Here is a 57,671-nt window from a genome sequence, read left to right on the forward strand (position 1 = left end):
GACGCGTTCATCTGCGTCCTATTCTGAATTCTTGGAACTTACTCTGGGGGCAAACCTTACAATTCTACGCACACCTTCTTACAAAGTTCGCATGTGGCCAGATTCCTCCGGTGAATAGGCCAAATGTCGTAAGTCCAATGAGGGAAGGAGGTTTTGCTAATCGGCCACCCCTGCGAGGCTCCTTTGGCACCCGATTCGCATTAGTTCTCAGCAACGATCAAAACGAGAGCCGCCTGCCCTGCCCGTCCGAGCAAGGTACCCCAACAAGGCATAATCGCTCTGCCAGCCGTCACGGCAACTGATCAATTCACCATCGCCTCCCCGCGATGGTTCGCCCCCCGCGAAGAGGGCCGACGAGGAACCCGCACCTCGCCGGCCCTCTTTTTTTGGCTAGTGTAAAATCTCGACCTCATAAGTAGGGTAGGCCTCGCCTCATGGTACGCCTCGCGAAGTTGCGGTGGGCAATAAAAAAAAATAGCCTCCAAGGAAAGGCTCCTTGGAGGCAGCAGGTACTGCATCAAGTTGTTACTCAGGAAGACTAAGCCTGGAGTTTTTGCAGGGAGTCCACCAGCGACTTCGCTTCTTCGATGCTACCAACCTGTTGCACAAACTTTTGTGCGTGAAGTAGTCCGGAGAAGCTTACCCTGTCGTTGGTTGCCGCGCTGGCTGCCTTAGCCTTTGTAGCACGCGTTACCTTCGCTGGTTTCTTATTGCCCCCCTTCATCTTGCTAATAACCGTACTCACTTGAGCAGGGGCAACTTTGATCCCCTTCTTGGCAAGTGCGCGACTAATATCGGTTGGTCCGACTTTCGGATTAGCCTTTGCGAACTCGCGGATGGCAGCGCTCTTGTTCACTTTCTTCTTTGCCGTAGTCTTTTTGGCAGCTTTCTTCGTGGCAGTTCTTGCCATTACAAACCCCTCAATCAATCAAAGTATATGGTACAGATGCATCAGAGTGATGCCTCTCTATATGATATAAGCATATTGTTGCTAGCTATACTTCGGCAAGAGGCATTACTCTTGAAATCGAATGTACTAAATACCGCCTCCGCAAATAGACAATCAATTATGGCGATTTATATACCGTTTACAAATCTTGCTATACTGCTGAGGAGATAATGTCTCATTAGACGCTCTTGAGGCCGCCCTGCATGCGAAGCATATTTATCGACCGCGAGTCTCTTGTCGGCAAGTCGTTGCCCATGATACTGACTCTCTTGCCTTGGCTATTGGGAGTTGCCCCGTTTGTTGCCTATTCCCAGGCTGCGGCGGGCACGACGCAGGTGGCGTTGTTTACCGGCTTTCTTGCTGGTGCGAATGCCGGGATGGACAATCTGAACGCGACACTCGCGGCTTCGAATATACCGAACTACGACGGAATGGTTTTCGACTGGGATCGAAAGGAAGAAGCCTTTGATTGGATCAACATGGCTACCGCTGGCCGGTCGACGCTCGTTATCGTTGGCCACAGTTTCGGTGGCAACAGTACCCTGCAACTAGCCAATAATTTCCTAAAAGATGTCGGAATCGATGTTGATTTAACGATCCAGGTCGACTCGGTGGAAAACTTTCACGGCGGCTGGAACAACTTGCTGCCCAGCAATGTCGATGTCGGTCACAACTACTACCAGAATTCCACCGGCTTCTTTGAGCCTCAGGGAGAAGACTTTGTCCAAAGGGCAACGAATGTTAATGCTGAGGTATTGTTCAGCGACACTTCGATAACCCATACGTCCTTGGATAACGATCTACGCTTGTATGATGAGATTGAGCTGAGGATATTGGATAACATGAATTCAACGAGCGGAGACTTCAACTTCGATGACAACGTCGACGGCTTAGATTTTCTAAGCTGGCAGCGGAATCCTAGTATAGGATTATTAAGCGATTGGGAGGAGAACTACGGCCTAGCATCGCCGCTGGTGGTTAATACTGCGACGGTGCCAGAGCCTGCGATCTTCGCGCTCGCGCTGACCGCAAGTAGCCTCATGCTAAGCAGACGGTATACTGCTTGAGTACCATGCGGCCTGCGTTGAACTCAGCATTAGGGCACGCATCTTGTTCTATCGGCCCTACTCTCGCGTGTTCGTCCTGTTGCTTTGCACTTAAGTGCTGCATCCTGCCCACGCACAACATCCTCCGGGCATCGGCCTGGGTGACAGTCGTCCATGCCCCAGCACGATAGGTTGGGATCACCCGTGGGAAGTGAATACCCACTCGACAGGAGTTAACAATATCTCTCAATTTCTCAGCTACTATCAGATTTAGCACAGGCTCTGTCCAGGCCGTGTAGTTATAATTGGGCGGCGGATGTGATGGCATATCTGCGTGCTTCGTAAGCCGTACAGTTCGCTCTTACTCGGTTGAGACGGCGAATCAGACAGGCACCGTGAGGTGCGGAGAGGGGCAGCGTGAATCTACAGAAATATCTCCATCGTAATGAAATCCGTGCGCAAGGGCTGTTGGCACTGCCCACGCTTGTCTTATTACGCGCTCTGGCAGGGGACGGAACACCCGGCCGGCACTGGGCAGGTACCCTGTGCCGCGTTGCCGCTCTTTGTGCGGCGATGACGATGCTCGGCACCGGCACGCCCGCCTCCGCAGACAACTACACCTGGGACGGCGAGTTCAACAACACCTGGGACTTCACCGACGGCGGCTTCATCTTCTATAGCAACTGGGATACCGAGGGCTTCCAGAGCCCAGACCTGCCCGGCAGCGGGGACAACGTCTTCTTCTCACACGACAACGACGGCAACACCGACATCGACCTCAACGGCAGCCGGTCGGTCAACGACATCACTTTTGGGTCTGACCAATACAGTCTCGCCAACGGCACGCTCACGGGAAACAGACTGTTCATCAACGACAACCTGACCCTCCAGAGCGATGCCACGTTGACGATCAACGGGCCCAGTTCGCTGGGGTCGGGCAGGACGCTGAGAATCCACGGCCAGTACAACGCCAACGGCGGCATCACGCTTGCCGACTTCACGGTCTTGAACGTCACCGAACAGGCCGGCCCGGCGCGCAGCTTCACCCTCGGCTCCGGCAGCATGCTCACCGCCTTCGACCAGACCCAGCTCAACTTCACCGGCGACTACGAGGTCGACAACAACGCGACGTTCGACCTCAACAGCGGCTCGGACTGGACCCTCACCGAGCGCTTGAATATCGGGAACGGCTCGAACGGCACCGTCGACCTCAACGGCCTGGGCACGACCCTCGTCGCCGGTGGCGCGGCCCCGTCCGCCCTGGGACTCTCCGGCGCGACCGGCACCCTCACGCTGACTAGCGACGCCACCGCCACCTTCAACGCCGGCCTCGACATCGGCTCGGCCGCCAACCCCGGCGCGGGCGTCGTCACCCTCACCTCCGGATCCAGCTCGACCGTCACCGGCGAGTTGACCCTCGGCATGGGCACCTCAACCGGCACCCTCACCGTCAGCGGCGACTCCGCCGTCGACGCCAACGGCGCAACCCGCATCGGCCCCGGCGGCACCCTCAACATCAACACCACCAACGGCATCACCCCACTGCCCGCCGGCGGCGGGGTCTACCACGCCAACGGCGACGTCTTCATCGACGACGGCATCCTCAACAGCATCGAAACCCCCGCCGGCAACAGCCGATTCAACCTCGCCCCCGGCAATAACCTCACCGCCTTCAATAGCGCCCGGGTCAGACTCACCGGCGACTACACCGTCACGAACGGCTCGGTCGTCACCTTCTCCACCAGTGCCGTCGGTCAGATCACCGGCGACCTGGACATCGGCGCCGCCGTCGACTCGGGCCAAGTGACCATCTCCGGCGGCCAACTCACAATCACCGACAGCTCGACGATCCTGCCAACCGGCACCCTCGAAATCAACTCCGGTGGAACCTATAGCGCCAACGGCGGCCTGGACAACAGCCAGGGTGGCACCCTCACCTTCACCGACGGCAACCTTAACATCACCGGCGGGGCCTACTTGCCCGACCTCAGCGAAAACTACATCCTCGATGGCGCGTCGCCGGCGGACCTGCCCCACCTCACGCTCGGGGCCGGGGCCTCGGCAAACTTCTCAACTGCGATATTTGTCGGTGATGAAGAGAGCGGCCGCATCACGGTGTCGGGCGGAGCCGATGTCGTAGCCGCCAACGGCAGCGTACTCGGCTCAGCTACCGGTTCTTCGGGTACGGCCACGGTCACCGGCCCGGGATCGACCTGGAATAGCCCAGCCGATTTTTTTATTGGCCTTGGTGGCACCGGCACGCTCAACATCGAGGATGGCGGCGTGGTCGATAGCACGCAAGGCACCATCGGCCGAGCCGATGGTTCGACAGGTACCGCCACGGTCACCGGCCAGGGCTCGGCTTGGTTCAATGCCGGCATCTTGCAAATCGGCCGATTCGAAAACTCCAACGGTACGCTCAACATCGTGGCCGGCGGCGCCGTCACCAATACCGAGGGTATCCTCGGAGGAGAAATCAACGCGTCCGGCACCGCCACCGTCACCGGCGGGAACTCGACCTGGGTCAACTCGGACCTGCTCGATATCGGCTTCAACGGCACCGGCACACTCATCATCGAAGCCGGCGGCAAGGTCACCAACACCTCAGGCACCCTCGGCCTAAACAGCACGGGGATTGGCACCGCCACCATCACCGGCACAGGCTCGCGATGGGAAAACTCGGGCACGCTCGATGTTGGCCGCACGGGCACCGGCACGCTCAACATCGAGGCCGGCGGCGTGGTCACCAATACCACCGGCAACCTCGGCCGAAACAGCTCGGGGATCGGCACCGCCACCGTCAACGGCGTGGGCTCGGCCTGGGTCAACACCCACAGCCTCAACGTCGGACTCGCCGGCACCGGCTCGCTGACCACCAGCAACGAGGGCGCGGTCTTCATCGGCGACGCCGCGCAGGCCGGCGGCACGGGCGGCTCCATCACCATTAGCGACACCAGCGCGGACCCGGCCTTCGGCGGCCTGCTGGTCGTACAGAACAGTGGCACCCTGAGCCAAAGCCAGCCCTTCACCCGAACCATCATCGGCGATCAAGCCAACGAGTTCGGCACCGCCACGGTCACCGGCGCGGGATCGACCTGGACCAATAACAACAACAGCGGCTACTTCATTGTTGGGAATTCCGGCACCGGCGTCCTGAACATCGAAGATGGCGGCGTGGTGACCACGAGGGACGGCACCCTCGGCAGCGCAACAGGTGCGATGGGCACGGCCACCGTCACCGGCGCGGGATCGACCTGGAACAATACCGCGGGGTTCAATGTTGGAACGTCCGGCACCGGCATCCTGAACATCGATAACGGCGGCTCGGTGGTGAGCGAGAGGGCACACATCGGGAACTTTGTGAACGCGAACGGCACGGCCACCGTCACTGGCGCCGACTCCGCGTGGGACATCACGAACACTTTGACTGTCGGTCAAATTGGCACCGGCACACTGAACGTCGAAGCGGGCGGTCACATCAGCGTCGGCGCTAGCTTTCGTTTGCAATCCTTTGGCGGCACCGCCTTCCTCAACTTCACCCTCGCCTCCACGGCCGACCCCCTGATCGATGTCGGCGAGGACGTAAACCTCGCCGGCACGCTCGGCGTCGATCTCGACCCGGGCTTGACCCTTTCCGACGGCGACAGCTTCACCCTGATCGACATCGCCCGCACGCGCAGCGGCGTCTTCGGCAACGTCGCCGAGGGTGGCCTGCTGGGCAGTTTCAACGGCGTCGACCTCTTCCTGACCTACACCGGCGGCGACGGCAACGATGTCGTCGCCTTTGCTGCGTTGCCAGGCGATTACGACGGAGACAGCGATGTGGATGGGGCCGACTTTTTAACATGGCAACGCGAAGACGGAATGTCCGATGGGCTCACCGATTGGCAGGACCATTATGGAACTCAGCCACCACCCTCATCAGCGAGTGCTAGCCAAGTGCCCGAGCCGACCACTGTGGCTCTTACGCTGCTCGCATCTTGCTGCTTGCTGCTTGCTCGGTTGCCGTTCGTGCCGTCGGTGAGAATGACCGCAGGCTAAAAACGGCTCTTCGGATCGGCGTGGAAAGGAGCCTTACGGCTGAAGCAGCTTAATCGGTAGTGACTCCTGGTACTCAATCTGTGAGATCACAGTCGCGTCGGTGGTCGATTCGCTATCAGGTATGCCCGAGGTGGTAGCGAATGACTGTGAACTCGTCGCGCAACCAACTGCCAGCAGTCATGTCGCAGCCCAAATTGCCCGGGACTGTGTATTGATTTGCTTCCATGTCCCACTTATCGAGTTTGATGCGCTATCGTTCATCGATTTATTCTCTGATGCTGGCGTGCCATGAATGATCAGGCGTGTCTCAGTGCCGAGACGATTTCAGTCCGTGAAGCGTGCCAGCCCGGAGCTAGTCCGGCGAGGATGCCAACGACAACCGCCACCAACACACCTTGAATGGCGAGTGTTAGCGAGGGCTCAAAGGCAATCGTCACCCCTTCGGCGGCGATCGACATGCCGGCCGAAGAGAGTAGCAGTACGCTACCCGCTACCCCGAGGATACCGCCCAGCGTGCTCAGCAGTAGACTCTCGGTCAGTACCAAACCAAGAACAAGTAGCGGTCTAAGACCGAGGGTCTGCAGGACGGCATGTTCCTTGATGCGATCTTGCACCGACATTACCGTTGTAGTGGCAACCAGCGATAGCACGAGCCCAACGCAGGCATAACCGAGCCAGTGGACAAAGCCAATCAGTTCGGCGAGGTCTGCTAAAGTATCGGCTTGAAACATTCCTTTGGTTCGCGTCGTGGTACCTACCGGTCCGTTTCTGAACTCTTGGTCGATTTGTTTGGCGATCGCGTCGGGATCGGCGCTGTCCGTGAGATGGACTTCTAATTGAGTTACCGTTCCGACATCGTTTGCGCCTCGTGCGCGCTGTAAGAAGTCGAGGTGTGTGTAGATGAGACTGTTCTCGGCAGCCGAAGTCGATCGAAAGACACCCTGCACGAGGACGGAGACATCACCAATGGTGAATTTATCTCCAACACTCAAGTTGCGCCTTGCTGCCAAGTCCACACCGATGAGTGCTGCGTCGTCTTGGCTGGCAAACGAATTCCAATTGCCGGACTCTAGATTAACATCTCGCCATGCCTTCATCTTTTCGGGCTCGATCCCTTGAAAGACAACCGCGTCGAGACTCGCTCGGCAATTGTTAGTAAACACCTTGATCGGAGCGACTGCTTGCACTCCCGGCAGTTTCGCGATCGTGCTTTCGTAGTCCTGGGGCAAGCGACTGCTCTGCGGGCAGAAGCGGTTCTCTTGAAACACGATGAGCGTGCGTCCAGCGTCTTCGCCAGCGGTCAGGGCGAGCATTCCCTGCTGTACTCCACCGATGAAGCAGAACACCAGGAGCGCGACCGCGGTGCCGCTGACCGTCAATAGAGTGCGGGCACGATGACGCCACAGGCTTTTGAAGACATAAGGAATGAACTTGTGCATGATTAAGCCGTATGCAGTTGTGCGGTTTGCCCTTTAACAAGGGACACGGGTTTGCCGTTTTCCAACAACCGGCCACGTTCCAAGCGAATTTTCCGCCTGGCTCGTGATCCGGCGTCGGCGTCGTGGGTGACCATGAGTAGTGTCATGCCCAGTTCCGTATTGATACGACTGAGTAGCGTGAGAATCTGTTCAGTCGTTTCGTCATCAAGGCTACCGGTCGGTTCGTCAGCGACTACCACCGTTGGGTTGGCGACGATGGCCCGAGCGATACCAACTCGCTGTTCCTGCCCACCGGACATTTGCCTGGGGTAGTGCGATGCGCGGGAAGTCAGGTCAACCGCCTCCATCGCGATCCCAACTCGTTTGCGACGCTCAGCCGAGGACATTGGCAGCAGCAGGAGCGGCAACTCGACATTCTCGTAGGCGGTGAGTACGGGAATTAGATTGTGTGTCTGGAACACGTAGCCAATATGACGGGCCCGCCAATCGGCGAGCTTGCCGCGTGAGAGCTTGGTAATATCGGTGTCCGCGACAACAATCTCGCCCGAGGTGGCTTGGTCGATGCCGGCAATCAAGTTGAGCAAGGTGCTTTTACCCGAGCCACTGGCGCCCATGAGCGAGACGTAGTCGCCTTGGTCCACAGTTAGGCTCACGCCATCCAGAGGTCGGATAGTTTCTTCACCGTTGGCATATTCTTTGACAACGTTATGCACTTCAACCAATGGCATGGTATTGTTTTCCTTCTGCTGGCTAGTCATCGGCTAGCGACATGCGGAGTGGACTAATTGCTGTTAAGGGAATTATTGCCGCCAGAAAGCGTGCTATCTTCGCCAGTGACTCGAATGCGAGTGCCCTGGACGATGGATTCGCGGCCAGCGACGATCAACTTGCCAGTAGGCGCGAGTCCACTGACAACTTCGACCAAACCGCCATCGGTAGTTCCTCTGGCAATGTCAACAGTTCTCAGCTGCGCCGTTCCCGCTGCCAGATCGGCAATCCATACCTGCGTGCTTTGCTCGCCGGAGATCACGAGTGATTGTGGGATGAACATCCGCAGAGGCGACTCGCCCTGCTCGTCTTCTGCGGCAAGTGAGGGGGGAGCCAGAAATGTCACCTTGCCAAGCATCTCAGGCTTGATAACGTCGGGCGGATTATTCACTGCCACTTTCACTTGGAGCGTGTTCTTTTGAATATCGGCAAAGGTAGTGACGGAAATGACTTCGCCAGCTAGTGGTGTGCCAACCGCCGCCGTCTCAATCTGTGTCGGCTGACCTATCTGCACTTGGGGCACATCTTCCAGACGAACATCGACACGCACCTGGAGCATTGCCGGGTCGTAGAGACTGACCACGGCGCTTGACCCCTGCTCGGAGTGAGGATTAATTCCCGAAAGTCTTTGCCCGGGGCGTGATTCGATGCTGAGAACGCATCCTTCGATGGGAGCGCGAACAGTCATCCGTTCTAACCGCAGCTTAGCTGTTTCTACCGCCAGGCGCGTCTGATCGGCGCGGGCGGAGGCGACTGCAAGGCTTGCCTTGGAATCGGCTAGCGCCCGTTTCTCTTCGGTTAAGAGTTGGAGTCTAACGGCCAGCGCGTTTCTTTTTTCAGCGAGCGATTTTAGCTGCGTCTTCAGCGTTGGTTCTCGGGCTGTTAGTTGGTTGACTCCCGTCGATGCTGTCGCTAGTTCAGCCTCGGCTTCTCGCAGTACCCGCCCCGTGATGGCGCCGCCAGCCCCTTGTTTACGTCTCACGTTTTCAGCAGCCAACTCTTGGCGTGTTCTTGATGCTTCGATCGCATAGGGCAGGTTGTCTAGCTCTCGTTGCACCTCGGAAAGTTTTGCCTCGGATTCAGCGAGCAAGGCTTGCAGATTAACCGGGTTGGCAAGGTTCGTCTTGGCGGCGATTAAGTTCCCCTCTGCTCGCTGCACTTCTGCTTGCTGCATCGCGTGCTGAGCTTGGGCATCGGCTAGTTCGAGCTTCGCATCAGCATCAATCAACAGAGCAATCGGCTCACCCTGCTCAACACGCTGACCTTCAATCACCAACAAATCTTGAATCACTCCGGATGTTAGCGCTGAGGCAATCACGGGCGTGGGCCTTGGCTCGATCCAGCCGGCAGCTTGAAATAGTGGCATTCCTTCCTGCTTGACTTCAGAGCGACTAACCACGACAGGCGTGATTGTGACCGATTGGGCCGGGAGGAAGCTGTCGCGCGCTGACCAGCCGAACAGACTGAGAAAACCAATCAAGATGCTCAGCGGCAAAACGTACTTGGTAAGCCAAGATCGCTTGACCTTCACCGCCGCCTTCTTCGGCTGGCTACGATCGACGGCCAACTGGCTGAGATCAAGTTGTGGGGATTGGCTGGTCATGGTTGTTGATGCCTTCCGCATCGCTTCTCCACTCGATTGCTAAATCGCTTTGATTGCTTCAACAATGGGTAGTCGCATTGCTTTGATCGCTGGAGGCAACGCACCGACAACTCCTAGCAGCGCTGCCACGCCGCAAGCGACCGCAATGCCTACGCTATCTACCGAAAGCATGAAGGCACCCATCGTAAACCGAACGGCGGTCCCGTCGACTAATAGGAGACCAATCAAACAGGCAACCAGAGCACCAGCACACGCTAACAAGGTTGCCTCTTGAACTAGCGTGAGCAGGATGGCACGGCGGCGAAACCCAAGTGCTTGAAGCGTCGCGAGCTCGCGTACTCGACCCACAACTGCCCCATACATAGTGTTAAGCCCCGCAAAGATTCCTGATCCGGCAACGAGTACGACCACTACCCAACCCAACATCCGGACCGGCTTGTAGTGTTTTTGCAATGCGGCGTAATAACCACTTTCCGATACCGCTTTGAGTTCGAGATCAATACGCTCGCGGCAAAACAAATCCACATCCGCCACGCCTTCTGGCGAATCCATCGCGACGGCGAGCATGCTCAGGTCTTGCCGTTTCAAGGCGGTTTGCAAATCTGCCAGCGGCGCCCAAATCTCGGACTCAAACGCCGAGCCAGCTGCTACGAACGTCCCACTAATCGTCCAACTCTGTCCGTCAAAACTCACTTGCTGTCCAATAGCTAGGTCTTCTTCTTCCGCCCCAAGTTTTGAATGGGCCAAGCGACCAACGATCACCTCGCCACTCTGCGGCCAGGCGCCTTCCAGTAATTGCACTTTGTCTCGCACCAAGGGTGCTGCTGTCGTCACCCCACGCACCAAGCCCATACCCCCCTGACTCAAAGCATCTTCGCTCATTCCCGACGCAGTGATGCGGGTCGCTAGGTAAAGCTCCGGCGAAACATACTCAACGCCATGCCGACGACGCACGCCGTCCACACTGGCAGCCAGTAGCGAAGGACTCCTACCGGGGATCGACGAATTCTCAATGTCGGCACCCGAAGAAAGTGCGTACACGAGCACCACATTCGGATTGCCCGTGGCTGCGAGTGATTTTTCGAGCCCGCGGATGAAACCGACCACGACGAGCACCAGTAGTACCACGATGGTCAGCCCGCCAAGCGTCAACACACTGCGAGACGGACGACGAAACAAGTTTCGCACGCCGTAATCCCAAGGTAGTAGCTTTTGACCAAGCATCGTTACAGTCTCCAGGTAATGGGCTCCAGTAGCAAAAGCATGTCATGTGTCTAGTTGCGGACATAGACGCCCTTGGCGAGCATCACGAAGTTACCGGCCTCATCTTTTTGAGCAGTTCCCTGAACTACCACCAAGTCCGACTCTTTCAAACCGAGCAGTTCACGTGAGTCCACTGGCACGAGCTTTCCCTGGGCGTCGACAACTTTAACTAGGGTTGTGCATTTTTGTCGATCCGAGGCGCAGCAGTCGTCCAGGCATAACTCAGTCTCGCCCGAGCTCTCGCCATTGGCGACGACTGCCATCGAAGCGTCGAGCAGCGTGAAGGCGGCGCGCCCATCAACCCACGGGCGGGCCGAACCGCCGATGCGTCCGATGAGCACAATGGGGGCACCATCGTCTGCGGACTCGCGAGCCGCAATGACGCCAACCGCACCATCAGGTTCATCTTCCAATTGATAGAGACTGGCGTCCACATTCGTTGCTTGACTCGAAGCCACGCCGGGAGACTCAGTGGCGGAATTGCAGCCGACGGTGGCTGCTGCGCAAGACAAGGCTACTAGGAATGTGGAGTAGAGCGTTCTTGAGGATATTGTTTTCATCTCTGAATTCCTTGTGTACGGGGTTGTAAGGCCTGTTGATGGGTCTTCGGGGCTGCCTTGGTTGCGTACTTGATTTTCAGTTCTCCATGACCGCCGAAGATGGCAATCGGTCGTTCCTTGGCTTTGGCCACGGCATCGACCAGGGACCAGGGCGAGAGTTGTACTTTGGGGTGCGACTCAACAAACAGAGTCTCTTTCTCCATATCGACGCTAACCTTGGTAACGCCTTTGAGCGTATAGATTTGTGTGACGATCTTCTTTGCACACCCTTGGCAGTGCAGATTGTCGATCACAATCGTCTGAGCTGTAGCGGCATGCGATGACTGATCGATCGGCTCGACTTTAGGGCGAACCAACGTGTAGGTCGCCTCTGCGGTTACTAGTTTTGTCGGAGTTCCTTTGCCTTGCTCGACGGCGTGCCAAAGTTGGCCGAGCACCGCGGGACTTGGTGCGGGAAGAGAAACGGTTAGTGTGCGTGACTTGAGGTCGACGCCTACTTCCTTGACGCCGCGCATGGTGTACAGCTGGCTCGACACATTACGGGCACAGCCAGCACAACACATCGCTTCGTCGACAATCTGCACTTGGCGAATTGGCAATTGCGGCCTGGCAGCAAAAGCAGGTGCTTGAACTGATACGCCGTAAACGGCGATCATCGCAATCAATTGGCCTACTTGGTAGCACTTCTGGTGCATGATCTTCTCCTTTGTGGATCTAAATCGGCTAGCAGTGGTCGCTCGCAACGCACAGACGCGCAGTAAGAGCTACTAGCAGAGCGGGGAGGGCGGAACGATTCCACTCGTGGTCCTGGCAACCAAGTCTCAAAAGACGGGCCAAGAAAGTGCAAAGATGCGCCGCAAGCAGAAAGCTTGCCGCTAAGAAATCAAATCAGAAAGCGGCAGAGCACGGCACAGCGCTCCGGCGAAGTTGTTGCAATCGAACGAAGTTCGTCATCGCCATAATACGCCATCACCTCGAGGTCGCTGAGAATGGAAGTCGCACATGGAATCGACAGCAGATTCACCAGCAAGGCTTCGCTTGACTCAGCCAAGTCCCTAGGCAATTCCAGCGGTTGTGGTGCTTGGTGGCACCAGCAACCAGCAGGGCAAGGGCAAGGGCAAGTGCCATCTTCGTCAGCGCTTCCGGCTTCATCTCGGCCAGACTTGGCAGCCATCGACCCGCAGGTGTGCGAGCAACCAGCTGCCTTGCATCCATTTGCTCCGTGATGAAGACAGGAATGATCTGTCGACGCATTCACACATCCGCCGAGTTTGCAAATCAGATGGGTGTGTTCCACGCCAGCAAACAAGGCAAGCATCACTCCTAGTAGAGCAATACCTCGTTTCAAGTTGTGGTAACGACGAAACACGCTGATCTTGTCTCCTAGAGCGGACGGAAGATTCTCACGAATCTATCTAATCCATCGGTTCGGCACATCCCTTAAGTTTAGACGGTTCGGGCACTCTGAACAAACGGGCATTGTGAACAACCCTAGTTTCCGACTAGGCGCTTCGATCAGTTGGCCGGCCGGTCATGCAATCGCAGCAATCTGGTGGCCATAACTAACGCTGAGGTAGAGACTTAGCACATTCATCACAGTTGCCATCGAAGTTGGTTGCAGGGGGCCCAAGGCTTAAGTCGACGCTATCCCCCCCTCCGATGGGAGTCGGGTAATTCGCTGCCAGTTCCCGCTTCAGGAGCGCTGCCTAGATTGCTGGAATTGCTTTGACCAGGGCTTTAAGCCAAAGGTGCGCCGACTCTAACCGCACCGAAAAGAAGACCTGCTCAGCTTGAAGAGTAACGCCTCACCACGAGGTACAGCCCTATCCCCGACAGCAAAGTAACCGCCGTTGCGATTGCTTCATGCGGACGGTGATAGGCAGCCAACCCAGCCAGTATCAAGGTTGAACTGACATAGATTCCCGGCGCAAGAAGACCCACTGTTGGCCTTAACTCGCCATGAGACTTATTGGATGAAATGAACAGTGTCGAAACGGTAAGAGCCGCAAACAGCGAGAGTGTGAGTCCTAAGTAGGAAAGCAGGGATTGCAGTCCGGCAAAGTAAATCACGACCAAAACACTGATCCCTTGCAGAAGTACCGCATTGGTCGGGGGCGAAGTTTTGGTCGCCAGTTGGCGAGGCAGAAAGCCATCGGCGGCCATCTTCGCATAAACCCGCGGCCCTGCTACCAGTGCCGAAGAAACGCTGCTGGCTAATCCCAGGCAGATCATTGCCCGCGTAAGCCACGCGAACCATTCTCCGGCCAACGCCTGAGCGGTGATGGCAGCAACATCGCTTTTACCAGCGATGGCCTGTACTCCCGGCGCAAACAGAAACGCCGTGTTCAGCAGTAGATAGAAAACCGTTACCACGGCGGTCCCGTAAATCATTGCTCTGGCAATCGTTGTCGATCCGCCCCGCGCTTCCTCTGCGACATACACAGCAGCATTGAAACCGCTGTAACTTAAAGAGATCCACATCACCGAGCTAGCGAAGTTCAGTAGGATGTTGGTCGGCGGCGAATCCAACGGCTCGACGAGCGCTGCTCCCTGCCAATTTCCAACTAGGGAGTAAGCAACCAACAAGAAAGCGGCCATAAGCACTAACTTGATTCCCACCAAGAGGTTCTGACCCATTGCTCCTGATTTGGTGTGGAAGGCGTGGAATACCGTAGCCACCAGCACAAGTAGCATGGCGAGAGACTTGGCGGGAAGCCAGGCAGGACGACTGTCAGTAGGCCAGGCATAGAGATCGAAGGTCATGGCTGCGAAGGCAGCAGCTCCGGTAAAACCTGCCAGCAGAGAAACCCAGCCCCCCAGGAAGCCAGCAGCTGGATGAAGAAAGCGAGAGAGAAATACATATTCCCCGCCACTCTCGGCCAAACGCTGGGCGAGTTTGCCATAACTGAGCGCACCGCACAAAGCGATTGCACCTCCCACTCCCCAGGCCGCCATAACGAGCCACGGCGAGCGAAGATCCGCCACCGAAAATCCACTGGTTGTAAAAACCCCAGCACCAATCATGCTGGCTACCACCAGGGCGGTCAGTGACAGAATGCCCAAGGGCCTCTTCGCTTCTCCGTGACTCATGGTTTGCGAAAGCGCAAGAAGTAGTTCTCTTCAAGCTCCTCGAATAGAGCTTCCTCGACGAACTCGAAGCCTGCCTGCTCGATCTCTCGGCGAAATGTGCCCTTTCCCGCCCTCACATGACCGAGAGTCCATTCGCGTGAAACTCCCGGAATGCGTTCGAAATCAATCACCACAAGCTGTCCGCCGTGCTTGAGCGCGCGCTGGATCGATGCCAACGAGGCCTGCGGATTTTCGAAGTGATGGTAAGTGTCACAAATGAATGCCACATCGATGCTCTCGGGCGGTAATCGCACGTTGTCCTCCCCGCCTAAAACGGGGGTAACATTCGGAAGTTTTTTCGTCTTGGCAATCTCACTAACTCGCTCGACAAACGCCGGGGCGATATCAATGGCAAGAACTTGCCCCGTCGGGCCCACGGCCCTAGCAAACGGTTCGACGAACAGGCCAGTGCCGGCACCGATGTCTGCGACAACATCGCCAGCGGTCAGCTTGAGCAGCGTGACAATTTTATCACGAGCCCGAAAGATTTCGCGACTCTCAACTTCAAAGCGTGCTACCCAATCGTCGACGTCCAAATTTGGGTCGAGAAATGAGTCGTTGATGCCGGGCTTTACGCTGGTGGGCTTCTCGGGGGTAGCCACCGCCTGGCACGAGCCTTTGCTCGCCAGAACCGTGAGCAAGGCAATCGCAAGAGCGAACCGTAGAGACAATTGGTAGGCAACCATCGGTGTCAAACTCCTTAGTCAGCAAGAATTATTAGAACAGATCAAGAATACACCTACACCCCTCTGGCAACAACTCGCACTCGGCGAGCCAATGAGAGAACGTGATGTCGCTAAGCTGCCTTGTCGCCTTATTTCACTGAGTGAGCGACATTCCGAGGTGGGTGAAGCGGTTGAGGATTTGGCCGCGTGTCGTGCTTCGATTTGCTGTTTGCACAACTATCGACTGACGAGCATACCGCCGAAGATCGCTTTCGTCTCAGGATCGATTCCCTCATGCGACGCTCTAAGCTAGGTGAAACCGGACAAGAATATAGAATCCGTGATAGCAACCACAGCCAACATGGGCTTTGACAAAGAGTTGCGTTCCCCAAACGCACTCTCACTTTTCAAGCCGGTGAAGCGGCCTGTTTTTGGGAGCTGTATCTAACCCATTCGAGGCATAGTCCTTGTAACGAACTGAGGGTCGCGCAATAGCAGCGAAGGAAATACCGTTCGCTGCTCAAGACAATATTTCCTGTGGTAATTGGCGGGACATCCTAACTGCCCTTCGTGCTGGATAGTTGTTCTCACCTCCTGTAAATAGCCAAGATGGATTGGCGAGCGGTTGGGATGCCTCGAACGATGAAATCTGAGTAGTTTCCTTAGCTCCGTTTCAGGCGGCAATAACATCACCTCCTAGCAAATTGCGTTTTTGGGCATTGGATGAGGCTACCTAAGCCAATTGACGTAGGTATGAAACGCGACCCACCAGTCGCTTTGCAGTAGTTCGTGCTGTGTCGTTAAGTGCAGAGGTAGCGCACCGGCTTCGACTGGGCTGCTTGACGGCTTTATTCCGCGTGTATCCAATAGCCTAGGTATCCAATAAAGGAACGCATTTCTTACCGAGGGCATTCTCATGAAGTACAAAATATATCTTGCTGTGGTTGCATTTTGGCTATGCGGGGTCGTGCATTCTGCCAGCGGCCAGGAGGATACTGCTGCACGTGATGAAGACACCGCTCAGATCACTGCTGCGATTCAGTCGTATGTTGCTGCTTTCAATGCGCGGGACGTCGAGAAACTCGCAAACCATTGGTCTCCCAATGGTGTTTACACGAGCCGAACTAGTGGAGAGCAGTCGGTTGGACGAGAAGCGATGGTTGAAGAATTCACAGCGATACTCGCTGGCGAGAGCTTTCCTAAGTTGGCTGTTGCCACGGAATCAATTGAGTTCATATCACCAAATGTGGCACTTGAGCGCGGAACCGCGACGGTGGCTCATTCAGAAGACGAAGTCGTTGAAACTACATACAGCGTCGTCTACGTGAAAAAGGATGGCACGTGGCTGATCGATCGTGTCACTGAGGACGAGATGGTTGTCGAGCTTTCACACTACGAAAACCTGAAAGACCTTGAATGGATCATCGGTGAGTGGATTGACGAGACCGACGGAGTCAAGATTGAAATCACCTGCCGTTGGACTGAAAACAAGAATTTCATTAGCCGCACTTTTGCCGTTTCCAATGCCGAAGAAGTGGAGTCGTCTGGGTTGCAGATTATCGGTTGGGACTCCAAAGAGAAGAAAATCTCGAGTTGGCTATTCGATTCCCAAGGGAATATCATTACCGGAACTTGGGCCAAGAGAGACGATCGATGGACTGTTCAGTCGCTGGCATCGCTGGCAGGTGGGATAAGCGGGTCTTTCATCACTGTCTTTCAGCCGCTCGAAGACGGTACCTACACTTGGCAGAAGATTAATCAGGTCGTGGATGGGGAACTGCTCCCCAATATCGAAAAATCCATCGTTCGGCGCAAGTAGTCACACTCTCCAGGCAAATCAAGTTTTCGTGGGAATTTCCGATGTTGCAATTCACTAAGATCAGTCTTTGTCTTATTTGTTTGAGTTTGACAGGCCCAGGGGTGGGTGAAGAGGCCTATGGGCGAGGCCGAGGAGGCGGTGGAATGAGCCGAGGGGGAGGCGCAAGCCGTGCTCGCCCATCCGCAGGCCGATCACCCTCGATGAGCCGCCCAACATCGCGCCCGTCGGTAAGTCGACCATCTGCCAGACCATCCGTAGGAAGACCGTCCCAGGGCAGACCTTCGGTAAGTCGACCTTCAACTGGAAGGCCATCTACCGGGCGACCCTCGACAGGTAGGCCGAATGTTGGCCGACCATCCACGGGTCGGCCGTCCACTGGTCGACCATCCACAAGTAGACCATCCACAGGTAGACCGTCCACGGGTAGACCAGCCACGGGTAGACCAGCCACGGGTCGGCCGACGCAGGGTCAACTCAACAACTTCCTCAATATGGATCGACCATCCACAAGACCTGCAGGGCGACCGAGTGGTGGGGCGGCCGGTGATTTCCTGCAAAACAGGCCACAAACTCGGCCAGGACAGCGTCCGCCCGGAGTGGGTGACCGACCGACGCAATTGCCCGGAGCCGGCCAACGTCCTCCAGGTACTCGTCCTCCGGGCACGCGACCACCGGGCACGCGACCTCCAGGTGCTCGACCACCAGGAGCACGACCACCAGGGCATCGTCCGGGGCATCGTCCGCCGGGAGCTCGCCCACCAGGATACCGCCCACCCGGTCACCGTCCGCCCGGTTACCGCCCTCCCGGATATCGTCCACCACATCCAGGCCACTTGCCGCACTACGGCGCTGGGTATTGGGGACGTCATCCACACTACCGCTGGGGTTGGCACAACCATGCTAACAACTGGTGGCGATGGGCGACTGCCGGAGCCGTCACGGGTTGGTTCGCAGGGGGTATTGTTGGCCAGCCGGCCTACTACGACTACGGAACGAATCTGTACTACGAGGGTGACAACGTCGTCTATAACGACCAAGTCCTCTGCACGACGGAGGAATATGCCGAGCAAGCGCAAACAATCGCCACTGCCGTGCCTGATGTCGATCCAGACCAAGTCGAATGGATGCCATTGGGAATATTTGCATTGACTCAGAAAGAGGGTTCTGTCGAAGATTCGACGCTCTTCCTTCAGTTAGCTATTAGTAAGGAAGGAATCATTGCAGGAACCTTCCAAAACACGGCCACGAATAAGTCGATGGAGGTCGAGGGAACGGTCGACACCGAAAGCCAACGTGCCGCGTGGGGTCCTGTTGGCGGAAGTTGGCCAATTATGGAAACTGGCATTTACAATCTCACCGAAAACGAAGCAGACGCGTTGCTTCACTTTGAGGATGGTCAGACACAGCAATGGTCAATGGTGCGTTTAGACGAACCTGAAAGCGACGTCCAAAGGTAATGAGAAAACGACTAGATCGAGTCTCTACTTTTTAGGGGGACTCTTTCGTTTCCCTCCTGTCAATCGCGATGAGCGTATGGAAGTAGATGAACTCCGTCGATGACTCAAGCGTATGATTTCCGAGAGCAGCATAATTCCGAATCAGAAGGAGATTCAACTTGGCTAGCCAAGATTTGCCAGACACCACGTCACTAACGATCATGGGCGTATTTCTGATCGTTTTCGGCATCATCGCCATTGCCACCCCGGCAGTCGCTGGTACAGCGGTCGTGATGGTTATCGGCGGGATACTGCTGATCGCCGGAGTCGCTCAGATAGTTTCGGGATTGAGGTCCGATGGTTGGTCAAGCAAATTACCACCACTGATTCTTGGTGCCATCACTTCGCTCTGTGGACTTGGGCTGTTAGGCGAACCTTGGATTGGAATGAAGTTTATTGCCTTGCTCTTGGCGATCTTCTTCACGGTGGGAGGAATCTGGAAGGTCATCGCTTCATTCAGCTACCGGCCAGCGTCCGGATGGCTGGCTCTGTTGTTGAGCGGAATCCTTACGCTTGTTCTTGGCGTCCTTATTTGGCGCCAGTGGCCGCTTTCAGGTCTTTGGGCAGTGGGGGTCCTCGTCGGGGTCGACCTGCTTACTACGGGGATCTCGATAGTCGCAGTTGCATCCACCGTTCGCCGACTGAAGAGCCTGGCAGGGAGTATTGGGAATCAGTAGTAACTAGATGACTTGCTTCTTAGTTTGCAGCTGACGTCTTCCGGCACTGGTAAGCCGAGCTAGAGTTCTTCAGTATTCAGCAACTGGGCACCATGACCACCTTCATTACTGTCGAACGGTTGTCCCTAAAACTCAGCTGGTCGTGACTCACGTCAAGAGACGACCCTACTGGGCACTCCCTTCGTCGAGCGTCTCGCCCTCCCGAATCTTGGGTCGTTCGGCGCCTACCACGGTTGCCAGTTGTGCCGATGTAGGTCCGGCAGCGTTGTTGCCCGCCGTCAGAAGCGGAAGTCTCGTTTCGTCGAGCGGTGGCTTCAATGGTCAATCCTGCTAGACTCCTATGGACGGCTGTCACAAACAGAAAAAAAGACCTGCGAAACCGGAACTATCGGCCCTTTTCAGTGTTTATGAGCAGTGGCCCTACTCGCGAAGATGCAGGATCTGCCGCTGATAAGTGCTCTCTTTGGCCAACTTGCAGTGGCTGGCTTCAACGAATTACACCGCACGAGGAAAAATCAATAATGCGCGCCATGTGTTTAGTTTTCGTTCTCCCCATCAGTATCGGTATGACTTTGTTCGTGGCTCAAACCGCGAACTCGCAGCCCCCAGGCGGTGGCGGACCAGGTGGCGCCGGCGGTCCGAATGCAGCTGACGTCGAGTTGGTGGAAGAATTTGACGAGGACAAGGACGGCCGCCTGAATACGGAAGAACGCAGCAAAGCCCGCAAGTCGATTCAAGGCAACGAGAGTAGCCCGCGCAGAGGCCCCCGAAGACGAGAGAATCGTCCACCAGGGACGCCCGGAGAGCAAGTCAGCCCAGCGGATGCGACGAGCTACCCATCATCGAAAGCCCTGTACGACCGAAGTACGTTGCGGACCCTCTTCCTGGATTTTGAGAGTGACGACTGGGAGCAAGAGCTTGCCGATTTCAAATACACAGATGTCGAAGTCCCTGCAAAGCTAACCGTAGACGGCAAAGTCTACGCTGACATCGGCGTCAGATTCCGTGGAGCCTCTTCCTTTTTTTCTATCCCAAAAGGGCTGAAACGGTCACTTAACCTATCGATCAACTATGCGGATAAAGACCAACGACTTTACGGCTACAAGACGCTCAATCTATTAAATTGCAACGGCGACGATTCGATGATGAGTTCAGTCCTCTACAGTGCGATTGCAGGTCACAAAGTGGCGACGCCGAAAGTGAATTTCGTCAAGGTGGTTATCAACGGCGAGAACTGGGGGGTCTATGTTAATTCGCAACAATTCAACAAAGTCTTTATCAATGAGAACTTTGGCACCACCAAAGGAGCACGTTGGAAGGTCCCGGGAAGCCCTCGTGGCGACGGAGGACTGAGGTACCTGGGAGAGGACATCGAGCCGTACCGCGAGAGATTTGAAATTAAGTCGAAAGACCGTGAAAAGTCGTGGCAAGATTTGATTCATCTCTGTCGCGTACTGAACGAAACTCCGGCAGATCAGATTGAAGAGGCTCTCGAACCGATCTTGGACATCGAGGGAGTTCTGTGGTTTCTCGCGGTGGATGTCGCGCTCGTTAACAGCGACGGCTACTGGACCCGAGCCAGCGACTACAACATTTATCAAGCCCCCGATGGTCGGTTCCATGTCATTCCACACGACATGAACGAGGCGCTGCGCGAAGGGCATGGTGGCCCAGGTGGTCCAGGCGGCCGGCCTGGATTTGGTCCGCTGCCCGAAGGTGGGCCTCCTGGATTTGGTCCGCCACCCGAGGGGGGGCCTCCACCAGGATTTGATGGACGCCCCGGGGCACCTAGCCAAGACGCTCCTCGCGCAGGACGCAGGAGACGAGGGGACGAGGGCCGCCCGGAGCCGGGTGGCAACAGAGGCGACATTGACCGCAGGCGTGGTCCTGGCCAACGTGGCGGACCTGGTCGCAGAGGTCCCGGTGGTCCCGGTCGCGGTGGAGTCGAATTGGACCCCTTGGTTGGGCTCGACGATGACAGCAAACCACTCCGCAGCAAACTACTCGCGAATCCGCGGTTGCGAGCCCGTTATTTGCAGCATGTTCGCACGATTGCCGATCAGATGCTGAGTTGGGATTACCTTGGGCCACGTGTTGCAGAGATGCGCGAATTGATTGCGGAAGAGGTAGCCGCCGACACCAGAAAACTAGGGACAACTGAATCCTTCCTGAATGCAACTTCACCAGAAGCAGGGGAGGATGGAGCCGGGCTGCGCGGTTTTGCTGAGAAGCGGTCAGCCTACCTGCTAGATCATGAAGCGATCAAGGCATTGCCAAGCCGCCAAAACGATTGAAGCAATACATGACAGCGATCTTGTCGCCCTTGATGCCGATGTTGCGCATCGCGTCGAGTCCGGTTTCGGGAACCATCACTCGGCCACCTCTGAGACTACATCATACTCGCTTTGCTTTGCGCTCATTTTCTTATCTTTGCTCAAGGGTTTCAAGTTTTCGATTCAGCTGCATCTTACGCCTTTTGGGCGGAGCCGAGAATCAGCTTGCGGGAACCGCGAAGACAGTAATGAAAGCAAGCACCAGCGCCACGACGGCGATCCCCGCCCTTTGGATAACGGACTTGCTCACACTGATAGCCACAAAGCACTGAAGCAGGTAGTAGAACGCGAACGCCCGCGATGCGATGGCAACAATTTCGAGCGTGCTCGCTGACCAGGTCAGAGCAATCGCGCCGCCTCCCACCAGAACGCAGCCCCAATTTGACTTCAGATGACCGTGCGTGGTTTCTTGCAAGTTGCCGGTCGCGGCAAGGGTATCGGCGACGGCCGCCGAAAACTGGCTCAACGCTGCCGCGACGATCAGCGGTACGGCGAGAGCACTTGCGGCGACACCGGTCAGCGTGATCAGGCTGTTGTCGTCGTACTTTCCATTTAATGTATGCACGACTGGCAACGCCAACGCCACAAAAATGAGGTAAACCGCCGTAGAAATTATCTGCGACCAGCGGGAAGCTCTCACCCGGGTCTCCGCATCGAAAGAGCCGCCCAAATAACGAGTGGTCTCGAAGCCTTGAACGACGATCAACGTACCCGCAACGATGGTCAGGACTTCCCATGACGTGTACTTCAAGGCCTTGGGCAGAATGATACCGGACGCGGACTGCCAGGCCGTCCAGTCGTAGCTTGCAAAGCCGAACAGGAGTAGCGAGATGATCAGCAGCGTGATGTAGAGCCCCCATCGCTCCAGGACGCTAAGCACCTTGAGTCCTTTCGTGACCCCGATCACCATAATGAGAGCGATGACCGCGGTGGTCATTAAATTCTCGTTGAGCTCGGTATCTGCGTGCAGACCGCCTAGCACGAAGGAGGACAGGATGTGCAAGTACAGAGAGACCGAAATCACGTAGGCAAACACGAGCGCTAAATCCGAGCAACGCTCGAAGGACAACGTCGCCTCGCCCGGTTTGCTAGCCAGCACGGGCTCCGCATGCTTGATGTTGAACCGATTCACACTTCCCACGGCGAAAGCCAGCGCACACACGCCTGCCATCGCGAGCACCGAGTAGGCTCCCACCGCTCCCGCGAGCACCGGCACGATGATCAGGAACCCGCTGCCAAAGATCGAGGAGAGCGGCGCGCTAGTGGCGTCAACAACGGGCTTCATAATTACTCCCAATTCCAAAAGCATCCATTTTTGTTGCCTTGTCGAGTTACATGTTTGCTGATCCCGACTTCGAGTCGCAAATCCAGCTTCCTAGTTTCAGAACATGGGCGATTGGTCCCATGCGGATCTCGAAAACAATGTCCGACGCTCGCAACGCGAACACAGCCGTGCAAGTCGCTACCTCCAAGGGGCTTTCGGAGACTCTGAAATGCCGCAGACTCGCGTAGCTCAACAGCGCGGCGACGGCGTAGAGTTGGCCAAACAGGATTAGGGGTTGCGTATTGGTTAGTACGTGGCAGATAAGAACTCGGCCAACGGTCAATCCCCGGAGTACTGATTCCCTCGATACCCCGGTCACGGATCCTAATTCCGTTCTTCTCCAATACCGCGGATTTGAGGTGTTTCATGAGGTGACGTCAAAAAACGATTTTAAACCAGAGAGCACGAACTGTACGCCCATCGCCAACACGATCAAACCCATGAAACGGCTAGCGGTTTGACGGGCAAAACTTTGCTCGCCTTTCTGGCCACCCCGCGCGGCGAGCAGCATTAACGGCCACGTCACGACTATCGCGGCGCAGACAGCAACGATCGCGGTCCAGGGAAATTCGGAACCGGAATGATCGGCCGCGATGGTAATTACGCCGGTAATGGTCCCCGGACTTGCCGCAAACATGATCAGTGGTGTTAGCGGGGGATTCGACCGAAGTGCTTGTGTCTTGCTCGACGGTGCGCTCTCCTGCTTGGCGTTGAGCATGGAGAATCCCATCCAGGACAACACGATTCCCCCAGAGACCTTGAAGGCGTCCAGCGAAATGCCGAACTGGTGGAGAAATTGCACGCCAACGATCGCCGCCAAGAGCAAGATGAGCAAGACAGCGAGCGACGCCTTGGTCGCATCTCTGAGTTGGGCACTTCTCGGCTGGCCGCTTTCAATTGTCGCAAACATCGCTGCACAGACGGCCGGGTTGACCAACGAAAGCACGGTAATGACGGCTTGCAAATGCTGTTGCATAAAAGTGTTCTCACGTTGACAGACCACTATCCATTACTTTGGCGGAAAGACGGTCTTCCAGTCTTGCTTCATGTCGATGATGGTCCAGCCGTTGGCATCTGCTAGGTCGAGAGCCTTGTCGAGTGTGCCGACGTGGCTTTTGCGGTCGTAGGCATACTCACGTTCTGCATCGGTGTGGTGGACGAAAAGTCCCATTCGGGGGCCATCGCCTGCCATAGTATACTGGATCATTTGCATGTCGCTGTCCGAATTGCCACAGGCAAGAATCGGGCGGTGACCAATGTGATTGTAGATTCCCACCGGCTTGCCCGCCTTGTCATCGATAAAGTGAATCTTTGGCATGCGGACGATTTCCGCTTTGCCGTCCTTGATCTGGAATTCGGATTCGATCATGGAGCCGACGACCTGCTCGGGGGGAATGCCGTAGGCCTCTTCGGTAAATGGCCTCATGAAAGCGATGCCTCCGCCGGAAACGATGAAGGTTTTGAAGCCGTTGGCGCGCAAATACTCAAGCAGTTCAACCTGAGGTTGGTAGATCAGCTCGTTGTAGGGGCGGTTGAATCGGGCTTGCTTAGTCTTGACCAGCCATTCGGTCACCTGCTTATCAAACTCCGTGGCGGTCATGCCAGAGTGGCTAGCGATAACGATCTCCATCAAGCCCTTCATACCCGAGGCACCCACGGTTTTCATGTCACCTTCAAGTAGAGCCTTGAAGGGCTGTGTAGTTTTCCACTCAGGATGCTGTGGCGCCAGCTCCTTGATGCGATCGAACGCAAAGAGGAGCTGGGTGTACATGGGATATTCCAGCCACAAACACCCGTCGTTGTCGAAGGTGGCGATGCGTTTCTCTAGCGGCACGAAGTCGGCAGATCCTTCCGTCGTGACCTTCTCGACGAATTCAATGATGGCGGTTCTGGTCGCGCCCTCGTTCCAGGAGGGGAGCGGATCGGCAGCCCCGGCATGGGTGGTCATGAGTGTTACGATGCCGAAGAGCGTGGCAACATAGAGGCGGTTGGTCTTCATGATATTGGAGAATCCGGTTGAATAGATGAATGAAAGCGGTCCGACCTACAAAGTCGCGGGCCGCTCCAGAAAGAAGCGACCCGCGTGAATTAAATCGGAAGGCGTGATCAGTTGCCGGTTGGCAGCGGGATGCTGATGCCGTCCTTCTCAAGCTGGTCTCTCACCCACTGAAAACGCTGGTAGGCCGAGAGGGTGAGCGGCCCGGTGTAGGTCTCGCTCTGCAGCTTGCGCGGCGGATACTTGACGTAGGTCTTCATCTTATCCTGCACAGCTTGGCTGATCGTGACCATCGTCCAGGTGCGCTCGGTGTAGTTGTTCATGAAGATGTCGTAACGCTCTTGCGGATCGGCCCAGAGGTCGAAGATCTGGGGAACGGTGGCGACATATTTTTCCGCACCCTTCCAGCCGAGATTGCTATCGACCGCGAGGCCGCCGGTCGCCTGACCGTTGTCGCCGCGCAGGTTGAAGAGAGCCTTGTAGTTGCCGACGCGAATCGCTCCCGGGGAGAGTTCGTTCTCGGTGTAATAGAACCACTGATTGCGAGGGCACTTTCCGGTGCCGGTGAGGACCGGGGTCATGTCGTAGCTATCGAAAATAATCGGCTCCCCTTCGCGGTCCTTCTCTGGCAGTTTCTCACCCGCGACGGAGGCGAAGGTGGCCATCAGGTCGAGGCCTCCGATGATGTCGTGGTTTTTCACGCCAGGCTTGATCTTGCCAGGCCAAACGGCGATGGCAGGAACGCGGTTGCCGCCTTCGCGGACGGTGCCCTTAGTACCACGGAACGGAGTGTAGCCAGAGTCAGGATAGACGTCCTGCCAAGCACCGTTGTCGGTCGTATAGAAGACCAGCGTGTTGTCGGCCATGCCGGTTTCCTTCAGCTTGTCCATGATGCGACCGATGCGTGTGTCCAGTTCGACCACCGAATCCGCGTACTTCGATTTCGACATCGATTTGTGCTCAAATTCGGGAGCCGGCATGTTCGGCTGATGCAACTTCATGAAGTTCGCGTTGATGAAAAACGGCTCGTTCTTGTCTTTGGCCGCTTCGTCGAGGAATTCGATCGTCGCCTTCTCAACGTAACTGTCGAAGTACGGGATGCCGACGACGCCATCAGGGTAGTTGACGCCCTCCAGGGTGACGTTCTCGTTGGGCTTATCGACGTACTGGCCATTGATTTTGAAGTCCTCCACCGCCTTCTCGCCAGCCTTGCCGGAAAGCGAGCCGATGGTCACTTTCTGGAACATCTCGCGCAGTTCCGTGGGCATGTCCGGGAACCAGGTTGGATCGGCATAGGTGTAGGCGTTGAGGTGATACAGACCGCAATACTTCATCACGTCGTAACCTTGTGCGTTTGGAAGCGCGTAGTCGGACTCACCAAGGTGCCACTTGCCGGTGAAGTAGGTCTTGTAACCACCCTTCTTGAGAACGGAAGCCAAGGTCCATTCCGCCTTGGGAAGTCCGCCGCCTTGGCCCTGGAAGGCTACGGTGGTCATGCCGCTGCGATTGGGGATGCGGCCGGTTTGCATCGCGGCACGTCCGGGTGTGCAACTCGGCTGGGCGTAGAAGGAAAAGAACGTCATGCCCTCGGCCGCCAGCTTGTCGATGTTCGGGGTCGGCATGCCGCGTCCCTTGCCACCGCCATACGGCCCGAGGTCGCCATAACCGGTGTCGTCGGAAACGATCAGCAAGATGTTCGGCTTCGATTGCTGTGCGTGCGCCGGGACGATTCCGCCCAAGATCGTAAGGAGAGTCAACAGAAACAAACTGGCCCAGCTAAATCTATGCATTTGGTAACTCATATTCAGGTCCACCATCTTAGGGAGGTGGCGGACCCTTAACACCGAAGGGTCTGCCGAGAAAAGTATAGCTACAAATCAGCCTGCGGAGCCTACTGACCTGGACTGGCGTACTGGATCTTATCCAGGACCTTACCAAGACTCAGGCTGGAACCGGTGGCAGGTGGAAACTCTTTCAAGCTTGCCATCTTCTTCGCAATGACCGCTTTCGCAGGCTCCATCAAGAACACGCGGTCGACCATCCATTTCAGGTACATCTCCGACTGGCTGCTGAATCGCTCATAAGGGTCTTGTCACTTTGCTGAGCAAGTGCACCACTTGTGAAAAGCGAGAGAGAGAACAGGGCTGCGAGACCAACAAGAAATGTCGCTGCAACATACCAGCCATAGGAGCTCCTATTGATTAGGGTGGTGACGAAGCAGAAGAGAGAGCCCCGCACTTGCTGAAAGACAAATATATGTCATATGACTTGGTATGCAACTATTCCTTAGGTGAATTTGTTAATAAGATTTGATTCCCTGGGGGAATCGCTCCTCCATCCTCCAGGAATCGGAACCTATTTGCATATGATTGAGCTTCGTGATCTTCAGAATCTTCTGAGCATAGATGCGCATCGCCATTTCGGGCGGGCCGCCGAAGCGGTTGGTTTGAGTCAGTCCGCTCTCACTAAATCGTTGCAGCGGTTGGAGAAGGAACTAGGGGTCCGGCTTTTTGATCGCTCTAGCACTCGAGTCGAACCGACTACGGTGGGACAAGAAGTCCTCGACCGCGCCAACCAAATCGCTCTGGGAGTCACAGAACTCCAGCGCTCGGTCGATCTATTGCGCGGCGTAAAAATCGGCGCGATCAATGTGGGAGTCGGACCGGCGATGGCCGAATCGCATCTTTCTTCAGCCCTGGCTCGACTAGTAGACGAGCATCCGCTTACGAGGATCAGCGTGCGTGTCGATCATTGGCAGCAACTCTCAGCCTGGTTACTTTCCGGAGAGATCGATCTTTTCATTGCGGACCTGAGCGAATCGACCGGCGATGAGCGCATCGAGAGTATTCCGTTGCCGGCCGAAGAAATCGCGTGGTACTGTCGAGCGGGTCATCCTCTCGCGGAACGCGATCGTGTGAGTCGCAGCGATCTCGTTCGCTTTCCGATCGTTTCGCCGCGATTTCCTCAGTGGGCTATCAACTGGTTCGCTGCAGAAGAGTCTTCTGAAGGACCGGAGGAACGGGCACCGCTTCCCACGCTCGAATGCGAAAACTACGCGATGCTCAAGCGTATCGTGTTATCAAGCGATAGCATCAGCGCGGCTCTGCCAACAACGATCCGCTACGAACTGGAAAGAGAACAGGTCGTAATTTTGCCGGTCGATGCTCCGAAGCTGGTGACACATGCAGGGGTTGCTTATCTTCGCCACCGCTCGCCTTCTCCTCTGGTCACAAAGGCCATCGAAGTGATTATGTCGCTCGCAAGTAGAGCGTAGGTCTGGAAACCAGCTGCTCAAGCGGACTCACCCATGTCAACGAATGGCACTGTTACTTCGGGAACAGCAGGTTCACTTGAAATCGAAACTGCCATTTCGGCCCTCCCTCGGGAGCCGTCAGATAGGGCGCGAATCGTGTACTCATGGTCATGGGCTGCCCCATCAGGCTCATAATCCGGCCGGGTCCAACCCCGAAGACGTTCAGCCAGCGATCTTCCTCGCTCTTTTCCCAGTCGGCCTGAAATTCTCCGCTGGCGCTGATAAAGCACTTGTTCAGTAGGCCTTCTTCAAAGTTGTAGTTGAAGAACGGCTGCAGCAGAAATGGCTTCGACACTCCGTCTTCGACGTAATTCTGATTGATGAGTGCGCCACCGACCACAGGACCTTTGGAATAGACAGCCACCCCACTAACACCCGCGCCCCAGCGTTGCAGCCCCAGCGTTTCATCGGAAGCGGTTGGCAGGATAAACGAGGGACCTGCGCCGTAGGTCCAGCTGCTAGGTTCCTCGGGAATCGGAACGAAAAAGTTTTGCCACTGCATATCGCCCAGACCATGGCTCACGTCCGAGGTACCGATAGGCGAATTGACAAAGGGCATGATCGGACGCGTAATCAGGTTCCAGTGATCACTAAGTTTGAGTGGGATCACCGGCTGAACCAACGACACAAACTGCGTGCGGTCGTCCGGGCCATTGCCGAAGTTCCAATTATTCTGAATGGGAAGCGTCACCAGATCGGCTATCGGGTTTTGCGATTGCTTTCCGGCGCTGTCTTCCGCAGAGCAATGAGAAACTGCCGCTGACGCCCACAGGCAAATGATAAGTCTGGTTACACTCAAAAGTCTTTGGGACATCGGTCTCTCCGCGGAACATCCGTGTAGCGGCAGCTAACTAGCATGGACCAGATAGCCAAGGACCAGAGAGGTCCATTAACCATTTCGTCCCAGTCACTGGCGAACTTGACGGCTAACGCTGCCAAAGTCGTTGGGGAAGCATATGACAGACGCGGGTATTGCCGGATGTTACGATTATGATGGCGGCACTCTCCCTAACGGAAAATCCGACACCGGCAAATCGGTAAGAAGGGGCGTGTCAGGTAAGACTTAGGCGAAATGTCTTCGTGCGTAAGGAGGCATCGATTGCGTCATAAAAACTTGGGACAGGAGAATGGGAGGTAATCGATGGCTTTGAATAAGGTCGTATGGATTGAACCCAATATATGAGGGGGCTATGCAGCCGGTCATCATGTAGTGCTTACGGATAAAGGAGAATTAGAAACCTAACTGCCGTCAGCACCGGCTGCGGAAAATTTGCAGCCCTTGAAAGAAACGTCTCCGGATTAGAATCTGCAGAAAGGCAATAAGCGACAATGCCACCGTGCTAGACTCTGGAACAGAATGGTAGCTCAACGCGCCAACCGCCATGTTGCCATAGTTGGTCTCCCAATTCGCCAAGTCAGTCGTTCCATAGAGTGCAGGAAACTCTCGTTGCCACGCGAGAAAATCAGCGCCATTTACCGCTCCATCGGCGTTCAAGTCGCCAGGAGTCAAAGCCGACGCGTCCAGACCTGCGTCGTCGAAGTCGACCTCGATATCTGACAGGGGAAACGAGGGATCAAGCTGGTTCAAGTTCACCAAACGAATCCCTAAGTCTTCCCCAAGCTGCGGATGTTCTGCTCCCGTGGCAAACGTGATGGTGCTGGTGCCAAACTCTCCGTCGGAGATTGAGCCTGCAAGCGAATCGTCATCCGAATCAAGGTTCTCATCACCTCCAAGATCACGTGTGAACAAATCAACTCGATAGCCAGGAAATCCTGCGAGCGGGAAGAACGTTCCGTTCATGGCCGTTGCCGAATCGATATTGCCAATCTCAACCTGCAACGTATAGAGCGTATTCGCTTGCAGCGTGACATTTAACACCTGCTCAAAGCCATACTCGCCCTGACCATCACTCCCTTGGAAATTAAAAGCAATTCCCACACGTTGTCCCTCAGCAGCGCCGTCGGGAAAGTTTGCATACTCCCCCGGCGAACCAATGGGGTCAGGCTCAAAGGGAGTCAAAGTCCCAATGAAGTAGGTTCCCCCTGCCCCTCCACTAGTGATCAGATTTGGATCATAAAGGTCCCAGCCATTGAGCGGACCAAAAGTGAACTCATTGGAAGGTGACTCGCCCGAAATGTCTTCGAACCCTGGATTCGTGATCGCAATCGGCGCAGCCTGAAGTGTCGAAGTACTCATTCCGAAGATCAGTGGAATGAGCAGGCGATGCCGCAAGCCCCAGGGAATGATCGTCGCCAATGCGAGTTGCTTTTGCACTTCATGACTCCCGGTAAGGGACGGTTGGATTCTCTAGAGTCTACCAACCAGTACTACAGCGCAGGGTAAGTAGCCACGGATTTAGGTTGAAAACAATCGCTGAAAAGGAATGACGTTCCTGCAAGCAGCTATTCGCTGGAGATTCCGTTGAATTCATCCGTGAAATCAGTGTCATCCGTGGCTAAGTATTCTATGACCCTGCGCTGTAGTACTAGAGCTGCTTACCCAATTCTAAATGCCCCCAGCAGCCTCATAAGCAACTTCGCATGCAATAGGCAAATTGCCGTTTGTGACGCAGGGCAAAGTGTCCTTCGGCGGTCGCAATTGGGAATATTCGCGGCTTGGGTCGCGTCCCGTTAACCTTAAAGTCGTCGGATAAGGACAGCGGCCTCGGGGCATGGTAGAATGCCCCCTTATCGAGAACTCATCGCGCACCTCCTTTCGGCAGAGCCATTCCCTTGAATCCACTCATTCTCCATCGTCTTGAGCTCCACTGTTTTGTTATTCTGCTTTCTCCTCTCGTTCTTTTATCAGCGAGTGCGGCACCGGCCTCTGCGATCGACGTTTGGGTCGACTTCACCTCCGACTTCCACGATGGCAACGACGGCGCTCCTAACGGCGTCGCCGACTGGATCGACGAACTGAACGAAGCAACGAGCCGTTCAGGCGGAGTGACCAACGAATCTCCCTCGCAAAATCAGTTTACTGCTGCAGATCGTTTCGAAATCGAGAACAACATTCTCGCAGACCTAAATCAGATCTACGACGGGTACAGCGTCAACTTCGTCACGCTGCAACCGGCTGGCGAGCATGATGTCGTCTACCTCGGTGCAGATAACGATGCGTCTGGTGTTGATGGTAGCTTTGGCAAAGCATCGGGAGACTTGGGCAACACTCGGACCAGAACCTACCCAACCAATCCCAGTGGCAATCCAGGGGGTGTCTCGCGAGTTTTTACGGGCAACTTCAATGGCGCGCTGGAGCCAGCTTTTAATTCCCTTCAAGAGTCGATCGATGAAATCTCCACGTCACTGGCGGGAACTGCGGCCCATGAGTTTGGTCACAGCCTGGGTCTGTTTCACCATTACACTTACAGTGCTGAGGGCATTGTCCCCTCGAATTCGAGCAATACCGGGGGTCTTCAGAATCAACACATCTTGGCTACTGGTAGCACGGGGGTGAGCGAAGCGGAACGTGAGTCCATTCGCACTCTGTCTCCGTTCTCGCGGGTCATCCTCGACATCGCCGGCGGGTCTCAGACTCATGGTGGCGCTGCAGTTGTGAATAACCCCGTGCTATCCGACACTTCCGAGCTCAACGGAGGTGACGCCGGCGACTCGCTTCCACAGGCGCAGCAGTTGAGTTTTTCCATTGGCGAATCCTCAGGCAAGGAGATTAGTTTTATCGAAGCAGACCTCGATAATTCTCCAACAGATATCGACGTCTATCGATTTACCACGAGTGTCGAGGCGACTTTGACAGCCCATGTGTTCACTTCGCGGCTACCAGGATTGGATAACTTCGACTCCGTGCTTGAGCTTGTTGACGTGACCGGAACAGTTCTCGGCGTTTCGGACGACATCGGCTGGAGCAACGACAAGTTTGGCGACATTCCCAACCCTGCCGATGACGACACGGGCTCATTCTTAGTGAACCTCACAGTCGATCCGGGTAGCTACTACCTGCGAGTTTCTACTGCGACCACCGACATTGATGCGGCTGCTAGTGTCGGAGACGAGTACTGGCTCATTACGTCACTGGATCGCCAGTTCGTGAATCCAGGTGACTTCGATGTGGATGGCGATGTCGACGGGGCCGATTTTCTGAAATGGCAGCGCGACGTTGGCAACGCCCAGGAATTGACCGACTGGCAGTCGAACTACGGCGGGAGTGACATGAATGGTCTGGCAAGTTCACACGCCGTGCCTGAGCCCAACGCTACGACCCTAGCTTTACTGGCGCTCATGCTAGTTTCTACTAGCAAATCGCGACGCTAGGACTGCCTTTCAGTCCATGCGGTTCGAGCCTGCGGACTTTTTCACCGACGGCAGTTAGCCCTCTGATGCAGGAGCAGGAGTCTACAACATTGTTGGAGTTGGATTAAAAGGCACGTCCTTCGCTTGGTCTTCCTCTGACGCTTCGCAGGCTACTGAGTACCCCACGCATCCTGTCAGCGGCGTTTTTTGCTCAAATACCATAGTGCCATCCTCATTGGTCCTCAATGTGGCATAGCTAATGTAGGCTAGCATTTGTTGTTCAGACCCGAATTTGGCTACCAACTCGGTATTACCGTTTCGTCGATGTCCATAAAGAAAATTCATTGTGCTCTCGGTTCATGAAGTAGGTGACTCATGTTCGATTAATCAGTTCTATTGAATAAGATGCTGACCAATAATATGGCGTTCTCTTCGGACTCAAGGGCGTGAATAGTGCCGCCTGTCAGATACAGCCAGGAACCTGAAACCAGCTCTCGTGGTTCTTCGCCCACGAAAAACGTGCATCTGCCACTGAGGCACTGCACCGTAATGGGCCCCTCTACCTTATGGGGAGGAATTGGCTTGCCTGCTTCGACGACAATGCGAATTACTTCAAAATTCTTTTCTTTGACGACCGCCGTCGACGTGCTGCCGCCGAAGGTATTCAGGTCAAGCACGACCCCTGGTTGTGCATGCTCATGAGCCATTTCAATTCTCCTCGTTCAGCTTTGGCCGAACTGCTGACATGGAAGTAGGGTATTGAATAGGATAACATAGTCTGTTATCTATTATGGGCCTTGAGCAACCGCCTGTCAATCCAGATACGAGAGAATCCCAGTACAAGAGCAACCTCGACATTCGCCCTGAGCAATACGACACGTAACTAGAGAGCCTCTGCGAAAGGGTGAAACAGGTGGACCCGGAGTGGACTGCAGAATTGGATGCTGGCTGGAACGCACAAATGCAATCTGGTGTCCAACTCATAACGTCAATACATTGAACTAGCGAGACCTGAATCATGTTCTCACAAACCGCAGAATACGCTGTGCGAGCAGTAGTCTGGTTGGCTCAACACAAGGAGGGTGGTCCAGTCGGCAATCAAACTATTGCAGAGGGGACGCAGGTTTCGGTGTCGTACCTTGCAAAAATCCTGCAAGCATTGGCAAAGGCAGAATTACTGTCCTCGCGTCGGGGTGCCGGCGGAGGATTCGAATTGATTAGTGATATTGGTCAGCTCACCGTTCTTGATGTCGTGAACGCAGTAGACCCGATTCAGAAGTTTGAAGCCTGTCCGCTCAAACTAATGACGCACAAGAGGAAGCGGTGCCCGATGCACGCCAGTCTGAATGAAGCTGCAGAGAAGGTCGAGCAGGTTCTCTCTGGCTACACCATCGCCGACCTACTCAAAGACAAGAGCCGTCCAACGCCAATGGCCGATACGACGAGGGACTCGTCACGATATCGCAGTAGCATTTGAGACCTTTCGGAGAAGTGCAATGAAGAACCCAAAGACAATTAGCGACGTACTCAAAATACTTGAAGAGTACCATAGGGCTAGGTGTGCTACCTACCAGGACCTTGCCAAGTCGTGTCCCGACCCGCGTGCAAGCATTTTATTGGATCACTTGGTGGAGCTGGAAGAATACTCAGTCAAAACGATTCGCTACGAGGTCGATAATTTGGTCCCCGAGCATGCTACGTATTTGACCTATGGGGCGACATTATCCGATGGAGTTACTCATGCGACGGAGTGCCGGTGTCATTCAGAACCTGCTTTCCAAGAGGTATTAGATTGTACTTTTACCGCAGACCAGTCACTCAGTGAACTCTTTGACCGCCTCGATGGATGCAGCTCGGCAGGTACGGTCGTCCACTTGGCTGAACGTCTGAGAGATATGGAGAACATTAAGCAACGCCAAATTGCGAAATATACACGCCAGGATTGAAGAACAAACCACGAGGTTTGAAGGCTCAGGTGGGTTCGAAGGTGACGGCAGAATCGGCTGTTACTAACCAACCAACTTGTCACCCTCATCCCCCCCGCCCGCAATTCATTTCTGGCGAACTGCTTCGCATCGCAATCTACGGGGGACCTGTAACTCGGGACTAATCAAGCTCGATTCTCGGCATCGCGTGCGATGCTGGCTAACTTGCGTCGTAAAGGGTTGCTAGAATGAGAGCTGCCCTGCCCTGATCTAGAGATGTGCTCGTAATGACCGAAGCCTACACAGCCGCTGTGGAATATTTGTACGGCCGCATCAATTTTGAGTCTCTGCCGTCGCCCCCGTATGCCGAGCGGCACATGAAGCTCGATCGCATGCGCCAGCTGCTCACCCGGCTCGGCCAGCCGGCTGCTGGCGTGCCCACAGTTCACATTGCAGGTACCAAGGGCAAGGGTTCCACATCGGCGTTGCTTGCCTCGATCGTGCAGGCTGCCAACTACAGCGTGGGCGTGTTTAGCTCGCCGCATTTGCAAAGCATCGAAGAACGTTTCTGCGTGAACTCTCTCCCCTGCAAACCTCAAGAGCTCGTTGAGCTGGTTGAACTGGTGCGCCCAGCTGTGGCGCTAATGGATGAAGAGGCGGACGCGGCCCCGAAGGAGCAACTGCGTCCGACGTTCTTCGAAATCGCCACGGCGATTGCATTGCTACATTTTGCACGACGCAAGGTCGATTTGGTCATCCTTGAAGTGGGCCTCGGCGGTCGGTTGGATTCCACGAATGTTTGCTCGCCCTGCTGCACCGTCATTACGAGCATCAGCTACGATCACACCAAACAGCTAGGAGAAACGCTCGCAGAGATCGCTACGGAAAAGGCAGGCATTGTCAAACCGGGCGTCCCGCTCGTCACGGGGCCATTGAAGGAAGCGCCTCGCCGGGTGATTGCTGAGGTGGCCGAGCGTCACGGCGCGCGGATGATTGCTGCAGACCGAGACTACCGCTTTCGGTACGACTCGGCTCATGCTCAGTCAGCGGAGCGTGTTGGCGGGCAGTTGCACTTTGAAATGCAGGCCGATCGTGGACATCCGCTGCAAGAACCGTTCGTGCTTGACGATGCAAAGCTGAAGTTACTGGGGCGTCATCAGGCCGCCAATGCCGCGGTTGCATTGGCAACATCCGTGGAACTACGTCGCCAAGGTTGGCTGCTCCCCGAAGCAGCCCTGCGAGCCGGCTTAGCCGAAACGACTTTGCCCGGGCGCGTAGAGCTTATTTCAGAGCGTCCTGCGGTGGTGCTCGATACGGCGCACAACGTCGCCTCAGTCACAGCACTGGTAGAAACACTTGCGGAGAACTTCTCCTGCGAGCGCCGTCATCTGCTGCTTGCTGCCACCAGAGAGAAAGATGTGGCCGGTATGCTGCGCGTGCTGCTACCGTTTTTCCAAACCGTCACACTCACACAGTACGAAGAGAACACACGCGCCGTACCAGTTGCGAAGTTGCAAGAAACGGTTCAAGCGATTCTTGCTAAAGAACCTGACTTGGCGAGCCAAATCGAGGTTGAGGTTGTCGATAACCCCAAACAGGCTTGGCAGAAGGCTCGCGAGCAAGCACAGCCAGAGGATTTGCTGTGCGTAACCGGCTCATTCTTCATCGCTGCGGAGTTGCGACCCGTCTTGAGGGCGGAAGCTGTAATCAATTAGTCACGGATCGTCGTAGATCGCAACAAGCTTTCATGCGGTTACTGCCTCGAGTCCGGATGCGAACCCATGCTGTAACAGCACTACCGCTTGCTATTGCCTACATGGAAGCCCAGGAACTCGACCCCGGCAGGTCCATCGGATCGAGCGGCTCAGCCTGTTTGGTAGACCGAAGCAGAACGACAAGTAAGCAGCAGGCGATGGTAGTCAACACGGCGAGATCCTTTCGCGACGTTGTGAGTTTGAAATGTTTGTCTGTGGGTTTCGTGTCTACTTGGTCTGTCCGGCAGTCTGCTCACCCTCATTCCAGTTGGGCTCATTCAAAGTGGGCTGCCAGCGGGGAAGGTCGAAGCCAGGCTCGAAACCTTCGTAGTCCGTATCCAGCGAGGGCGTCGCCGGTTCGAGTTCCGAGATAGTTGTGCTGGCGAGAGTCTCTACCATTTCAGGTTTTAGGAACTTGAGCGTCTTACCGCCAGAGGAACGCTCGGCTCGTACTTCGTTTTGCAAGCGGTTGACCAGCTTGGAGATCATGGGGTCTGCCCAGGGAAGCAACTGGCTGGGACGTAAGCTGCCCGTGCTGCTGTAGGTATCGTTGCTGAGAGTCTGCTCGCTCAGTCGATTCGTCGCAGACATAGGTTCTTCAGGCAAACGAATCACAGTGCAAACAACCCGTCGTGTTTTTTTAGGAGCAACCATGGTAAATCCTTTCGTGGAAGCGACCGCTGCGGTGCTTCGTGGTTCTGATGAGAACTGTTGAGATTAGAAATCTTGGGAAGAGTCTTCGGAAGCTGCCCAAGCCGACGGGTTTGGCTCTGGTGCGTGGGCTTCTCGAAGCGTGTCAGCTGGGTCTGGCCATTGGGGTGAGCCAGACTCAGGTGATGCAATGAACTAATGCAAGCGGCGTGCCAAACGCTGTGCATTGGCGAAGTGGAGCAACGAAAACGCAAGCAATACGCTGCAATTACCGTGCAAATAGGAGTTTGAAGAGAATTTCCAGCGTGTCGACTTTGCCCGACAGGCAGCGGCTATTTGGAAACTCTTTCAAACCGTTTTGTAAGTGCTAGCATAATCGAGCCGAGCTCTTTAAGGCCGCGGTGCTTAAGCACCCCGGGCCAGGAGAGAGCGGTACGCTAGCTTCTGAAGGCCCTCACTTAGGCGGGTTTCGTGAGCGGTTGGAGATTAGACATCTTAAGTGGAGTATCGCAGTCAACACACGAATGAATTGCAGAAACCAGGCTCTTTTTGCCAGTTCGAAGCAGATTGGGTACACTGCGCTTACTGAAAAGTTCCTGTCTAGTAAACAAATCCTTCCAACCAAACACCAGATCATGACCTAGCAAAGGTGAGCCATCCGGAGTTCGTCCAAAAGGAGATTACGTGAATGAACACGAAGCTCCTTCCAGATCAAGAGTTGGGCGGTTGCGCTAGGCTCAGCTCTATTAATAGTAATTGCATCCACTAAGAACGATTGTTACGTCCTCGCCGTCATTTTCATGCCGTCGTCTGTTGGTTTCTAGATGCCTACTGCGTGACACAGCAATGCACGCTTCGAGGCTTCTGGGAATGATGTTGCATGTATTTCCAAAGAGCCAATGTCAAACAAGCTATTTGCGATGCACCCTAACCTATCTACATTGGTGAAAAGTTTAACTCTTGGATCAGCTTCACTTCCTCAAGCTCCGCTGCATGTTAGCTGCCGAGCATAGCATACCCATCAACTGCTTGTTGTCATGATGACGACGACTAATGCGGGATTGAGTACGACTGCCTGGCTCTGTCTCGATTTTGTATCTCTAGTCGCAAATGAAAGAACCGGTTTGCAATTCTAAAGTTAAGTAGACTATCACTCTTCTCCGACGCCAACAGGTACGGAATTTGCAACGCTGATTAGTGTTGTTGGCTTTTCAGTATCGGCCATTTAGCTGAAAAGGGGTTCCCAAATGAAGAAACAGATCGCCTACGTACTTCTACTCTCTTGTTGGGGATTGCTTGGAACACCATCCGTTCAAATTGCTTTCGCGGCCGAAGTCAATCGCGATGCCGTGCCTGCAGTTCCTAATTCCGAGCTCGCTCGCTGGCATAGCGGCCAGGTTTTTTTCGACGGGCAATGGCGGCATGTTGAACAGGTTCAGCAGTTGGTATCCACCGATTCTCGCTGGCAGGATTACCAACAGCATGTGAATGCTTTAGATGGCAGCATAGAAGCTCATGTGGACCTCGCTCACTGGTGCAACCGAAATCGACTCGTTCACGAAGAAAAGTTGCAGTGGCTCTATGTCCTGCAAGCAAACCCGAATCACAGCGGAGCCTTAAAGGGGCTGCGATTGATACGATACCGGGACCAACTCTACTCCCTCGATCACGTTGACCAGCTCAAGCAACAAGAGAAAGCAGCCGAAGAATCGTACCAGAAATTCAAGCCATTGCTGTTGGCTCTTCGGCGATCTGCCAAATCTGGAAGCAAGTCCCAGCGTGAGGCAGCTTTCGCACAACTTGCCGCAGTCTCCGATCCGACGGCCATTCCCGCCTTGATGGAAGTTGCAAAGCTGAAATTCGGCAGGGCAGATAGTCCACCTAGTCGAGATGTAGGCAACAAGGCAAACTCGTTTCAACTGGAGTTGCAGCAGGCGGCAATCACCTCACTGCGTAACATCAGCTCGCATGAAGCAACGCTGAAACTTGTCGAAATCGCAGTCCTGTCGCCCTTTAGACAGATACGTTGCTTAGCAGCAGAGTCGTTGATTCCGCACAAGAAAACTAGTTACATGCCTCTTTTGATGACCAGCTTAACAGCTCCTCTAGAAGCTGACATCGGCATACAGGTTTCACCAAACGGAATGCTCCTGCTCTCTGAGCACATCGCAGAAGTTGGACCAGAAGCGGAATGGGTTACGATTCGCGACAGCAATTACTTCAGCAGAACGTACTTCGCCAGACAACAAAAAGTTGCGGTGAATCATAACGTAAATCGGAGCAATGCACTTGCGAGAGCCCAACAGACACAACGTAAAGTGGCAGCGACCAACTACTCCAGGCATCAATGGAATACTCGCATAGATGAAGTATTGCAAACTACTACCGGCCAGTCTGTGAGCAACGTTCCCCAAGATTGGTGGGACTACTGGAAAGACTACAACGAGCTTGCTTATCCGGAGGAGACTCCCACTTACGTATCCAGCCAATACGAGAGCTATGATCAATGTAATTTGTCACTGTCTTGCTTTGCGGCGGGCACTCCGGTTTGGACGTTAAAGGGGCCCACCCCCATCGAGTGGATCCAGGTGGGGGATCTTGTTCTCAGTCAAGATCCGGCCACGGGCTGCCTCGATTATCGACCTGTCATGCATACCACCGTGAGGCCACCCAGTCCGTCCATAAATCTTAAGCTGGAAGACGAAACGATCGTCTCGACTCGGGGGCATCGTTTTTGGGTAATTGGCGAGGGCTGGCGTATGGCTAAACATCTCAACGCCGGTGATCGGCTACACGGGGCCGACTTACGCTCAAGCCTTGAAATGGCCGTCGAAGGTTCAGAAGTAGAAGCCTTTAATTTGGTGGTCGGCGAGTATCACACCTACTTCGTTGGCAATAGTCGACTTTTAGTTCACGACAACGGCTGCCCCAGTGCCGTCCGAGCGATCGCTCCTGGCATCAAATCGGATTCCATTGTAGCAGCGGTAAACCAAAGAGCTGCCCCTCAGCATTAGGCAGAAAAGGTGTGCTGGTGGCTAGATTCACTCGGCCAAGCATCTGCACTCAGTGTGTCTTGAAGCGATGTTGTTGAACTGCATTTCTCATGGCAGTCGCTGTGGCGAACCCAACTGCGTCACCCCACAGAGTCGAACTTTTTGAGATTCACGAGAAATGTGGCGGCAAGCTAGCGGAGATTCCAGTGACGGTTTTTCGTGCCTTGGTTCGCTTTCACCCAGAGACAGGGCAAGCCCCGAGAAGGATTGGCAAACTCTAATGGTCGAGCTGCTTTTGCAACGCCTCGACCGCTTTTTCGAGCATGCGATCAGAGTAGTCCTCGGGCAGTTTGCCATCTTTGAGGTCGAGCTCTTTGAAGAGTCGCTCGTTTCCGTCCTGCACGTTCTTGCTCTCTACGCTACCGCCAGGCACATCGCGACGACTGCGATAGAGCCGCCAAGTGAGATACTCTTTCTCGTCAAGATCCACTTCCATGCCAGAATCGGGGAACACGCCCCACTGGTCGGTTTCCTTGGCGCCTGTCATGCGATGAATGTTCTTCTCGCTGGGGCGCCAGAAACTTGCTGAGGTGAGTTTCAACAGGCTGCGGCCCGATTCAAGTCGCATGACCCGTTGCACGGTGCCCTTGCCGTAGGAACGTTCGCCCACGATGATCGCGCGGTGATAGTCCTGCAAGCAAGCAGCCACGATCTCGCTGGCGCTAGCACTGTTGTGATTGATCAGCACGGCAAGCGGCAAATCGCGGTACGCACCTTCGTACTCGGACACATACTTCTCGCGAGTCTTTTCATCGCGATCGCGCGTGGTGACGATGGTTGCCCCGACAGGCAGAAACATGTCACAGATCGACACGGCGGCGTCGAGTGCGCCGCCGTAGTCGTCTCGCAAGTCGAGAATCAGCCCGCGAACGTTCTCCTTTTCGAGTTCCCCGAGGACTTCGCGCAGTTCGTCGACAGTCTTCTCGCCGAACTTAATGATGCGCACGTATCCCAAGTTGGGATGCCCGGGGAGGTGATAGCTCCATTTGCCGTCTTCGCTGGGCAGATCGCCAAGGATGGAGGGCACCATGATGATGTCCCGCAGCAACGTGACTTCCGTTTTCTCCTCTTCGTCGGCGTGAATAACTGTGAGGACGACGGACTTACCTTTCGGGCCGCGCACTAAAGTGACAATTTCCTCGAGCGGAACGTCGGCAGTATTCTTCCCGTCGATTGCCACGATGCGATCCCCCGAGCGAATATCCGAAGCAAACGCCGGCGTGCCCGGCTCCGGAGGGCCGATGACCGTTGGGTAGGACGGCTCGCCGAGCACTCGCAAGCGAATGCCCACGCCGCCGAATTCTTGGGAGATTTCTTCGCGAAAGGTGTCTGAGCGTCTCGCCTCCACAAATTGCGAGTGCTCGTCGCCATAGCGTTCGAGAACCTTGATCATGCCTTGCATGGCACCATCGAACAGTTCCTCATCAGGCGGTTGTTCCAGCGCCCAGCGATCGATCACCGAGAAACCGGCAGCCATGTATCGAGCGTACGGATTCTGCTCCGCCCGCACGTAGCAGGCGTAACAGACCAAGGCGGCACCGATCAGGACGAGGAAATTGCGATGTGACATGCTAGCAAGAGATTCCTAAACCTCGGCCCCACTTTTGCGTTTCTCAGCAACCAATGCTAACAGCGCTTGTTGCGGATCGACGAACTTCTGCACGCCTTCGCGCATCAGCGTTTCTTGTAGCTGGTCGAGATCTACTTTCGCCGCGATTTCTTCCACGATTGCCTTCTCGGGCATTTGATCGACTGTGCGGGGGAAGTCCATACCGCTCTCCGCAACCGCTTCGTTGGTCGCGGGCGGATTGGTTTGAATGCCGCTGCCCACAAGTGCTGCTACGTACTTCCATGCGGGGTCGCCGTCGAGTTTGGCCCCTGTGCTTGCGAATACAATCTCCTGCTCAAGTGGCGTCGGGTTCTTTGACCAGAATGCTTCGTTGGCTTGCCACATCTGTTTGACGTTCACTAAGCCGACCTGTCCTTGGGCGTTGCTAGATAGATCGGGCACTTGCTGTTGGGTGTACACATCTACGCGAGAAATGAAAATGCTGTACACGCTCTTAAAGCCGTCGAGCGAATCACGCCGTTGTGCGCCCCGCCAGATGGCGTCGCGTGCCTGTTCATATTGTTGCTGCGTGAAGATCAGCGTGACGTTGAGCGTCACCCCGCGTGTTGCTAGTTCCTCCAACGCTGCGAGCCCGGCGGGCGTTGCCGGTACTTTAATCATGCGATTGTCGTGCCCTTGGGACCACTTGGTGCCCAGTTCGATGTATTGCGAGACTCGCTCGTCATGGGGCAAATCCTGCTTCGGGTCTTCTAGAAGTGGATCGAGCTCGAAGCTCACGTAGCCATCATTGCCGCCAGTTTCTTTCCAAACGGGATGGAAGACTTCTTGGGCCGCGGAAACCACTTGGTCGGTCAGCGCCCAAGCCGCTACTTCGTTAGTGCTATCACCGGAAAGCTGTTTCGCCAACTGCTGGTCGTAACGGCCGGTCTTGATGAGATTGCTAATAATAATTGGGTTGGACGTCGCTCCGGTGGCTCCCTGTGCGCGATTGGATAGCACGAGATCGGGGTCCACGGAGTCAAGCCACAGTTTAGTGCCAGCATCGATAATCGATTTCAACGGGTTGGGCATAGGTATTTGCCTTCTAATGGGGGCCACTTGAAGGAGGCCATCTACGGGAAGTGATCGAACCAGGGGAAACTGGGCATGCCCTGGCGACCGGCAGTATAGGGCTTTTCGCCGCGGATTTCTCGTTGATTGGGAGTAGAAGTTGGCAGTTAGGTATCGGAGTGAGCGAGAACTCTTCAGGGGTTTTGGGCGAAATTCGTTGAGTTTATGGCCTGGCGATGAGTTTGCCGCTTGGTTGGATTACTACGAATTTACGGAATCTGCTGGTTATTCCTATACCGCGGGCTCACTGAGGACGATGAATCCCTTTGAAGCCACCGGCGTAATCTGCGCCGTGGGGGGAAACCCGTTGTGAGGGGAAATAGACCAGTGAAAAACAACATTGCATTCGCGATTATAACGACCTTTAGTTTGGCTGCCTGCCAGGCGCTGGCCCAGAGCGGGGAAGAAATGCCGCTCGAGGCCCTGCCACCGGGGCTCGAACTCTCCGATTCAGAAGTGCCTTTCGATGGGCAGCTTGATTCTGGTCCGCTCACACCGGACGTGATACCAGCACCAACCAACGAGCTGTCACCTTTTAGCACGAGCGGCAGCTCTACGGAAGACGACGCCATCGCACCATTCGTTCCTGGCGCAAACATGCGAGAGTATGGCTGCGAACCAGCATTGCTGGAAAGCACCGGCACCTGGCTTCGCCGCGGCTTCTGGTACGCCCAGGCTGACATGGTGATTCTCAATCGCACGTGGGAGCGCAAGGGCCTGCTCTTGGCTACCGATGCAACGTTACTTCAAGGCGCACCTGGTTTAAACGGCATTCGCGCAGGAAACGACTTGAATATTGATGGTAACAAACCAGGAGCCGATGGTACCTTTCGCCTGACTCTAGGTAGATTTCTCTTCAGGGATGAGGCCAATCGCGACCACACCACAGAGTTTAGCTGGTGGGGCGACGGGCATTGGAATCAAGAGGCCAGAGTTGCGGCAGGTCAGAATGCAACTGCCGGTTTGCAAGTGAGCAATTTCATCGACCGCCTGAACACTTCGTTCGACGGGGCTTCGGACATGCGGTTTGTGTACGAGAGTCATATGGATAGCTTTGAATGGAACTATCACGTCAAGCAGCGCATGTCACGAGATCGCATGGAAATGCAGCCCAGCGGTCAATGGGTTCGCAAAGCCCATAATTCAGTGACCTACTCCTACCTTGCTGGCCTCAGATTTATCAACCACCGCGAAGCACTCGACTGGACTGCAAACGACATTCCAGCAGGAGGTGGCCTGACGGAAGACGGCAAATACTTTGTGACGACTGATAACAACCTGCTCGGCACACAAGTTGGTGGTACTGCAGCCATAGAACGCGATCGTTGGAGTCTGGAAGTACTAGGCAAGATCGGCGGCTATTGGAACGCCATGGATACGAATTCGCTGTTCAATGTGGGGGCCGTCGCATCCAACCAAGCCAACGGCGAGGAGGACACACTTTCTACTGTCGGCGAGGCGAGGCTCATCGGACGCTGGCACTTGCGACCGAACCTCTCAATTCGTGCAGGTATAGAGCTGCTTTGGATCGACTCCATCGCGCTAGCACCGCAACAACTCAACTTTATTCAATCGGCCAACTTGCCGATTGCTGAGTCGGGTGATAGCGTTTACATGGGAACCTCGTTTGGGTTGGAAAGCTACTGGTAAGCTAGGGTGGTGCCACGCAGACACCGGCAACTCCCTGAGCAGGGGGGGCAAGCTCGGCTCGTAGAGCCTCGGCAATCGCTACGACCGGCAACTTGGGGCCCCGAATAGCGCCTTCCCACCTCGCCTACTCTGCTGAGTCGGCGTAGACTCAGTACTCAATTCCCGCTAGCCTTGACTTTAGAGCAGCACGGAAATCGTGCCAGCAGGTCATGGAGGCTTGTTGGGTATCTCGCGATAGCAGGTCGATGCCCCAGCCCTATGTGGGCAGGGTGTCCCTCTTCGGCTGCTTCTCACAGGCGCAACCGCGTTTCCACAGATGAAGCAACCGTCGTTCCTGGCTCGTAAGACGCTGGGTCAGCCCAATTACTTTCTCATTGCAATGGCCGTAGCGTTCCTTGTGGCGCTCATGCCTCGTGGTGCGCGGTTGGCAATCGAAAGCAACAACAACAATGCAGCCGATTGGCTCCCGAGTAATTACTCGGAGTCGGTTGATCTGCGGTGGTTTCGCGACCACTTTGTGGGCCAACAATTTGCCCTGGTGAGCTGGGATGGTTGCACTCTTGGCAATCCAGAGAAGCTTAACTTCTTCGTGAAGAAGCTGCTCGCCAGAAAAGAAGCCATTGATGTCGCCGATCCGCACAGCAAAATGGCCGAACGGCCCTTTTGGTATGAAAGTGTACTCACCGGGCCAAGCGTTTTGGACCAAATGTCGGGCCCCGACGCAGGTATTCCCTACGGCATAGCTTGCAAGCGTCTTGAAGGAGCTCTCGTTGGCCCGAAAAAGGTCGACGCATCGGGCAAGAAACTTGGCAACGAATCGCGAACCACCTGCGCAGTGGTCTTCCTCTCCTCGGAAGCGACTCGCGACAATCGTACGATGCGCCAAGCAATCGAGGGCATTACCGCAACGCTCGTCAACGATTGCGCGATCCCTGAAGAGCAGATCCGGATGGGCGGGCCGCCCGTAGACAACATTCAAATTGATATCGAGGGCGAACGCACCCTCATTCGGCTAGCTGGTCTTTCCGGAATCGTGGGCTTGCTGCTCTCCTATTGGTGCTTCCGCAGCATCAAGCTTACAAGTATTGTGTTCACCGTGGGCGTGATTAGTGCAGGCATGAGCCTAGCGATTGTGTTCTACTTTGGTATCGCAGAGGTGTGGCTCTTTGGTATGCCTAAAGCGAGGCTGGGCACAGTCGACGCGATTCTCATGTCGATGCCTGCGGTGGTCTACGTGCTGGGACTTTCCGGGGCGATTCACACGGTCAATTACTACCGCGATGCACGCCGCGAAGCAGGACTTCATGGTGCCGCTGAGTCTGCTGTGAAAATGGGGTGGGGACCTTGCCTGCTGGCAGCTCTCACCACCGCTGTCGGACTTGGTTCTCTCTACACGAGCGACATCCTACCGATCAAGAAATTCGGCATGTTCAGTGGCATCGCCGTGTTAGGTACGGTCGGTGTGCTCTTTACGGTGCTACCAGTGTTCTTGCATCGCTTCCCGATCAGCGACGACTTGGTCCGACGTCAATCGGGCGGCAAGCATGGTGGGCACTTGCCCAGCTGGGCCCAACGTGTCTTCGGGGTGGTGATCAATCACAATGTTGCCGTAGTCGCTATGTGGCTGGCCGTGATGGCCGGTGTGGGCTTTGGCATGACCAAAATTGGCACTTCGGTGCAGCTGCTCAAGCTGCTGGATGAGGATGCCGATCTCATTCACGACTACGCGTGGTTGGAAGAGAATCTTGGCAATCTTGTGCCGATGGAAGTCGTGCTCACGATTCCTGAGGAACGCACCGCCGAACCGGGGGAAGCGCCTGATGCTGATGGAATGCAGTATCGTCTGACCATGGTGGATCGCATCGCACTCACGCGCATGATTCAAGAGCGTATCGAAGCTCTGGACGAAGTGAGTCGCTCGCTTTCGCTTGCAACGTTTGCACCAAAACAAAGTAATTCGGGCTTGGCTGTATTGGACGGGTCGGTCGACTCAACGACGAATCGCCGCCTGACAGACCTTCGCGACGAGCTTCGCAACGGCGACTACCTCCGCTTTGAGAAATCGCCTACCACGGACGCCGCGGGCAACCAGGTCATCGATCGCGAACTCTGGAGAGTGAGCGCTCGCGTGGCAGCGCTGTCCGATGGGGACGAAGGTGTCGATTACGGACTGTTCGTCAATGATCTCAAAAAGGCGGTCGATCCCGTACTGTTTGCTCTCGACCAGCGTGATGTCATTGTTCGCGAACTTGCCAAACGCGAGAAATCGATTCGCGGCAGCAAGTTCGTCATGCTCTATCGCTCCAATGAAGAGGATACCAAGCTCACCAAAGATTCCCAGGAAGCGGTGCTCAGAGAGCTATTGCTCTCCAGCGGGGCGGATGCTGGTCGCGGTGGCGTGATCTCGTTCAACTTGGCAAAATTCGACAGACCCGGGCGTGGCAGCGCAGAAGAAGACAACGCCTATCGCGATGCCGCCATCAACCGGCTCATGGAGGAATACGACGCATTGATCCTTGTGTCTGCAGGCAGCGATCCCACAGCGCGGCAGATGGCCGCCGGCGGGCTCCCGATTATCGACGTTAGTAATTCACCGCTTCTCAGCCAATCGGCTAGCATTTCGGCAGCGAAGCCGCTTTTGAAAACCGACCTGCCACGTCCCATCCGCGCTGTATTCACCGGCATGGTACCTGTCGTCTATAAGACACAGCGGCAGCTGCTCAAGAGCTTACGCGAAAGCATTGGTTGGGCAACCTTGCTGATTGCGGGCGTCATGATGGTGGTGTTGCGCAGCCCCATGGCGGGGCTCATCTCGATGATTCCCAATGTTTTCCCAATCGTCATGGTGTTTGGCGCGCTTGGCTGGCTGGGCATTAAGGTGGACATCGGCATCATGATGACTGCCAGCGTCGCCCTTGGCGTAGCAGTGGACGATACGGTTCACTTCCTCACGTGGTTCCGGCGCGGAGTTGCGCAGGGGCTCGATCGCAAACAGTCGGCTGTGCTTGCTTACGAACGGTGCGCTACAGCCATGTTGCAAACCACGCTCATTGGTGGGCTGGGGCTGGCCGTGTTCGCCACGAGTTCATTCACGCCGACGCAACAGTTTGGTTACCTCATGATCACGATGCTGGGGACCGCTCTCGTAGGCGACTTGCTGCTGCTTCCAGCAATTCTCACCAGTCCGCTCGGGCGATTTTTCGGTGGAAAAGCCTCGCCGGAAGCTCACATAGACTGGAGCTCCATGGAGGCTAGCGTTCACGATGATGGTGGTCTTGATGGTGACCAGGACCGGGACCAGGGCGACTGGCCACAGAGTGATTCCGCAGACGAGCCTGATTCGCGAACGATTGCCACTGAGCAACCCGTCGGCTCGCCCACCGCCGCTGAGAGAGTCGAAAGCCCTGCAACCGGCAATACGGCGAGCTCCAGCATTGAGGAAGATCGTCACTCGATCAAGCATGGACCTCATGCCGAGTTGCATGCCAAACTCCGCCGCTTGCGACGCGAGTCTTCGGATCGGTAGCTCTCAATGAGGTCATCCCGAAGGAGCCACGAGGCGACTAAGGAATCAAGCTCAAATTCGGCTTCGTTGTAGCGATCTTTTTACGCTTACCAGCTCGCGAGCTAAGCCTCGCCTAGTTATTGAGAATGCTTCAGCATCTCAGGATAGGCTCTAGAAGTCAAGAAAAGTGGCCCGGTTGCTGATGCTTGGTCGAAATCTCACGAGATCGCCAAGTCAGTTCTCCTACCTCGCAAACGCAGCGTCTCGTCGGCCTTCGGTCGCTGTGTTAGAATGAGCGGCTCAACGTACACTACTTGTCGTGAGCCAGATGCCTGATTTCAAGGCAGTTGCCACGAGCACAAACATAGCAGCGCCTTCACCTAGCAGCGCTCTCACCCAACAAAGACAGGTCTACTTTTCCATGGCCATTGACCAATATTCACCGTGCCCCTGCGGTAGCGGCAAGAAGCTCAAGTTTTGCTGTTCGGACTTGGCGCACGAAATCCAGAAGATTGAGAAACTGGTTTCTGGCGAACAACCGCACGCAGCACTCAAACACGTTGAGCACTTGTTAGACAAGCAGCCAGAGCGTGCATCGCTTCTCGATCTCAAGGCGTCGATCGAGATGGGGCTCGACCAGCTGGAAGATGCACAATCTACGATCCAGGTCTATTTGCTAACCCACCCTGACAATCCTTCCGCCTACGGCCAAGCAGCCATCATGGCGGCCGCGAAAGGCGAAACGGCAGCAGCCGTGGGGGCATTGCAAGAGGCGCTCGATCGCGTACCCGATCGTCAGATGCCCCAACGCGTGTTCGAGGCAATCGGAGCCGTGGGGCACGCATTGCTAATCACTGGCGACTTGATTGCCGCACGGGGGCATCTGATCCTCTATGCAGGGATGTCGCCAGACGAAGACAACCGGGCGATCGACCTGTTGTTGCGCATGAATCTCCAGGGCGGATTGCCGTTATTACTTCGAGACACCCTCTACTTGCACGAACTGTCTGACCAGCCGTCAACTGATCAACCTCCCTGGAGCGCTGTCTTTGAGGAAGCGGGCCAGCTAGCGCGCCGCGGTTTGTGGCGACGCGCGGAAGCAGAGTACGTGAAACTCGCCGAGCAAGCAAAGCAGCACCCTGATGTGGCTTACAACTTAGCGGTTGTTCGCGGCTGGCTGGGCGATGCGGCTCAATTTGCTAGCGGCATGCACCATTTTGCCCAGCTGGCGACCACAGCAGCAGGAGCTCCGACCGACGAAGCAGTCGAGGCGGAAGCTCTTGCACAACTAGTCGATCCTGATCTCGACGAACCAAAACTCGAAACGGTGCGGGTGACATATCCCGTAGGAGACGACGACCTTGCTGCCGAGCGGCTTGCCGCGCACAAACAGACGGAACATTACGAGCTCGATCCCCAATCCTTGGGCGAAGCGGCTCATCCACGCGAAAGCTACGTGCTACTCGATCGACCTGTTCCTTCTACAGGCGTCGACCTGGCGATCGAGGATGCACCGAACGTGCTTGCATTCCTCTCCCTTTACGGAAAACGCACCGACCGGGATGCACAGATCGAGCTCACGACTGACCGTGGAGAACATTTCCAAGAGGTTGAGACTCTGGTTGTCGACATCCTTGGAGATGCTTGCCAGGCCCAATCCGATACGGAAGTGGTTGCTGAGAAACCGGCCGCTGAGGAAGCCCTTAGCTGGCGCTGGAGGTTGCCGGACGACACGCCTTCCGCACATCGTCGCGCGTTGCTCGCTAAGCGTCGCCAACACGCAATTCTGGAAGATTGGGTCGCCGCCCCCCGCGGCGCATTAGACGGCAAGAGCCCACTAGAAGCTGCCAACGACGAAGCTGCTCGTCTGCCTTTATTGGGTAGCGTGTTGATCGTCGAGCAAGCTGCTGCCGATCCTTCGGAGTTCGACCTCTTCGCTCAGCTACGCGACAAACTCAACTTGCCGGGGCACGATCCCGTTACCTGCGAACAGGAGCAGCTCAATCAGTTGCCGCTAGTTCGTCTCACACGCCTTGAGTTGTCGGGACTTGGCGATCTGCAATTGCAGAAGCTCCTGAACCGCACCGTCATGGGCGGTGCCAACTTGGCAACATTGCGTGTCGCTGAAGAATTGGTCGGACGCGATACAGTTGAAGAGGGTGTCGACCTAGCGAGCGCCTATCGGCAGTTGATTCGTGCCGAACCTGCGCCGGATCGAGCGCTTGAGTGGGTTCGCAAAGCCACCAAGTGGACTGAGGCTTCAGGAGAGTCTGCAGCAGAATGGGCGTTGCTGGAGTTAGAGCTGCAGATCGAGCGCAGTGATGCGGAGGGCCTACAGCAATCGCTCAACCATATTCGCGAGAAGCACATTAACGAGGCCGGCGTGGCGGAAGCCGTCTACAAATTGCTGTACTCAGCAGGGCTAGTCCCACCCGAGGAAATGCAAGCCTCGCAACACCCGACCGCCCTACCGCAGGAAAGTCAGGCAGGTGGCCTGTGGACGCCAGGCGGCGAAGCAGCGGCAGCCGCGCCCGCGCAATCCGATCCCGCACAGGCCAAGTCCGCCATCTGGACGCCCTAACCATGCCTGCTGACTCAGATCAAGCAGGCTCGTCTGACCGACAACACATGGCACGGGCGCTAGAACTAGCCCAGCAGGGCTTGGGCCATGTCGAGCCCAATCCCCTGGTGGGTTGCGTAGTCGTTCAAGGTGACAAGGTCGTCGGCCAAGGCTGGCACGCCCAGTTTGGCGGCCCGCATGCGGAGCGTGCTGCCCTGAAGGACGCTGGCGACGCAGCCCGTGGGGCGATCGCCTATGTCACGCTCGAACCGTGCTGTCACACAGGAAAGACGCCACCCTGTACCGAAGCGCTCATCGACGCTGGTATGAAGCGTGTCGTCATCGGTGCGGCCGATCCTAACCCGCAAGTCTCCGGTGGCGGGGTTTCGGCACTGCGAGACGCAGGGATAGAAGTCGATGAAGGTGTACTAAGCGAGCAGGCCGAGGAGTTGATCGCCCCGTTTGCAAAGCTTCAAACAACTGGCCAACCTTGGGTCATTGCCAAATGGGCCATGACTCTCGACGGCAAGCTGGCCACACGGACCGGTAGCAGTCAGTGGATCAGCAACGAACAGTCGCGAGCCGTCGTCCATGAACTACGCGGCCGCATGGATGCGATTGTCGTTGGGCGACAAACAGCACTTGTTGACGATCCGCTACTCACCGCACGTCCCGTTGGCGCGAGAACGCCAACGCGCGTTGTGCTTGATAGCCAAGCGAGCTTGCCGTTGGAAAGTCAACTCGTGCACACGGTTGATCAAGCGCCGATCGTGGTTGTTTGCAGTAGCAAAGCACCGGCGGAACGGCGCACAGCATTGGAAGCAAACGGAGTCGATGTATGGGCTGTTGCAGGCGAGGAGCACGCCACACGCCTCAATAACATGCTGCAAGAAATGGGCCGCCGTCAGTGGACGAACATACTGGTCGAGGGGGGCGCTCAGCTCCTGGGTTCACTATTCGATGCCCAAGCAATCGACGAAGTCCACGCTTTCATCGCCCCCAAACTGGCAGGCGGAGCAGCAGCCCCCTCGCCGCTTGCCGGAACCGGCCTCAACCACATGCCGACCGAGGGGCTCCGCAACGTGCAAATCCAAATCCTAGAAAACAACATTTACATCAGCGGGCGTTGTTAGACCGATTCCATACTTGCCGACGCTTTCCTTGTTGCCCACGCCGAGAAATCAAGCCTTTACGCGACAGCCTTCGCAATCTTCTCATGAGCCGCACGAAGCTTGCTCGCTAGTATCTGTAAGTAGCTTGCGCCTTGCTCTTGATCTTCTAGATGCTCAAGCAAGTGGAAAGGGATCGCGGTGATTCCTAAGTAGGCCCCGCTAATGGCTCCGGCCATGGCTGCGATTGTGTCGGTATCTCCACCCAAGAGAATCGCGTTACCGATGGTCGCGTCGTAGGAGTTTGGCGACATTGCGAAAGCCGCTATTGCGGTTACGACTGAGGATGTTGCTTCGATGCCATTACCAAAGAGTGCCAGATCCCGGACATCAGATGCCCCGACATCAGAAAGTAGCGAAGCTTTGCGAAGCGGATCCGTATAGTCTTGCGACTGGCACTTCTCTGCCAGACTCGCGAAGAAATCATCTCGATCGAAAGCTTCTATCGTTGACGCAATCCCTACAGCCAAGGCAAGGAGCTGAGCCCCCTCGATCCCCAAGGGATGCACGTGAGTCGGCAAGGCCGAGAGTCTTGCCTCTCGCCACAGCCGTTCATGGTCGTGCCTAAACATGAGGCCAACCGGAGCGACACGCATGGCAGCGCCATTCCCGAACGAACCGCCGGGAAAATGATTCGCAGCAAGCACCTTGTGATCACGCTCGTCCACCATCGCTTCCAGAACGATCTTTGCCCCAGCCCCATAGCCCCGTTCTGGGGAATAGTTGGCCACAAATCGTTTGCAGAGTTCTCTCTCGTTGATTCTGCCGCACTTCACTAGAGTTTCAGCAACGCCGATCGCCATCTGTGTGTCGTCGGTGTAGCACAGCTCCTCAGGAGGCGGATTCTCGATCAAGTCTTGGGCACTTGGATACCGTTGAGCAATGTCGTCGGCCGACATACCTTCAAACGGTGCACCGAGCGCATCTCCAACCGCAAGGCCAAGCAAGCAACCTTCAAAACGACTCTCAATGGTTGGCTGTGATTTATCAAGCATTTCGCGTCATGCTAAAAAATTGTTGTAGCCGAAGTGCGTCGAGCCCCCAGAGGAATTCGCATCCACACCCGTCTGTTTGCTGTGAATATCGCCAATTGTCGCTTACGATGGCCGACTTGTCACCGGCGCCAGACATCGCCTACACGAAATGTTTGGATTGGCCCCTCCGATAAAAGAAGTCAATGCGCAGAACGGTGGACCTACCCCTCGCGGCGATACTGAGTAAAAATGCATCCATGCCAAACAAGAAGACCGCTGAGTCGGGATCCACAGAGGTCCCCCAGAATATTGCCACAGAACTAGGGCTACCGCTCCGCCAAGTGATTGCCGCGGTCGAGCTCCTGGACTCGGGAAATACCATCCCGTTTATTGCCCGCTATCGCAAGGAAGCGACCCAAGGACTCGATGAGATCGCTCTCCGTGCGATTGAAGATGCACTCGAACACATGAAGGCCTTGAACGCTCGCAAGACGACGGTACTCAAGACCATCAGCGAACAAGGCCTCCTGACCGACGCCTTGCGTTCTCAAATCCAGAGCTGTGGCGACCTGCGAACGCTGGAGAGCATTTACCTGCCATTCAAACCCAAGCGACGCACTCGCGCTACCATCGCGCGCGAGCAGGGGCTTCAGCCACTGGCCGACTTGCTGCTCAAACAAGAAAAACTCAATCAGTCGAAACAAGCAACGCTGCAGCCCTACGTCGACCCGGCCAAAGAGGTCCCCGACACTCAGTCAGCCTTGCAGGGTGCGCTGGACATTATCGCTGAACAGTGGTCAGAAAACGCCGAAACCCGCGATTGGATGGTCGAGCAAGCCAGGACTTATGGCAAAATTGCCTCGAAGGTCAAACGAGGGAAGAAGGCAGAAGCGGAAAAGTTCGAGTTGTACCTCGATCACCAAGAGGCAGTGCGAAGAATTCCCTCACACCGACTCCTCGCCATGATGCGAGGCGTTGCCGAGGGCGTCTTGCGAGTGAGCTTGCAACTAGAAGGCACACGTGAGCTTGCCGAGCTTCGGCGACGCCTCGTCCACAACCGTCAATTCGAGTTCTACAGCGATCTCACTGCTACCGTCGAAGATTGCTACGAGCGACTGCTGCTACCAGCAACCGAATCCACGGTTTTGCAAACGTTGAAAGAAGAAGCCGATGAACAGGCCATCGGAGTATTTGGCAAAAACTTGCGAGAGCTCCTACTGGCAGCGCCAGCCGGGCCGCGTGTTACCTTGGGGATTGATCCCGGTTTTCGTACCGGCTGCAAAGTGGCGGTAGTTGATGGCACCGGCAAGTTTTTGGCCAACACCGCCATCTACCCAACGCCGCCCAAGAGCGATGTCGCAGCAGCAGGCAAAACCCTGCTCGCGCTGATTGAAAAACACAAGGTCGAACTGATTGCCATCGGCAACGGTACCGCTTCGCGAGAGACAGATGCCTTTGTGGGAGACCTCCTCAAAGACCATCAGCTTGATATTACCAAGGTCATGGTGAGCGAATCGGGAGCCTCGATCTACTCAGCCAGCGAACTGGCCGCTCGAGAGTTCCCCGACCTGGACATCACCGTCCGCGGGGCAATCAGTATCGCTCGACGACTGCAGGATCCACTCGCCGAATTAGTCAAATCCGATCCCAAGTCAATTGGCGTGGGGCAATACCAGCACGATGTCAATCAAGCCAAGCTCCGCAAGTGCCTAGACCGCGTCGTCGAGTCGTGCGTCAATCAAGTGGGTGTCGACTTGAACATGGCGAGCGTCCCACTCCTCTCGTATGTGGCCGGCATCGGGCCACGACTTGCAGAGAACATTGTCGAGCACCGCAACAGTAACGGCCGGTTTGCCAATCGCCAGCAGTTGACGTCGGTTGCCAAGCTGGGCAAAAAAGCATTTCAACAAGCGGCTGGCTTTCTTCGCATTAGGGATGGCGACCAGCCGCTAGATAACTCAGCCGTGCATCCAGAAAGCTATCCGATTGTAAGCCGCATGGCCAAGCAACTGAAAACCAATTCCAAAACGCTTGTCGGCAATGCGACCCTCAGCGAAACACTCAAGCCAGAGGATTATGTCGACGCCCAGTTTGGCATGCCGACGATCGTTGACATTATTTCGGAGCTAGGCAAGCCGGGGCGTGACCCGCGCAGCCAATTTCGAGTCGTGAAATTCGACGAGAGCGTCAATACCATGGCAGACTTGAAGCCCAATATGATCCTCGAAGGAGTGATTACCAACGTCACGCACTTCGGTGCATTTACAGACATTGGCGTGCATCAGGATGCGCTCATCCACATCTCCCAGCTGTCCAATGAATACGTGAGTGATCCGAACGAAATTGTTGCCGTCGGCGATCTCGTGAAGGTGAAAGTTCTGGAAGTCGATGTTCCCAGGAAACGAATTTCCCTGACACGCAAGTTTTAGGCAACAGGTCTAGGCGATAGGTCTGGCAACAGCGCGACGCGATATCTTCAATCGGCAAACGCCCTATGAGTACTACGAGCAATACATTTCAGATCTGGGTCGATGCCGATGCTTGCCCTGCACCGATCAAAGAAATTCTCTACCGAACGGCCCGCCGTCTAAAAGTCGAACTCACGCTCGTAGCGAACCAGTCTATGCGAGTTCCCTCCTCGGCGTTAATCCGTTTGATTACCGTCCCCGAGGGGGCTGACGTCGCGGACGACAAAATCGTCGAGATGCTTGCGCCCGGGGATGTCGTGATCACGGGCGACATTCCGCTTGCCGCTCGCGTCGTAGAAAAATCAGCCATTGCGATCGGCGTACGCGGCGAGTTGTTAGACGACAACAGCGTGCACGACCGTCTAGCATCACGCGACTTAATGGAGCAATTCCGCTCGGCAGGCGTCGAGACCCGCGGCCCTAGCCCGCTTACTAAACAGGACATTCAAACGTTTGCCAATTCACTGGACCGAACGCTCACACGATGCCTCAAGAAACGGTGATCGTAGCAAAGGCAATTGAAGTAGAGCTAGTCACCGACCGACCCACGGAGGATTCGCTGGCTGAGCGAATCCCCAAGCGGCTGCCAACGCATCTGCGGCATTTTCTACGTCAGAAATGTCACCCCACGGTCCATTTCGCAAGTAAGCATGGGCAAATTCATGCGCGATAACGTAGTGAGCAAACGCTTCGTCGCACTCAGAGAGTCGCGGCCGGAGCACCACGCTACGACTACCAACGCCAGTACCTCCTGGAACCGCCATGAACACCGTTGAGCCCTCGCCCGGAACAAAGTTGTCCAGCGAGACAGTGAACCGAGTATCACTCAAAAAGTCTTGCTGCACTTCCGCCGGCAGCGTGGTGAGCACATGCAAAACGCGTTTCCCCAACGGCTGGTAGTGCTCAAAGGCTTGCAGATAGAGGGAGAACATATTCGACAGGATCGCTGCGTGCTGAGATCTGAGAGATGTCGCGAGGGAGACTAGTCTACCAAGTCCTAGCCGAACTGGGTTAGCCCCCCTCATCGTCTGTCCCAGAGATCACCTCAAGCATTCCCGACGACTAGCACCGATGAGGGCGAAAGGCGCTGTTCTCGACCATCGGCGACTTCGCAGTCCTCCCTACGGCGAGTACCGTTGCTCACATTTGTGACATCCTGTGTGTACTTGATTTAGACGTAGGGTAGGTCAATTGGCAAGAGGATTGAGCAGGGCGGCTCCATGCCCAAAGAAGTCACGGGTCATTCCCGGACCATCGTTGAGCAAATCCCCACCTAAGCCAATAGATGAGGTGAACGGGAAGTCGTTCTGCAAGACTGCATCTTGACCAATCAGGCCCAAGCCGAGAATGTCGAAGCCGGTGGCAGTGCCCTCATCAAGATCGTTCACGGTGAGCAGGTCCAGCGATAGGCTCCCGTGGAATGTGTCACGGAGATAGAAGGTCTCGTTGTTGTTGTTGTTGGTGATCGGTGTTTTCGTGACATCCACAAAGCCCGCATCGCTATCGGCAATCGAAACACCAACCCAATCGGAGCTGTCACTGTCATGGGCGATGTCCTTGAATGTGACAGCGTTTGCCAGCGTTCCCAGCATGGCTACTAAGGCCAAAATCCCGAAAGATGTAAGCGTGTGTCGTAGTCTCATGATTCCTAATCCGGTTGAAGAAAAACGGGCATCAAAAATGAACACAAAAGCCAAATGCGTGGAGTACGCATTTCGTTCTAGATTGCTACGGTGCGATCTTCCGCATCTCAGCAGATACTAAGTTTCACAGGTGGGTTGAGCATGGACTGCCCAGTACTACTACAGGGCGTGCTCAATGAGTCGGCAGGGCGACGGGAATGTGCGGCTAGGGTAGGGGGAAATGATGAACTGTTGAGATTCCTAGAAACGCTAGAAACACCTTCGTTCCCAGCGTCTCACCCATCAGCCGCCAACCTGATGAAGAGAACCATGATATGCCTATCAGCAAAGTGCGTGCCAAGCATAGAGTCTCAATGCCACCATTCCAGTTGGGGAGTTCTGAAATCGCTTGAAGGCAGGCAGGTCACCCAACGGCTAGCACCGACACTTCGTCCGCCTTCGGTGTTGCCACTTCACACCGACACGCGGCCTGTCTGCGAACAGGCGAAAACAACTTCCTGAGGCCGGAGTGTCGGTGCTAGCCGCTCTCCAGTAAAACCTCTGCGCCCCTGCGTCTCTGCGTGAAACATTTCACCTCGAAACCCGTGTGCGAAACACAGGTGGCCAAAAATCGTTGCTGAACACACTTCCAAATTGCGTACAATGGCACAAGTTCGACGGCGGCTTTTTGGAGCGACTGCGGCGGGCTGCGAAACGTGTTCGCAAGGCAACTTGAACAGCTCGTCCGTTGGTATCGACATCGTTCCCCGGGAGTTGCCGTGCAAGCACAAAGTAGCAGTGATCGCGAACGCGGTTCTCAAGGGCCGACGAACGGCCAGGTTCAAGGGATTGCCCTGACTGGCTCGAATGATGGACGTCCATCCTTTTTTCTAGTGGGCAGTCGGCAGGGCGCGGTGGGCAGTGTAGCCTGCAAAACGCTCTGTAATTGAGAACTGCCTCCTGACGACACCCGACTCAATTATGACCA

General features: G+C 55.6%; 45 protein-coding genes (1 of these 45 only partly in view). 20 read left to right on the forward strand and 25 right to left on the reverse strand.

Annotated elements, in window-relative coordinates:
* Nucleotides 1-538: 538 nt before the first annotated feature.
* On the reverse strand, nucleotides 539-910 hold the full coding sequence (locus tag HG15A2_RS03830) for a hypothetical protein (RefSeq protein ID WP_145058011.1): 372 nt from the start codon (nucleotides 908-910) through the stop codon (nucleotides 539-541).
* Nucleotides 911-1,152: 242 nt separating this feature from the next.
* Here HG15A2_RS03830 and HG15A2_RS03835 point away from each other — a divergent pair, with 242 nt between their 5' ends.
* On the forward strand, nucleotides 1,153-2,016 hold the full coding sequence (locus tag HG15A2_RS03835) for a hypothetical protein (protein WP_145058013.1): 864 nt from the start codon (nucleotides 1,153-1,155) through the stop codon (nucleotides 2,014-2,016).
* Nucleotides 2,017-2,412: 396 nt separating this feature from the next.
* Nucleotides 2,413-6,036 (forward strand): beta strand repeat-containing protein, encoded by a 3,624-nt coding sequence (locus HG15A2_RS03840; protein ID WP_145058015.1) that lies wholly within the window; start codon nucleotides 2,413-2,415, stop codon nucleotides 6,034-6,036.
* Between the two features lie 296 nt (nucleotides 6,037-6,332).
* On the opposite strand, the gene HG15A2_RS03845 is transcribed toward HG15A2_RS03840, so the two are convergent.
* The 9 genes from HG15A2_RS03845 to HG15A2_RS03885 all read right to left on the reverse strand — a co-directional run bounded on the left by HG15A2_RS03845 (nucleotide 6,333) and on the right by HG15A2_RS03885 (nucleotide 15,484).
* A complete protein-coding gene (locus HG15A2_RS03845; RefSeq protein ID WP_145058017.1) occupies nucleotides 6,333-7,475 on the reverse strand; it encodes an ABC transporter permease in 1,143 nt (380 codons plus the stop codon).
* A 2-nt stretch (nucleotides 7,476-7,477) separates the two neighbouring features.
* Nucleotides 7,478-8,203, reverse strand: coding sequence for an ABC transporter ATP-binding protein (locus HG15A2_RS03850; RefSeq protein ID WP_145058019.1), 726 nt, complete (start codon nucleotides 8,201-8,203; stop codon nucleotides 7,478-7,480).
* A gap of 53 nt (nucleotides 8,204-8,256) precedes the next feature.
* Entirely contained in the window at nucleotides 8,257-9,846 is a 1,590-nt protein-coding gene (locus HG15A2_RS03855) for an efflux RND transporter periplasmic adaptor subunit (protein WP_218932309.1), read from the reverse strand.
* Between the two features lie 39 nt (nucleotides 9,847-9,885).
* Nucleotides 9,886-11,070 carry an ABC transporter permease gene (locus tag HG15A2_RS03860; protein WP_145058023.1) on the reverse strand — a complete coding sequence of 395 codons (1,185 nt, stop codon included), beginning with the start codon at nucleotides 11,068-11,070 and terminating at the stop codon, nucleotides 9,886-9,888.
* A gap of 50 nt (nucleotides 11,071-11,120) precedes the next feature.
* Complete coding sequence (locus tag HG15A2_RS03865; protein ID WP_145058025.1) at nucleotides 11,121-11,669, reverse strand: hypothetical protein; 549 nt, start codon at nucleotides 11,667-11,669, stop codon at nucleotides 11,121-11,123.
* Nucleotides 11,666-12,364, reverse strand: a complete 699-nt coding sequence (locus HG15A2_RS03870) for a cation transporter (protein ID WP_145058027.1) — start codon at nucleotides 12,362-12,364, stop codon at nucleotides 11,666-11,668. The genes HG15A2_RS03865 and HG15A2_RS03870 overlap by 4 nt, the downstream gene beginning before the upstream one ends.
* A gap of 325 nt (nucleotides 12,365-12,689) precedes the next feature.
* Entirely contained in the window at nucleotides 12,690-12,923 is a 234-nt protein-coding gene (locus HG15A2_RS03875) for a hypothetical protein (protein ID WP_145058029.1), read from the reverse strand.
* A 531-nt stretch (nucleotides 12,924-13,454) separates the two neighbouring features.
* Nucleotides 13,455-14,759: an APC family permease gene (locus tag HG15A2_RS03880; RefSeq protein ID WP_145058031.1), complete on the reverse strand. Its 1,305-nt coding sequence runs from the start codon at nucleotides 14,757-14,759 to the stop codon at nucleotides 13,455-13,457.
* Entirely contained in the window at nucleotides 14,756-15,484 is a 729-nt protein-coding gene (locus tag HG15A2_RS03885) for a class I SAM-dependent methyltransferase (RefSeq protein ID WP_145058033.1), read from the reverse strand. Before HG15A2_RS03885 ends, HG15A2_RS03880 begins: the two co-directional genes overlap by 4 nt.
* Nucleotides 15,485-16,379: 895 nt before the next feature.
* On the opposite strand from HG15A2_RS03885, the gene HG15A2_RS03890 reads away from it, so the two are divergent.
* Nucleotides 16,380-17,282 carry a YybH family protein gene (locus HG15A2_RS03890; RefSeq protein ID WP_145058035.1) on the forward strand — a complete coding sequence of 301 codons (903 nt, stop codon included), beginning with the start codon at nucleotides 16,380-16,382 and terminating at the stop codon, nucleotides 17,280-17,282.
* A gap of 115 nt (nucleotides 17,283-17,397) precedes the next feature.
* Here HG15A2_RS03890 and HG15A2_RS03895 read toward each other — a convergent pair whose 3' ends face one another.
* On the reverse strand, nucleotides 17,398-17,733 hold the full coding sequence (locus HG15A2_RS03895) for a hypothetical protein (RefSeq protein WP_145058037.1): 336 nt from the start codon (nucleotides 17,731-17,733) through the stop codon (nucleotides 17,398-17,400).
* 40 nt (nucleotides 17,734-17,773) lie between these two features.
* On the opposite strand from HG15A2_RS03895, the gene HG15A2_RS03900 reads away from it, so the two are divergent.
* The 3 genes from HG15A2_RS03900 (at nucleotide 17,774) to HG15A2_RS03910 (ending at nucleotide 21,749) form a co-directional block, all read left to right on the forward strand.
* Nucleotides 17,774-18,739 carry a hypothetical protein gene (locus HG15A2_RS03900; protein ID WP_145058039.1) on the forward strand — a complete coding sequence of 322 codons (966 nt, stop codon included), beginning with the start codon at nucleotides 17,774-17,776 and terminating at the stop codon, nucleotides 18,737-18,739.
* Between the two features lie 158 nt (nucleotides 18,740-18,897).
* Nucleotides 18,898-19,455 carry an HdeD family acid-resistance protein gene (locus HG15A2_RS03905; protein WP_145058041.1) on the forward strand — a complete coding sequence of 186 codons (558 nt, stop codon included), beginning with the start codon at nucleotides 18,898-18,900 and terminating at the stop codon, nucleotides 19,453-19,455.
* A 521-nt stretch (nucleotides 19,456-19,976) separates the two neighbouring features.
* Entirely contained in the window at nucleotides 19,977-21,749 is a 1,773-nt protein-coding gene (locus HG15A2_RS03910) for a CotH kinase family protein (protein ID WP_246117871.1), read from the forward strand.
* 199 nt (nucleotides 21,750-21,948) lie between these two features.
* Here HG15A2_RS03910 and HG15A2_RS03915 read toward each other — a convergent pair whose 3' ends face one another.
* Entirely contained in the window at nucleotides 21,949-23,073 is a 1,125-nt protein-coding gene (locus HG15A2_RS03915) for a hypothetical protein (protein WP_145058043.1), read from the reverse strand.
* A gap of 103 nt (nucleotides 23,074-23,176) precedes the next feature.
* Between HG15A2_RS03915 and HG15A2_RS23785 the strand changes: the two genes are divergently transcribed.
* Entirely contained in the window at nucleotides 23,177-23,344 is a 168-nt protein-coding gene (locus tag HG15A2_RS23785; RefSeq protein ID WP_218932311.1) for a hypothetical protein, read from the forward strand.
* Nucleotides 23,345-23,476: 132 nt separating this feature from the next.
* Here the strand turns inward: HG15A2_RS23785 and HG15A2_RS03920 are convergent, their stop codons facing one another.
* From HG15A2_RS03920 to HG15A2_RS23790, 4 genes are all read right to left on the reverse strand, one after another.
* On the reverse strand, nucleotides 23,477-24,088 hold the full coding sequence (locus HG15A2_RS03920; protein ID WP_145058044.1) for a MarC family protein: 612 nt from the start codon (nucleotides 24,086-24,088) through the stop codon (nucleotides 23,477-23,479).
* A 33-nt stretch (nucleotides 24,089-24,121) separates the two neighbouring features.
* Nucleotides 24,122-25,111, reverse strand: a complete 990-nt coding sequence (locus tag HG15A2_RS03925; protein ID WP_145058046.1) for an HAD family hydrolase — start codon at nucleotides 25,109-25,111, stop codon at nucleotides 24,122-24,124.
* A gap of 107 nt (nucleotides 25,112-25,218) precedes the next feature.
* On the reverse strand, nucleotides 25,219-26,847 hold the full coding sequence (locus tag HG15A2_RS03930) for an arylsulfatase (RefSeq protein ID WP_246117872.1): 1,629 nt from the start codon (nucleotides 26,845-26,847) through the stop codon (nucleotides 25,219-25,221).
* A 152-nt stretch (nucleotides 26,848-26,999) separates the two neighbouring features.
* The gene (locus tag HG15A2_RS23790; RefSeq protein WP_218932312.1) at nucleotides 27,000-27,164 is read right to left on the reverse strand and encodes a hypothetical protein; all 165 of its coding nucleotides are present in this window, start codon (nucleotides 27,162-27,164) and stop codon (nucleotides 27,000-27,002) included.
* 309 nt (nucleotides 27,165-27,473) lie between these two features.
* Between HG15A2_RS23790 and HG15A2_RS03935 the strand changes: the two genes are divergently transcribed.
* Entirely contained in the window at nucleotides 27,474-28,382 is a 909-nt protein-coding gene (locus HG15A2_RS03935; RefSeq protein ID WP_145058050.1) for a LysR family transcriptional regulator, read from the forward strand.
* Between the two features lie 52 nt (nucleotides 28,383-28,434).
* Here the strand turns inward: HG15A2_RS03935 and HG15A2_RS03940 are convergent, their stop codons facing one another.
* A complete protein-coding gene (locus HG15A2_RS03940; RefSeq protein ID WP_145058052.1) occupies nucleotides 28,435-29,235 on the reverse strand; it encodes a hypothetical protein in 801 nt (266 codons plus the stop codon).
* Nucleotides 29,236-29,670: 435 nt separating this feature from the next.
* Entirely contained in the window at nucleotides 29,671-30,696 is a 1,026-nt protein-coding gene (locus tag HG15A2_RS03945) for a hypothetical protein (protein ID WP_145058054.1), read from the reverse strand.
* 458 nt (nucleotides 30,697-31,154) lie between these two features.
* On the opposite strand from HG15A2_RS03945, the gene HG15A2_RS03950 reads away from it, so the two are divergent.
* Nucleotides 31,155-32,693 (forward strand): zinc metalloprotease, encoded by a 1,539-nt coding sequence (locus HG15A2_RS03950; RefSeq protein WP_145058056.1) that lies wholly within the window; start codon nucleotides 31,155-31,157, stop codon nucleotides 32,691-32,693.
* 362 nt (nucleotides 32,694-33,055) lie between these two features.
* Here HG15A2_RS03950 and HG15A2_RS03955 read toward each other — a convergent pair whose 3' ends face one another.
* Nucleotides 33,056-33,379: a cupin domain-containing protein gene (locus tag HG15A2_RS03955; RefSeq protein WP_145058058.1), complete on the reverse strand. Its 324-nt coding sequence runs from the start codon at nucleotides 33,377-33,379 to the stop codon at nucleotides 33,056-33,058.
* A 311-nt stretch (nucleotides 33,380-33,690) separates the two neighbouring features.
* Between HG15A2_RS03955 and HG15A2_RS03960 the strand changes: the two genes are divergently transcribed.
* The 3 genes from HG15A2_RS03960 (at nucleotide 33,691) to HG15A2_RS03970 (ending at nucleotide 36,312) form a co-directional block, all read left to right on the forward strand.
* Nucleotides 33,691-34,149 carry an RrF2 family transcriptional regulator gene (locus HG15A2_RS03960; RefSeq protein WP_145058060.1) on the forward strand — a complete coding sequence of 153 codons (459 nt, stop codon included), beginning with the start codon at nucleotides 33,691-33,693 and terminating at the stop codon, nucleotides 34,147-34,149.
* A gap of 19 nt (nucleotides 34,150-34,168) precedes the next feature.
* Nucleotides 34,169-34,618, forward strand: coding sequence for a hypothetical protein (locus HG15A2_RS03965; protein ID WP_145058062.1), 450 nt, complete (start codon nucleotides 34,169-34,171; stop codon nucleotides 34,616-34,618).
* A 266-nt stretch (nucleotides 34,619-34,884) separates the two neighbouring features.
* Entirely contained in the window at nucleotides 34,885-36,312 is a 1,428-nt protein-coding gene (locus HG15A2_RS03970) for a bifunctional folylpolyglutamate synthase/dihydrofolate synthase (protein WP_145058064.1), read from the forward strand.
* Between the two features lie 267 nt (nucleotides 36,313-36,579).
* Here HG15A2_RS03970 and HG15A2_RS03975 read toward each other — a convergent pair whose 3' ends face one another.
* Entirely contained in the window at nucleotides 36,580-37,005 is a 426-nt protein-coding gene (locus HG15A2_RS03975) for a hypothetical protein (RefSeq protein ID WP_145058066.1), read from the reverse strand.
* Between the two features lie 1,244 nt (nucleotides 37,006-38,249).
* Between HG15A2_RS03975 and HG15A2_RS03980 the strand changes: the two genes are divergently transcribed.
* Nucleotides 38,250-40,016, forward strand: a complete 1,767-nt coding sequence (locus HG15A2_RS03980) for a polymorphic toxin-type HINT domain-containing protein (RefSeq protein ID WP_145058068.1) — start codon at nucleotides 38,250-38,252, stop codon at nucleotides 40,014-40,016.
* A 256-nt stretch (nucleotides 40,017-40,272) separates the two neighbouring features.
* Here HG15A2_RS03980 and HG15A2_RS03985 read toward each other — a convergent pair whose 3' ends face one another.
* Nucleotides 40,273-41,625, reverse strand: coding sequence for a S41 family peptidase (locus HG15A2_RS03985; protein ID WP_145058070.1), 1,353 nt, complete (start codon nucleotides 41,623-41,625; stop codon nucleotides 40,273-40,275).
* 15 nt (nucleotides 41,626-41,640) lie between these two features.
* Nucleotides 41,641-42,696 carry a transaldolase family protein gene (locus tag HG15A2_RS03990; RefSeq protein WP_145058072.1) on the reverse strand — a complete coding sequence of 352 codons (1,056 nt, stop codon included), beginning with the start codon at nucleotides 42,694-42,696 and terminating at the stop codon, nucleotides 41,641-41,643.
* 366 nt (nucleotides 42,697-43,062) lie between these two features.
* On the opposite strand from HG15A2_RS03990, the gene HG15A2_RS03995 reads away from it, so the two are divergent.
* The 4 genes from HG15A2_RS03995 (at nucleotide 43,063) to ribD (ending at nucleotide 51,583) form a co-directional block, all read left to right on the forward strand.
* Nucleotides 43,063-44,385, forward strand: coding sequence for a BBP7 family outer membrane beta-barrel protein (locus tag HG15A2_RS03995; protein ID WP_145058074.1), 1,323 nt, complete (start codon nucleotides 43,063-43,065; stop codon nucleotides 44,383-44,385).
* A 316-nt stretch (nucleotides 44,386-44,701) separates the two neighbouring features.
* Nucleotides 44,702-47,911 carry an efflux RND transporter permease subunit gene (locus HG15A2_RS04000; RefSeq protein WP_145058076.1) on the forward strand — a complete coding sequence of 1,070 codons (3,210 nt, stop codon included), beginning with the start codon at nucleotides 44,702-44,704 and terminating at the stop codon, nucleotides 47,909-47,911.
* Between the two features lie 400 nt (nucleotides 47,912-48,311).
* A complete protein-coding gene (locus tag HG15A2_RS04005) occupies nucleotides 48,312-50,471 on the forward strand; it encodes an SEC-C domain-containing protein (protein WP_145058078.1) in 2,160 nt (719 codons plus the stop codon).
* Nucleotides 50,472-50,473: 2 nt separating this feature from the next.
* Nucleotides 50,474-51,583, forward strand: a complete 1,110-nt coding sequence (gene ribD / locus HG15A2_RS04010; protein ID WP_145058080.1) for a bifunctional diaminohydroxyphosphoribosylaminopyrimidine deaminase/5-amino-6-(5-phosphoribosylamino)uracil reductase RibD — start codon at nucleotides 50,474-50,476, stop codon at nucleotides 51,581-51,583.
* Between the two features lie 56 nt (nucleotides 51,584-51,639).
* On the opposite strand, the gene HG15A2_RS04015 is transcribed toward ribD, so the two are convergent.
* Nucleotides 51,640-52,614 (reverse strand): ADP-ribosylglycohydrolase family protein, encoded by a 975-nt coding sequence (locus HG15A2_RS04015; RefSeq protein ID WP_145058081.1) that lies wholly within the window; start codon nucleotides 52,612-52,614, stop codon nucleotides 51,640-51,642.
* 236 nt (nucleotides 52,615-52,850) lie between these two features.
* On the opposite strand from HG15A2_RS04015, the gene HG15A2_RS04020 reads away from it, so the two are divergent.
* Together HG15A2_RS04020 and HG15A2_RS04025 are read left to right on the forward strand one after the other, a co-directional pair.
* Nucleotides 52,851-55,022 carry a Tex family protein gene (locus HG15A2_RS04020; RefSeq protein ID WP_145058083.1) on the forward strand — a complete coding sequence of 724 codons (2,172 nt, stop codon included), beginning with the start codon at nucleotides 52,851-52,853 and terminating at the stop codon, nucleotides 55,020-55,022.
* A 65-nt stretch (nucleotides 55,023-55,087) separates the two neighbouring features.
* Nucleotides 55,088-55,564 carry a YaiI/YqxD family protein gene (locus HG15A2_RS04025; protein WP_145058085.1) on the forward strand — a complete coding sequence of 159 codons (477 nt, stop codon included), beginning with the start codon at nucleotides 55,088-55,090 and terminating at the stop codon, nucleotides 55,562-55,564.
* Between the two features lie 30 nt (nucleotides 55,565-55,594).
* Here HG15A2_RS04025 and HG15A2_RS04030 read toward each other — a convergent pair whose 3' ends face one another.
* Together HG15A2_RS04030 and HG15A2_RS04035 are read right to left on the reverse strand one after the other, a co-directional pair.
* Entirely contained in the window at nucleotides 55,595-55,993 is a 399-nt protein-coding gene (locus HG15A2_RS04030) for a hypothetical protein (RefSeq protein WP_145058087.1), read from the reverse strand.
* A gap of 255 nt (nucleotides 55,994-56,248) precedes the next feature.
* Entirely contained in the window at nucleotides 56,249-56,704 is a 456-nt protein-coding gene (locus HG15A2_RS04035) for a hypothetical protein (RefSeq protein WP_145058089.1), read from the reverse strand.
* Nucleotides 56,705-57,664: 960 nt separating this feature from the next.
* Here HG15A2_RS04035 and HG15A2_RS04040 point away from each other — a divergent pair.
* Nucleotides 57,665-57,671 carry the 5' end (the start) of a hypothetical protein gene (locus HG15A2_RS04040; protein WP_145058091.1) on the forward strand. It continues 1,112 nt past the right edge of the window, so 7 of the gene's 1,119 nt are visible here — the first part of the coding sequence; the start codon lies at nucleotides 57,665-57,667; its stop codon lies beyond the right edge, outside the window.

The organism is Adhaeretor mobilis (assembly GCF_007741515.1).
GTDB lineage: Bacteria > Planctomycetota > Planctomycetia > Pirellulales > Lacipirellulaceae > Adhaeretor > Adhaeretor mobilis.

Coding starts and splice junctions, on each gene's coding strand:
- HG15A2_RS03830 (WP_145058011.1), bottom strand. CDS start 910: ATGGCAAGAACTGCCACGAAGAAAGCTGCCAAAAAGACTACGGCAAAG.
- HG15A2_RS03835 (WP_145058013.1), top strand. CDS start 1,153: ATGCGAAGCATATTTATCGACCGCGAGTCTCTTGTCGGCAAGTCGTTG.
- HG15A2_RS03845 (WP_145058017.1), bottom strand. CDS start 7,475: ATGCACAAGTTCATTCCTTATGTCTTCAAAAGCCTGTGGCGTCATCGT.
- HG15A2_RS03850 (WP_145058019.1), bottom strand. CDS start 8,203: ATGCCATTGGTTGAAGTGCATAACGTTGTCAAAGAATATGCCAACGGT.
- HG15A2_RS03855 (WP_218932309.1), bottom strand. CDS start 9,846: ATGACCAGCCAATCCCCACAACTTGATCTCAGCCAGTTGGCCGTCGAT.
- HG15A2_RS03860 (WP_145058023.1), bottom strand. CDS start 11,070: ATGCTTGGTCAAAAGCTACTACCTTGGGATTACGGCGTGCGAAACTTG.
- HG15A2_RS03865 (WP_145058025.1), bottom strand. CDS start 11,669: ATGAAAACAATATCCTCAAGAACGCTCTACTCCACATTCCTAGTAGCC.
- HG15A2_RS03870 (WP_145058027.1), bottom strand. CDS start 12,364: ATGCACCAGAAGTGCTACCAAGTAGGCCAATTGATTGCGATGATCGCC.
- HG15A2_RS03875 (WP_145058029.1), bottom strand. CDS start 12,923: ATGCGTCGACAGATCATTCCTGTCTTCATCACGGAGCAAATGGATGCA.
- HG15A2_RS03880 (WP_145058031.1), bottom strand. CDS start 14,759: ATGAGTCACGGAGAAGCGAAGAGGCCCTTGGGCATTCTGTCACTGACC.
- HG15A2_RS03885 (WP_145058033.1), bottom strand. CDS start 15,484: ATGGTTGCCTACCAATTGTCTCTACGGTTCGCTCTTGCGATTGCCTTG.
- HG15A2_RS03890 (WP_145058035.1), top strand. CDS start 16,380: ATGAAGTACAAAATATATCTTGCTGTGGTTGCATTTTGGCTATGCGGG.
- HG15A2_RS03900 (WP_145058039.1), top strand. CDS start 17,774: ATGGATCGACCATCCACAAGACCTGCAGGGCGACCGAGTGGTGGGGCG.
- HG15A2_RS03910 (WP_246117871.1), top strand. CDS start 19,977: ATGCGCGCCATGTGTTTAGTTTTCGTTCTCCCCATCAGTATCGGTATG.
- HG15A2_RS03915 (WP_145058043.1), bottom strand. CDS start 23,073: ATGAAGCCCGTTGTTGACGCCACTAGCGCGCCGCTCTCCTCGATCTTT.
- HG15A2_RS23785 (WP_218932311.1), top strand. CDS start 23,177: ATGGGCGATTGGTCCCATGCGGATCTCGAAAACAATGTCCGACGCTCG.
- HG15A2_RS03920 (WP_145058044.1), bottom strand. CDS start 24,088: ATGCAACAGCATTTGCAAGCCGTCATTACCGTGCTTTCGTTGGTCAAC.
- HG15A2_RS03925 (WP_145058046.1), bottom strand. CDS start 25,111: ATGAAGACCAACCGCCTCTATGTTGCCACGCTCTTCGGCATCGTAACA.
- HG15A2_RS23790 (WP_218932312.1), bottom strand. CDS start 27,164: ATGTACCTGAAATGGATGGTCGACCGCGTGTTCTTGATGGAGCCTGCG.
- HG15A2_RS03935 (WP_145058050.1), top strand. CDS start 27,474: ATGATTGAGCTTCGTGATCTTCAGAATCTTCTGAGCATAGATGCGCAT.
- HG15A2_RS03940 (WP_145058052.1), bottom strand. CDS start 29,235: ATGTCCCAAAGACTTTTGAGTGTAACCAGACTTATCATTTGCCTGTGG.
- HG15A2_RS03955 (WP_145058058.1), bottom strand. CDS start 33,379: ATGGCTCATGAGCATGCACAACCAGGGGTCGTGCTTGACCTGAATACC.
- HG15A2_RS03960 (WP_145058060.1), top strand. CDS start 33,691: ATGTTCTCACAAACCGCAGAATACGCTGTGCGAGCAGTAGTCTGGTTG.
- HG15A2_RS03965 (WP_145058062.1), top strand. CDS start 34,169: ATGAAGAACCCAAAGACAATTAGCGACGTACTCAAAATACTTGAAGAG.
- HG15A2_RS03970 (WP_145058064.1), top strand. CDS start 34,885: ATGACCGAAGCCTACACAGCCGCTGTGGAATATTTGTACGGCCGCATC.
- HG15A2_RS03975 (WP_145058066.1), bottom strand. CDS start 37,005: ATGGTTGCTCCTAAAAAAACACGACGGGTTGTTTGCACTGTGATTCGT.
- HG15A2_RS03980 (WP_145058068.1), top strand. CDS start 38,250: ATGAAGAAACAGATCGCCTACGTACTTCTACTCTCTTGTTGGGGATTG.
- HG15A2_RS03985 (WP_145058070.1), bottom strand. CDS start 41,625: ATGTCACATCGCAATTTCCTCGTCCTGATCGGTGCCGCCTTGGTCTGT.
- HG15A2_RS03990 (WP_145058072.1), bottom strand. CDS start 42,696: ATGCCCAACCCGTTGAAATCGATTATCGATGCTGGCACTAAACTGTGG.
- HG15A2_RS04000 (WP_145058076.1), top strand. CDS start 44,702: ATGAAGCAACCGTCGTTCCTGGCTCGTAAGACGCTGGGTCAGCCCAAT.
- HG15A2_RS04005 (WP_145058078.1), top strand. CDS start 48,312: ATGGCCATTGACCAATATTCACCGTGCCCCTGCGGTAGCGGCAAGAAG.
- ribD (WP_145058080.1), top strand. CDS start 50,474: ATGCCTGCTGACTCAGATCAAGCAGGCTCGTCTGACCGACAACACATG.
- HG15A2_RS04015 (WP_145058081.1), bottom strand. CDS start 52,614: ATGCTTGATAAATCACAGCCAACCATTGAGAGTCGTTTTGAAGGTTGC.
- HG15A2_RS04020 (WP_145058083.1), top strand. CDS start 52,851: ATGCCAAACAAGAAGACCGCTGAGTCGGGATCCACAGAGGTCCCCCAG.
- HG15A2_RS04025 (WP_145058085.1), top strand. CDS start 55,088: ATGAGTACTACGAGCAATACATTTCAGATCTGGGTCGATGCCGATGCT.
- HG15A2_RS04030 (WP_145058087.1), bottom strand. CDS start 55,993: ATGTTCTCCCTCTATCTGCAAGCCTTTGAGCACTACCAGCCGTTGGGG.
- HG15A2_RS04035 (WP_145058089.1), bottom strand. CDS start 56,704: ATGAGACTACGACACACGCTTACATCTTTCGGGATTTTGGCCTTAGTA.